The organism is Glutamicibacter sp. AOP12-B1-11, from assembly GCF_052379245.1.
In the GTDB taxonomy this organism is placed as follows: domain Bacteria; phylum Actinomycetota; class Actinomycetes; order Actinomycetales; family Micrococcaceae; genus Glutamicibacter.
Genome location: NZ_JBQSYL010000034.1, coordinates 1 through 41,789 on the forward strand (window position 1 = coordinate 1; position 41,789 = coordinate 41,789).

Below are 41,789 nucleotides of genomic sequence, written 5' to 3' on the forward strand. Positions count from 1 at the left end.
GTGCGGCTGCACATTGGCATACTCCGCACCGAACAGTGCCTTCAAACGCTCAATAGCCAACGTCTCGATAACGTCAACCTCTTCGCAACCACCGTAGTAACGGCGGCCCGGGTAACCTTCGGCGTACTTGTTGGTCAACACCGAACCCTGCGCCTGCATCACAGCCTGCGCGGTATGGTTCTCCGAAGCGATCATCTCCAGACCACGCTGCTGACGAGCGAGCTCGGCATCGATCCGCTGCGCAACCTCAGGATCGAGCTGCGCCAGGGACTGAGTCAATGATGCAGGGGCTAGGGATTCAAAAGTCTTGTTGCTCATTACTCGACGTTTCCACCGTTCGCGCTGGCGTAGTCTGCTGCCGAAAGCAGCGGACCTTCGGACTCAACTTCAACGGTGAACAGCCAGCCGTTGCCGTATGGATCTTCGTTCAGGATTGCAGGGTTATCTGCAGCTTCCTGGTTGATCTCGACGATGGTGCCGGTCACTGGCGAGTACAGGTCGGAAACCGACTTCGTGGACTCGACTTCGCCACAGGTCTCGCCCGCGGTGACGGTGTCGCCAACTTCTGGCAGGTCAACGTAGACCACGTCGCCCAGTGCGTCGGCGGCGATCTGTGTGATACCGATCTTGGCTGGCGATGCTGCATCGATCCACTCGTGCTCGGCCGAGTAGCGCAACGATGAAAGAACTTTACTCACGATAATTCCTCTCCCAAGGGAAATGGTGGGCGTCTTACGAACGCCCGCTTAGGTTAAACGTTACTTTGCTCGGGTGTAGAACGGCAGTTCTACGACCACAAATGGCAATGTCTTGCCACGAAGGTCGACATCTAGCTCGGTTCCCACTTCACTAAATGCAACATCCACGTAGCCTAGTGCTACCGGGTAGCCCAAGGTCGGCGATGGCTGGCCGGAGGTGATCTCGCCTATGGTCGCTCCATCCTTGACGATGGCGTATCCGCCACGGCCGGCGCGCTTGCCCAGACCTTTCAGGCCCACCAGCTTGCGTGGCGGTGTCTGTCCGCGCAGTGCCTCCAGCGCTTCGCGACCGACAAAGTTCTCGGTCTTCTTGAAGGACACCACCGGAGCGAAGCCGGCATCGAAGGGGGTGCGCTCGACGGAAAGCTCGTTGCCGTAGAGCGGCATGCCGGCTTCCAGACGCAGCGAGTCACGCGAAGCCAGCCCGCAGGGGACCAGTTCGTGGCCGGTGCCGGCTGCGACGGTCTTGTCCCAGATGGCGGTGGCGTCTTCGTTGGCGATGATCAGCTCGAAGCCGTCTTCGCCGGTGTAGCCGGTGCGGGCCAGCAGCACGTCGATTCCGCCGAGAACCACTTCGATGGCCGCGTAGTACTTCAGTTCCTGCACCGCGGCTGCGGTCTGCTCATCGGCCGCCAGCGATGCCACGATCGCCTCGGCGTTCGGGCCCTGTACGGCGATCAGCGAGGTGCGTGCCGAGGCGTCATCCACCACGACGTCGAAACCTGCTGCGCGCTCGGCCAGTGCGGCCGCCACAACCGGCGCGTTGCCGGCGTTTGGCACGACCAGGAAGCGCTCTTCGCCGAGGCGGTAGACGATCAAGTCGTCAAGGATCTTGCCCGCTTCGTTGAGGATCAGCGAGTACTTCGCCTTGCCGACCTTCATGATGGACAGGTTGCCGGCCAGCGCGGTGTTCAACGCCTCGCCGGCCTGGGGACCGGTGAGCCATACCTCGCCCATGTGGGACAGGTCGAACAGGCCCGCGGTGGAACGCACGGCCTTGTGCTCGGCAAGTTCCGAACCATACTTCAGCGGCATATCCCAGCCGCCGAAGTCGGTGAACGAAGCGCCAAGCTCGGCATGCTTGCCGTGCAGCGCGGTGTGCTTGATATCGGTGCTTGTCTCAGTCATCGCGATGTCCTAGTCTTCGAAGGCTTCAGGAGCTGGGCAGGAGCAGATCAGGTTTCGGTCACCGGCTGCGCCGTCGATGCGCCCGGTGGCCGGGAAGTACTTGTCGCGCTTGAGGCTGGCTACCGGGAAGGCGGCCTGCTCGACGCTGTACTTGCGGTCCCAATTGCTGGAGATCAGTGCGGTGGCGCTGTGCGGTGCGTTGCGCAGCGGCGACTCTTCGATGGTGTAGACCCCGGACAGCACTTCCTGCATTTCCTGGTGGATGGTGATCATCGCTTCGATGAAGCGTTCGATTTCCGCCAGGTCCTCGGACTCGGTTGGTTCCACCATCAGGGTGCCGGAGACCGGGAAGGACAGCGTTGGTGCGTGGAATCCGAAGTCGATCAGGCGCTTGGCCACGTCTTCTGCGGTCACACCGGTTTTCGCGGTCAGTTCGCGGAGGTCCAGGATGCACTCGTGGGCCACCAGGGACTTGTTGCCGGTGAACAGGATCGGGAAGTACTCGTTCAGGCGCTTGGCGATGTAGTTTGCGTTCAGGATCGCGGTCTTGGTTGCTTCGGTCAGCCCGTCGCCACCCATCATCGCGATGTAGGCCCAGGAGATCGGCAGCACGCCGGCGGAGCCGAAAGCGGTGGACACTACCGGCACACCGTCGCGTTCGGTGTAGCTGCCCGAAGCGTCGCCGGGCAGGAATGGCACCAGGTGCTCGGCGACAGCGACCGGACCGACACCCGGTCCGCCACCGCCGTGCGGGATGCAGAAGGTCTTGTGCAGGTTCAGGTGGCTGACGTCGCCGCCGAACTGGCCCGGCTGCGCGAGGCCCACCAGGGCGTTCATGTTCGCGCCGTCGATGTAGACCTGGCCGCCCGCGGCGTGGATCTTGTCACAGACCTCGCGCACGTCGGCGTCGTAGACCCCGTGGGTGGATGGGTAGGTGATCATGATGGCCGACAAGACGTCCTTGTTGGCCTCGATCTTGGCATCCAGGTCGTTTGCGTCGATGGTGCCGTCCGCTGCGGTCTTCACCACGACGACCTTCATCCCTGCCAGCACGGCCGAAGCCGCGTTGGTGCCGTGGGCCGAAGCCGGGATCAGGCAGACGTTGCGCTGGGATTCGCCGCGCGAGGCGTGGTAGCCGGAGATGGCAAGCAACCCGGAGTATTCGCCCTGCGAGCCGGCGTTGGGCTGGATCGAGATGCCGGCGTAACCGGTGATGGCGGTCAACCGGCCTTCAAGGTCGGTGATCAGTTCGCGCCAGCCGATGGACTGCTCGGCGGGAACGTAGGGGTGGATCGTGGCGAACTCCGGCCAGGTGATGGATTCCATCTCGGCGGCCGAGTTCAGCTTCATGGTGCATGAGCCCAGTGGGATCATGGTGCGGTCCAAGGCCAGGTCGCGGTCCGAGAGGCGACGCAGGTAGCGCATCATCTGGGTCTCGGAGGAGATGGTGTTGAAGATCGGGTGGGTCATGTAGGCGCTGCTGCGCACCTGCGCCTCGGGGATCTCGAAGCCCTCCGGTACGGACAGCTCAACGCCGAAGACCTCGACCAGGGTGCGCACGATATCCGCGGTGGTTGCCTCATCGGTGGAGATGCCCACCTGGGTTTCGGAAACCTTGCGCAGGTTGATGCCGGCTTCGGCCGCCTTGGCGATGACCGCTTCCGCGTTCTCGACGTTGACCACAACGGTGTCGAAGAAGGAGTCGGACGCCAGGGTGAAGCCGCCGGAAACCAGCGAGCTGGCGATGACGCGAGCGTGGTTGTGCGCCCGGGTCGCGATCTGCTTCAGGCCCGCCGGGCCGTGGTAGACGCCATACATCGAGGCGCAAATGGCCAGCAGCGCCTGTGCGGTGCAGATGTTGGAGGTGGCCTTCTCGCGGCGGATGTGCTGCTCGCGAGTCTGCAGTGCCAGGCGGTAGGCGGGGGTGCCGGCGTCATCGGTGGAGACACCGACCAGGCGCCCGGGCATCGAGCGCTGCAGGCCCGCGCCGACGGCGAGGTAGGCAGCGTGCGGTCCGCCGAAGAACAGCGGCACCCCGAAGCGCTGGGTGTTGCCCACTGCGATATCCGCGCCCTGTTCACCGGGAGGGGTGATCATGGTCAGCGAGAGCAGGTCGGCTATGACAGTGACCATCGCGCCGGCGTCCTTGGCGGCGGCGATGATCTGCTTGTGGTCGGCAATCGAGCCGTCGTTGCCCGGCTGCTGGAGCACGATACCCGAGATGTCGCCTTCCGGCAGACCCTGGGAGAGGTCAACAACTTCGATTTCGAAGCCGAGCGCGTCGGCGCGGCCTTCGATGACCTTGATGGTCTGCGGGAAGATGTTCGAGTCCAGCACGGTCTTGCCGCTGGCCTTCTTCTTATTCGAACGGCGCATCATCAGCACGGCTTCGGCCGCCGATGAGGACTCATCGAGCATCGAGGCGTTGGCGATGGGCAGGCCGGTCAGGTCCATGACCATGGTCTGGAAGTTCAGCAGCGCTTCGAGGCGGCCCTGGGAGATTTCTGGCTGGTACGGGGTGTAGGCGGTGTACCAGGCCGGGTTTTCCACGATGTTGCGGCGAATCACCGCTGGCGTGAAGGTGTCGTAGAAGCCCTGGCCGATCATCTGGGTCTTCATCACGTTCTTGGATGCCAAGTTGCGCAGGTGAGCCAACGCTTCGGTTTCGCTCAGGGCAGCAGGAAGATCCAATGCCGCACCCTGGCGGATGTCGGCCGGAACTGCGGTGTCGATCAGCTCGTCGAGGCTGGAGTAACCCAGCGTCTGGAGCATGTGGTTTGCATCGGCCGGACGTGGGCCAATGTGGCGGGACACGAATTCGCTACTCGTTGATGCCGAGGTCTGCGTAATAGTCATGGTGCAGTTATCTCCAGGGGGATCTGTCTTGGCGCATGCCAAAGGAAGGTCTCTGTCCCTCCCCATCCCTGTTGCATAACCTGAGAGTTTTACGCATCCGACCTACAAAGCCGGGCGCTTGCACCTTCGGTGAACCGGAACGGGCCGGTTTCTTTCCAGAGTTGCCTCGTGATGGCGGTACGGGGGCCTGAGAGTTTCCTGGGGAGGAATTGCTCCTACGGCGCCCATCCATGGTGTGAACGGGTCTCTCCCGCCATCCGTCGAAGGCTGTGCCGTGGATCTGATGATCCAAAACACATCACCATCTTACCTGCACCGCATGCTTCTATCCAAGACCGGCGGCTCGGTTCGATTCACAAATTAACTTGCACTGGAGCCTTGAGCGAGTTTTACATAGGCGGGATATCTCGCTGGCAAGGAGTCTCCCGAGGACGTGCCCGTCAGCCGGCGCTTGATCCAGGGTCCCAAATGCTCCTTCACCCAGCCCATATCCTCGCGTAATCTCTCGCCACGGGAGTTGACCGGCAGCTGCGGCAACCCCGGAAGATTGATCTGCCCGGCCCATTCGGGCTCAACGATGCCGTGCCTGCCGAGCAGTTCGAGCACCTTGCGCGCCATCAATGCGTGGCCGAATTCGTTCATATGCAGCCGGTCCCCCGCCCAATAGCGCAGGTCCGAGAATTCCCGCCAGCGCCAGTAGTCGGCCACCAGCGCACCATGGGTGTCAGCGATTTCGCGGATCTTCTCGTTGTAGATGGCGGTCCGCGGACGGGTCTTGTTGAATAGCGGGGAATCCACGGTGTCGAACCCGGTGAACAGCACCACGGTGCTGCCGGACTCGGCAAATCGGCGGACCATCCCGTCATAACCGCGCATGAGCGCGTCCAGATCGGCGCTGGGGCGCAGAATGTCGTTGCCCCCGGCATAGATGGTCACCAGATCGGGTTCCAACGCCAGCCCGGCGTCGAGCTGCTGGTTGATGACCTGGGAGATCTTCTTGCCGCGAATGGCAAGGTTCGCGTATTCCCAGTCGCCCTGGGTGCCCAGCACCTCGGCCACCCGGTCGGCCCAACCGCGCACCCGGTTAGGGCGCACCATGCTGATATCTCCGACACCTTCGGTGAAGGAATCCCCTAATGCAAGGAATTTCATTTCGCTCCCTTGGCCAAGATGAGCTGGCGGGCCAGCTGGCTCAGGCGCACGCCGGTCGAGATATCCTTTTCTCCTTCATTGCGCGAAGGGATGTAGCCGAAGCCCAGCTGGTAGGCCGGGTCGGCGAAGGCCAGCGACGAATTCGCCCCGTCATGCCCATAGGCGAAGATCGAGCCGTAGTCCTTGCGCGCGGTGGGCTTCATGAAACCGACGGCGAAGGCCTGCAACTGACCGTTGGTGCGGTCCGGTCCGTAGACGAGTTCGGTGGAAACCTCGGCCCAGGTATCTGCGCTGAGCAGCCCCTCGGTGGCGCCGAGCTCCGGCACCGCGCCGAAGGACGCGGCGTAGATCCCGGCGAGCGCCTGGGCGTTGGCCACCGCGCCCATGGAGGCCGGACCCAGCTGCCGGACCTGTGGCGAGTTCGCCAGTTCGTGCCAGTTGTACACCGGTCCGGATTCCAGGGCGAAGCCCGAGGTGGAGTTGACCGAGAGCCCGGACGGCGAGAACGGGTCCATGAAGGCAGGTGCTTCATCCAGCGCGGGCAGCACGTCGCGGTAGCGCGGTTCGAGTTCTGCGCCGTGGCCGATGAAGGCGTCGACTCCCAGCGGCTTGCGGATGCGCTGTTCGTAGACTTCTTTGAGTTCCTGGCCGGTGACCCGGCGTACCAGTTCTTCCATGAGTACACCCATGGTGATGGCGTGGTAGCCGACGATATTCTGTCCCTGCGGCCAGATGCTCGGCATGGAGGCCAGCACCTTGGCGTATTCGGCCGAGTTGAGCAGAACCTCGCTTGGAACTCCCCCGGGGACGCCGAGCACGCCGGCTTGGTGGCTGAGTACTTCGCCCAGGGTCAGGCGCTGTTTGCCGCCGCTGGCGAATTCGGGCCAGTAGGTTCCGATCGGCTTGGCCGGATCGAGCAAGCCGTCCTGAATCAGCATCGCGATGACCAGCGCACCCAGGCCCTTGGTGCAGGAGAAGACGCAGGTCACCGCGTCGCCGGCGAGATGCTCGCCGACCGCGTGGCTGAGCACCAGCTGCCCGCGGTGATAAATCGCGAGCTGGGCCGAATAGCCCTCTTCTTCCGCCGCTCGGGCGTCAAGCGCTTCGGCGAGGGGCGCGAAATCTTCTGTAATGACCGAATCCATGAAAATCCTTAAAGTGCTTGCTGCTTGTCAACTAACACTAGTGCGAAAGGGGAAAAAGCTAAGCGCGGCTCTCGATTGTTTCCTGGCGGAAACGCAATTTCCAGCCCCGATCCGTCTGCTGCCACCATGAGGAGCAGACCAAAACCTGCGAGCCTTCCGGACTCATCCGATAGGCGATCAGCACCAGCTTGGAATCCAGCGGACGCGCGGTGAGCAGCTGCACCGGACCGGTGGCCGGAAGCGCGCCGCCGGCGTCGAGGATCGAGCGCACGGTGGAGACATCCAGCAGCGAACCGTCACGGCAGACTTCCTGGTAGCTCGGGTGCAGAAAATCGCTGACCTCGGTGAAGTTCGCGCGCACCTGCGCGTCGAGCAGACCCTGCTCCAATTCGAAGACGGTGCTTGCCACGTCCACGGCTGGTTCGGCGGCGGCCTCAACCACCGGAGGCGGGGCTTGGCCCGGTTCGTTGCCAGCAATCGTGCCCGAGGAGCCGGTATAGCCGGGCCCGGCGTCCGGGTCCTTCCCGCTTTGATGTGCGGTGGCGGCGGCTCGGGCCCGGTCATCGGCTTCCTCGTTGAGTTCGTGGCCGGCATGGCCCTTGACCCATTCAAAGGTGTATTTGCGTCCATCGATCACCGCGTCTAGTTCTCGCAGAATGTCCTGGTTGAGCACCGGCTTGCCGTCGGACTTCTTCCAGCCCTTTTTCTTCCATCCCGGCATCCACTTGGTGATGCAGTTGATGGCGTACTGGGAATCGCACAGGATTTTCAGTTCGGTTTCGGGTTCTTTGGCCGTGGCGCGAAAGAGCTCGAGCACGGCTTGAAGCTCGCCCATGTTGTTGGTTCCGTGGTCCCAGCCCCCGGCTCCCCAGTTTTCGTGGTCGATATACCAGGCCCAACCGGCAGGTCCAGGGTTACCGAGTGCAGAACCGTCAGCTGCCGCAATGATCGTCATATGAATAATCCTGCCATGTCCACCCCACAAGTGCAGATGACCAGGTGTGCCATGTTCGTTTTTTAACGGGCAATGTCCCGGTGAAAACTCCGTGAGTTCTCGCCGGGACATTGCCAGGACGCAGGTGTTGCCCCGGTTCAGCAAGCTTGGCTTCGAATGATTCAGGCCGGATACATCGGGTTATGCCCCGCGGCCACACGCTCTTCGGCGCGCACCTCGCCCGGTGCGGTACCGTCGAGGAACGGTCCGGAATCCGCCAGCTCTTCGCGCCCGTGGGCTTCGAGCCAGTTGCTCAGCTCCGGCCCCTTCGGCACGATCCCGGTGGGGTTGATATCTTCGTGAACCACGTAGTAGTGCGCCTTGATCTGCTCAAAGTCGGTGGTATCGCCAAACCCTGGGGTCTGGAACAGGTCGCGGGCGTAGCCCCACAAGTTAGGCATGTCGATCAACTTGTTGCGGTTGGTCTTGAAGTGACCGTGGTAGACCGGGTCGAAGCGAGCCAGCGTCGTGAACAGGCGCACATCGGCCTCGGTGATGTGGTCGCCCATGAGGAAGCGGCGGGTTGCTAGACGCTCTTCGAGATAGTCCAGCGTGTCAAAGAGCCGGTCATAGGCATCGTTGTAGGCCTGCTGGTCGCCGGCGAATCCGGCGCGGTAGACGCCGTTATTCACCTCGGTGAAGATGCGTTTGATCAGGGGCAGCATCTGTTCAAGCTGATCTTCGGGCAGCAGATTCGGCGCACCTTCGCGGTGGAATTCCTTCCATTGCGTCGACATGTCCCAGGTGATTTGCGGGTAGTCGTTGGTCACCACTGCACCGGTGGGAATATCCACGATTGCCGGGACGGTGATGCCGCGCGGGTAGTCCGCGAATCGCTTGAAGTAGTTTTCCTGCACACGCTCGGTACCCAGCACCGGATCCTTGCCGCCAGCGTCCAGGTCGAAGGTCCAGCTGCGCGAGTCATGGGTTGGGCCGGGCAGGCCGACCGATATCGCGTCTTCCAGGCCGAGGAGGCGGCGCACAATCAGCGTGCGGTTGGCCCAGGGGCAGGCACGTGCGGCCACGAGGCGGTAGCGCCCGGCTTCCACCGGCCACAGCTGCGCCCCGTCGCCGAGTCCGGCCTGCGGGTGGCCGATCGAGCTATTGGGCACACCAGCGGCAAAAGCTTCGGGGCGCGGATCTGCCACGATGCGGTCCTGGATGTAATTGGTATCCCGGCTGAATTCGCCTCCGGTGACGTAGGCACCCTTGGTCGAAAATTCTTTGGTCATTTCTCCCCTTGAAGCTTTTGGCGTAGTTCCTGTGCGGCTCTTAGCTCTCAGGCTAACTCGCTGGGTTGGCTAAAAGTAGTCATTTGCGCAGAACCACGAAAAGTTTGACTGCCAGCTTCTCGCGGTTCTCTTGATGAAAACTTAGGCGTTGGCCATGGCACCGGCGCGTACGGTGTTCATGGCGGTCGTCCAAGAAATCAGCTGGTCGAACATCGGCTGGACCGAGGCGGCGGACTGTTCGGTCGGGTTGAAGACGGAGAAGTTTTCGAAGTCGGTGAACAGCGAGAACATGCCGGTCTTCTGCACGTGGGCCAGCTGCAGTTCGGAAAGAATGCCGCGCAGGTGTTCCACCGCACGCGCTCCCATGGCCGAGCCGTAGCCGACAATTCCGGCTGCCTTGTTGGAGAATTCCGCGTTCAGGTAGGACAGTGCGTTAGCCAGAGCCGGTGCGATCGAGTGGTTGTATTCCGGAGTGATGAAGATGTAGCCGTCGAATTCGGCGATCTTTGCCGACCAGTTCTTCGTGGCTTCGTTCTGGTAGTTCTGGTACGCGGCCGGGAAGGCCTCGTCCAGCAGCGGCAGGTTGAAGTCGGCGATATCCACCAGCTCGTAGCTTGCGTCGTTGCGCTGCTGCGCCTGCTCGAGGACCCACTGCGCCACTCCAGCGTTATTGCGTCCTGGGCGGGTGGAACCGGTAATGATAGCGATCTTCAGCATGTTTTTGCTCCCCTAAGTGGTGGTACGCCCAACCTTTATGGTTGACACGTCATCAAATCTTGCTAAAAACTACATTACACGAGATAATTGATGTGTCAACAACTTTGCTGGCGTGCCCCGCAGCATTTACCGCTTCAGGAGAATAGAAAACATGGGAACCGAAAATACCCGCTGGCTCAACGACCGCGAGCAAGACCTCTGGCGGACCATTCGCGAGTTCCTCTGGCAGTTCCCCAGCGCCATGGATCGTCAACTCACCCAGGACTCCGCCATGCAGTCCGGAGAATACTCGGTCCTCGCGGTACTTTCCGAGGCCGAAGAGTCCTCGCTTCGCCCCGCCGAGATGGCCGAGGAGCTGCGCTGGGACCGCTCCCGGCTCTCGCACCTCTTGCGCCGCATGGAGGCCAAGTCCCTGATTACCCGCTGCTCAGATGCCTCGGATCGCCGCGGCCACCAGATCGGCTTATCCGAACTCGGCTGGCAGGCGATTCGCGAAGCGGCTCCGAAGCACGTTGAATTCATTCGCCAAACGCTGTTCGATTCGCTCACGCCAGCGGAACATGCCGCCCTGGAGACTGCGTTGCCTAAAATTTTAGCCGCAATCGCACCGCACGCACCAACCACGCCGCAATGCGACTAGCCCGACTGCTGGGCGAACTCGCTATTGCTCACTAGGCGGGCAAATTTACCGTCGAGCTCCACCAGCTGCGCAAAGCTCCCGGCCTCAATAATCTGCCCCTCATCGAGCACCACGATCTGATCTGCGCGCATCACCGTGCTCAGCCGGTGCGCAATCAGCAGCGTGGTGCGCCCAACGGCCAATTGATCCAGGGCCTGCTGCACCAGCGCCTCGGTCACCGTATCGAGGGCACTGGTTGCCTCGTCCAGGACGAGGACCTTGGGCCTGCGCAGCATGGTGCGTGCGATCGCCAGCCGCTGCTGTTCACCGCCGGAGAAGCGGTGGCCGCGTTGCCCGACGCGGGTATCCAGCCCCTCGGGCAGCCCGCGAATCAGCTCCGCAATCTGCGCCGCCTCCAAGGCTTCCCACAATTCTCCCTCGCTGGCGTGCGGTGCGGCCCAGAGCAGGTTCTCGCGCACACTGGTATGCAGCAGATAGCTTTCCTGCGCCACCATGGAGACCACCGCGGCGATCTCTTGCGGCTTCACCTCGCGAAGATCCACGCCGTCCAAGGTGACATTGCCAGAGCTCGGATCCAAGAGCCGCGGCAGCAATGAGCCCAGCGTTGATTTGCCCGAACCGGTGGCGCCCACGACTGCAGTCATCGTACCGGCCGCTAGCTTGAGGTTGAGGTCCCGCAAGGTAACGGTGCGCGCCCCGGGATAGCGGAAGCTCACATCCTTGAGTTCCAGTTCTCCGCGCACCTCGCTGGCCACGAGCTGGCGCGGGTTTTTCGGGACCGGGAGCGCCTGATCGGCATCGAGGTATTCAAAGACTCGGCTGAATAGCGCCATCGCCGAGACCCACTGGATGGAGATGCTCATCAGCCCCAGCACCGGGCGGAAGATCCCGGCCTGCAGTCCGGTAAAGGCCACCAAGGTGCCGATGCTCATGCCCTCCCCGGTGACAGGAAGCCCGGCCACGATGTAGAGCACCGCCGGCACCGCGGCGAAGATGATCGACATCGCGGCCATGCGCCAGCGACCGGCCAAAGCGCTACGCATCTCCAGATCGATGAGCTTCGAACTGGAATCGGTGAACTGCTCCGCGTCAAGCGTGCCGGTACCCATCACCTTGGCCAGGCGAACTCCGGAGATGCTCAAGCGTTCTTCGATAATCGAGGTGAGCGTGGACATTTCCCGCTGCCGCGCTCCGGTGATCTTGCGCCGCAGCTTGGCGGTTTGCCTGGCCAGGATGATGGCCGGCGGCAGGACCACCAGCGAGATCAGGCTCAACTTCCAGGAAATGGCTACCATCGCGCAAGCGGTGGCCACCACGGTGGTCAGATTTGAAGCGATCGAAGTCGCCGAGCTGGTGATCACCGACTGCATCTGGCCGACGTCATTGGTCAGCCGAGACTGCACCTCCCCCGAGCGAGCATTGGTGAAAAAGGCCAGGGACTGCTTCTGCAGGTGGGTGAACAGTCCGGTGCGCAATCCATGCATCACCTCCTGGCCCATCAGGGTCGCTCGCCACGTTTGAATCACGCCGAGCACCGCGTTGATCAGGGCAATGAGGACCAGCCCGCCAGCCAGCGCCAGTAATAGCTTGACGTCCTGCTCGGGAATAGCCACGTCAATGAGTTCACGGACGATAAATGGTTGCGCCAGCCCAATCAGCGATGAGGCAACGATCAGCAATATCACCACGATGACGGTTCTCAGGTGCGGGCGAAAAAGCCCGGCCACCCGGTGCAGCGAGACCGGATGCTCCGCCAGCCATTCCTTATCCTGTTTTGCATCACCCGGGCGCCCGCCGCCGCCGGGGCCACCCATTGCCATGGGAATCATGCGCACCTCCATTTATCTCTGTGTTCACAAACCAGAATAACAGAGGTTACCTCACTATGTGGTTCCATCTTGAGTTTGTCGGGAAGAACACCCTATTCTTTAATCATGCCTACCCAAGAGTCCGGCCCTGACTTGGTCGACCTGTTCAACCGCAGTTCGCGTTTGCTTCGCGGCAAGTGGCGCCATACCCTCACGCCCTACGGCATCACCCCGCATCAAGTACGAACGTTGATGTTGCTGGGACGCGAAGGAACCGAGGGAATGCGCAACTCGCAATTAGCCGAAAGGCTGCACATTGCCCCGCGCTCCACCACCGAGGTCATCGACCAGCTGGTCGCCAAGGAGCTAGCCACACGCACCGCGGATCCCGCCGATCGCCGCGCCAGCTTGATCACGCTGACCGCGTCGGGCAGCGAGCTGCTGAAGATTCTGCATGCCGAACGCAAGCAAAGCCACGAGGAATTCTTCGCGAGCCTCGGTGCGGAGGACCGCAGCGAGCTCACCCGGATATTGGGGCTGCTCGTTGCAGATGCAGCAGGCAGTCCGCGGTGCTAATCCAAGGTCATTGAGCACAAAAGAGGGCGGTTTCCCGCAGGATAAAAGTCCCGGGAAACCGCCCTCATCTCTAACTGCTTCGCCTAGTTTTCGGTCTTTCCGCGACGCCAGTACCCCATGAAGGCCACCTGCTTTCGGTCAATGCCTGCCTCGCGCACCAGATAGCGGCGCAGGTCCTTGACCATGCCCGCCTCGCCGGCAATCCAGGCATAGAACGGTGCGGATTCTGCGGCGCCGGTTTCCCACAGGATCTGCGCGTCCACGTCAATGTCTTCGGGATCCGCGTCGGTATGCACCGCGCCGGCCGCCGGAATAGCCACCACGTCGCGTACCGCCGCCGCAAGCAGCACCCCATGCTCGCTGGTGCCACGCGTCAGCCATTGCACCGATACTCCGGAGCGGGTGGAGGCGCCCAGAATGTCGGTGGTCTCCGGAACCTCAATCAGGGCGTGGCCGGTCACATTGGATGGCAGCGCCTCGAGAATCGCACAAATTGCCGGGGCCGCGGTCTCGTCGCCGGCCAGCACCACGCGGCCTGCGCCTCCCGGACGGAATTCGATTCCACCGTAGGTTTCATCGCTCAACGCCCGGTTCGGCCCCAGCAGCAGCAGTTCGTCGCCGATCTGCGCCCGATCGGCGAATTCGGTCGCCGGGCCGCCGCGCAGGCGGCCATCGACAACCTCGCCATGCATCACAAAGTCGATATCCAGCTCGGCGGTATCCCCGAGGTTATCGCGGTGCCCCATCTCCCGGAAGGCGCGCACCGTGTAGGTGCGCATATATCCGCGTGTCGCCGGGTCGATCGACAGCCAGCGGCGGTACCAGCCCTCCTGCTCCGCCGGGCTGGATAGGGCCCGTGGACGCAGGGCCGCGATCTGCGGGGTCAATGCCGAACCGCCGGCAGGCGGCAGCAGCAGCTTGATCCGCATATCCAACGGGTGGCTGTTCGTTCCGAAGTGCGCCAGGTCGGAGCCGCCGATGGTGATCCGCCGGAAGGAGGGCGCCAGATCCTGGGTGCGCAAGACGCTGCACTGGTAGGCCAGGGTTGCCAGATGCTCGGAGCCCGGACGCATCCGCGTCTCCTGTTCCGCCTCGGCTTGCGCAGGCTTCGGCGGTTGCGCCGCCGGCTTAGGGGCCTGGGCGCTCTCGGCGGAGCGCACGATCCCCTGTGCGGCCAGTACGTTCTCGGTGCGCAGCACGCGGTGGCGGCCGATCGGGAGCACCAGCGGGGTGCCGGCTACCGGGTCCGGGATCACCCGGCTGGGCATGCCGAACACGTCCTTGACGGTGCGTTCGGTCACCACGTCGTTGGGGTGGCCGGCGGCGTAGATCTTTCCCCCGCGCAGGGCCACGAGGTGATCGGCATAGCGTGCGGCGAGGTTCAGGTCATGGAGCACAATGACCACGGTGATCCCACGGGTGCGGTTCAGCTCGCTGATCACGTCCAGCACTTCGAGCTGGTGGGCTACGTCCAGGAAGGTGGTGGGCTCATCGAGCAGCAGCAGCTCTGTCTCCTGGGCCAGGGCCATGGCGATCCACACGCGTTGGCGCTGTCCGCCGGAGAGCTCGTCAACCGCGCGGTCCGCCAGCTCCATGGTGCCGGTCAGGTCCAGGGCGCGGTTGACCGCCGCCTCGTCTTCGGGGCCGAAGCGCTTGAACAGCCCCTGATGCGGGTAGCGGCCACGGCTGATGAGCTCGCGAGCGGTAATTCCGTCCGGCGCGGTGGGCGACTGCGGAAGCAGCCCGAGAGTCCGGGCCACCTCCTTGGCCGGGCGCGTGTGGATATCCTGCCCGTCGAGCAGCACCTGGCCACCGGCCGGGCGCATCAGACGCGACAGCGCCCGCAGCAAGGTGGACTTGCCGCAGCCGTTGGCCCCGACAACGATGCTCACCTGCCCGGTGGGGATGTCCAGGGACAGCTCGTCCACGATGGTGACCTTGTCATAGGCCAGGGTCAGGTCGGTTGCCTGGAGTTGGGCCATGGGTTATCCCCCGCTTCCTGTTGAGTTGGAACGCACCAGCACCCAAATCAGGAATGGTGCGCCGAATGCACCGGTGATTACGCCCACCGGCAGCGACAAATCCGAAAACAGATTTGCGGCGAAAAAGTTTGCAACGACCACAATGACCGCTCCGGTCAGCCCGGCGAGCCAAATATTTATCGCCCCGCGAGTCAGCGCGGCGGTGATCGGGCCGGCGAGAAACGCAACAAATGACAGCGGTCCGGTGACCGCAATGGGGATGGCGCCAAATGCCACGGCCACGAACACCAGCAAGATGCGCGCCCGGGACACGTTCAGGCCCAGCGCTGCGGCCGCATCATCGCCGAGCTCCAGCAGCTTCAGCTGCCGCACCACAAGCGGAAGCAAGCAGAGCGCAAGGATTCCCAGGCTTACCAGCAGGATCGTGGCACGTTCCCAGGTGCTCGGCGCGAGCGACCCGGTCAGCCAGCGCATCGCATCTCCGGCGGTGTTCAGCTGAGCCTGGGTGAGCAGATACTGGATGATTGCCTGCAGCATCGCACCGATGGCCAGACCGGCCAGGATGAGCCGGGAACCGGTTCGCTTGCCCGAAGCCGACAGCCAGTAGATCAGGGCCGCCACGGCCAAGCCGCCGGCCAGCGCGGCGGCATTCAGCTGCCATCCGGTGGTGCCGAAGTAGATCAGCGCCACGATGGCGCCGGTGGCCGCCCCGAAGCCCACGCCGATCACGTCCGGGCTCGCCAGCGGATTGGCAAGCCACCGCTGGAAGAGCGAACCAGAAATTCCCAGCCCGGCCCCGGCAAGGGCGCCCACCGCAATGCGCGGCAACCGGTCATCTAGCAGGATGAAGCTGGTTCCGGGCACCGTTTCACCGGAAAAGACCGCGAAGATCTCCTCGGCGGGCAGCCTGTCCCGGCCCCAGAAAATATAGGCCACGGAGGCTGCGACGAAAGCCAGCGTCAGCCAGAGCACGCTGGAGAGCACTCGCTGCCTGCGCCGGGCGGGCAGCGCGCTTTGTACTGGTGCCATTACAGGGTCACCGACTTCATGCCGCTGCGCATCATGATAATGAACAGTGGCGCTCCAAGAATTGCGCACATCACGCCGACCTGGATTTCACCCGGCGGATTGATCACCCGCCCCAAGGTGTCCGCGACCAGCAGCAGGATCGGCCCGGCGATGATGCTCGCCGGCATCAACCAACGGTAGTCCGAGCCGACGAGCAGCCGCACCGCATGCGGAATCATCAGCCCGACAAAGGCAATGGGCCCGGCCACCGCGGTGGCCGTTCCGACCAGCAAGACGATGCCCACCGATCCGAGGACTCGCGCCCGTCCCAGCCGGAAGCCCAGCGCGGTCGCCGAATCGTCGCCCATGGCCACCGCGTTGGAGACCCGCGCGGTGCCCAGCACGATCAACGCACCGACGGCAACGACCGGAATGACCAGCAGGTAGGTTTCCACGCCCCGGGCCGCCAGCGTGCCGATTTGCCAGAAGCGGAACTCGTCCAGGGCCAGGGTTGAAACCATCAGCACCGCGCTGGTCACCGCGGTGAATCCCACCGAGAGGGCCGCGCCGGACAGCGCAAGCTTGATCGGCGTGGCGCCTTCACGACCCACGCTGGCCACCACATACACCAAGGCCATCACCACCGCGGCGCCGAGGAAGGCAGCGATCATGGTGCCGGTCAGGGAAGTCATTCCCAAGAAGGCGATACCCGTAACGACCGCTAGGGCCGCGCCGGCATTCAAGCCAAGAATTCCGGAGTCTGCCAACGGGTTGCGGGTCAACCCCTGCATGGCGGCACCGGAGAGTCCAAGGGCGGCGCCGACAACAATTCCGCCCACCGTCCGGGCAATGCGCGAGTGCACGACCACATGGTCCGAGACGCCGTCGTCAAAGTTCGTAAAAGAATCCGCGAGGGTCCCCAGCGCAACCGGTCGCGCACCAAAAATCAGCGAGGCGATCACCGCAATCCCCAGCACGGCCAGCAGGCCCAGGCAGGCGGCAATCTTACGTCCCAGCTTCATCTTCGGCGCGCTGCTGCGCTTGGTACTTTCGGTGGCCGTCATTGCTTCCTACACTCGTTGTCATGGAACATCTTGCTTTTCCCACCGTTTTGTCCCCCGGTATTGCCGTGCTGCGCGCGGACAATCCCTCGGAAATGACCTTGGAGGGGACAAATACCTATCTGCTCTTCGACCCGCAGACCACGCAGTTGAGCCACGACACCGAAATTGTGGTGGTGGATCCGGGGCCCGACATGCCAGCGCATCTGCACGCGTTGGCGGCCTTTGATGTCCAAATGATTTTGTTGACGCACCGCCATGGGGATCATTCCGGAGGGATCCCGCTGCTGCATGAGCTGACCGGAGCACCGGTGCGGGCCCGGCTCGCGGAATTCTGCCGGAATGCCGAACCATTGGTCGATGGCGAGCGGCTCGAATTCTGCGCAACCACCCTGCGCGTGCTTTTCACCCCGGGCCACACCTCGGACTCGGTGTGCTTTGTCCGTGAAGGCCAGCAGGGTGCGTTGTTCACCGGAGATACCGTGCTCGGCCGCGGAACCACTATTCTTGAGCATCCCGATGGAACGCTGGCCGACTATCTGGACTCCTTGGCACGGCTTTCGGCCTTGGCAGACATGCCGCTGCACCCGGCCCATGGCGAGCAGCATGCTGGCTCGCATAAATTGCTGACCGCCTACCGGGAGCACCGCGAGTCTCGCCTGGAGCAGGTCCGCGTTGCCCTGGCCAAACTCGGCAAGGCCGGGGCAGACGCCGAGCCAGCGGAATTGCTGGATCTTGTCTACCCCGACCTGGATCCGCGCCTGGCCGGCGCGGCTAGCAGCTCCCTGGAAGCGCAATTGCACTACTTGGCGGTGAATTCTTGAGGCTTACTTAGCCGCGTTCTCTGCGGCCTTGGCGATGGTGGGCACCACGTTGTCGATTGCCCATTCGATGGACAGCGGGGATGCCGCCGAAACCGAGAGAACTGCCTGATCGTCACCGAGGATCGCTACCGAATCGGTTGCTGCCGCAGGAAGCTGGCCGTAGAGCTTATTGCTCTTGACCACGTCGTCGAGGTCGTCCCCGGCGAGCGCCGAGGCAAAGACGACGTCTGCATCCAACTCGTTAGCGCGCTCCGGGGACCATTCGAAGAAGAACGCGTCCTTGGGGGTGTTCTTGGTGACGATCTCCGCCTGCTTCATGCCCAGCGAGGTCAGGAAACGCGGGCGGTTGTCCCCCGTGGCGTAGACGTACATGGTCTTCGGGCTGGAGAGATCTACCGAAGCGAAGGTCGCGTCTTTCAGCGCCGGGAACTTTTCCGCCTGCGCCGACAGTTCACCTTCCAGATCCGAGACCAGCTTCTCGGCTTGCTCGCTCTTGCCCAGCAGTTCGCCGGCCGCTTCGGTGGTGTCCTGCCAGCTGGTGAGGTAGTTGGCCTTCAGCGGTCCCACGGTCGGGGCGATCTTGGAGAGCTTGTCGTACTGTTCCTGGGTCAGTCCCGAGTAGGCCGCGAAGATCACGTCTGGCTTGGATCGGGCAATCTCGTCGAAGTTCACGCCGTCGGCGATGTCGTACTGGGTCGGGGCCTTCTCCGAGCCGATGGAAGCGCCCAGCTCTTCGAGCTTCGCGTCCTTCCAGTCGGTCGAGTTGTTGGCGTTCTGCCCATAGGCGTCGATATCCATGCCCACAGGAACGGTGCCCAGCGCCAGCAGCGCGTCTGCGTTGACCCATGAAATGGTGGCTACCTTGCTTGGCTTCTTGGTGATCTCGGTTTCACCGTAGATGTGCTCGATGCTCACCGGTGCGTAACTCGTCTCTGCGGTCGCCGAGGCGGTTGGTTCCGTAGAAGAAGCTGAGCCACAGGCGCTGAGGCCGAGTGCCAAAATTGCGGAGGATGCTGCCAGCAGGCCAGCACGGCGCGAAATGTTCATGGGTCATAATCCAGACGTTGCGAGTTGTCATGAGATAACGGTTACTTAGGTTAGCCTATGCGAACCGCATGCAACATTACGCTGATTGTGATTCAATACGCAACACGAAGGACATGTAATCCACGCCTCACGGCGCAGAATCGCTTTAGCGGCACCTAACATTTTCCCGGTTCATTAGTCACGACGTGAACCAGCCAGCAACAATCGGCGGGGGTCTGCAATGTTAAGCGACACCCGGATCATCAGCAGCCCGGCCACCAGCACCACCAGCACCGTGCCCACCGTCAGCGGTTTCATCAGCAGCGCCAGCGAGGCGAATGGCAGCACCAGCACCACGGACGCCACCGCGAAGCCGATCGCCACGGTGAGCGCCGGGATCATCAGGCTTTTCACCCGGGCCGCGTTGATCACCGCCAGGTCCATTCCCAGCTTGCCCAGCCCGGAATACAGCTCTTCGCGGTCCAAGGTACCGGCGCACTGGCTGATCGCCGCGGAGATAGCCACGCAAATCAGTGCCAGGCCGAGGGTCACCAACACGCCGGTGAGCACATCTGTGCCGAGATAGTCTTCCCACGTTCCGGTCGCCTGGGCTTCGCCGAAGCCGAACATGGCCGCCCCGGTGCCGCCGATCACCGCCACGAAGGAGGCCATGGCCACTCCGGAGACCTGGCGCCAGGCGGCCACCGGAGATTCCAGGATCATCCGGGCCGCCAGCAGCTGCTCCGCACTGGTTGCCTTGTTCAGCTTCGATTTACCCACCTTGGCCACCAGCCACGGTCCGATGAGGTTCAGCGCCAGCAAGCCCAGCGCGAATCCACCGATGATGATCGCGATCAGCACGCCCAAATCCACCGGAAGCAAACCCACATTGGTGAACAGCGAATAGAGCACCACGATGCTGCCCACCGTAATCACCGCGCGCAGCCAGCTGGGCACCGGAGCCACACGCCGGGTCGCCACGGCGAGCGGGGTGATTACCAGCTTGCGCAGTCCGGCCAGCGCGCTGATCACCGAAAGCAGCACGACGGCCACGACCGCCAAGGCCGCGGCACCGGCCGGCAAGAAGATCCCCGTGCCGATGGCTTGGCCCTGGAAGGGGACCAGCGCCACGGCCGGAGCCAGCGCAAGATACAGCAGCACTCCGGCCAGGGCCCCGACCAGCGCGGTCACGGCCGCCTGGGTGACCGCCACGGCGCGCACCTGGAATCCGGTGGCCCCCAGCAGTCGCAGGGACGAGAGGGCCCGGTCCTGGGCCCGCGCCGAAAGCTTCGCGGCCGAGGAACCAAGCACGAGCAAGGGAACGATCAGCAGCACCAAGGCGAACGCCGCCAGCGGCACATAGAAGCTTTGCGCTTCGCCGTCCAGCTTGGTGAAGGACCAGGCCCCGCCGAGCACGATGAGCACCATGGCGCTGACCATCGTATAGGCGCCTACGGTGAGCAGCTGCGGGATGCGGCTGGCGCTGGTGGGCCGCCCCAGCAGCCACGCCATATGCAGGATATTCATGAGCGGTGCCCCTCAACCAGTGCATCATCTGCGGTGATCTTTCCATCGTGCAGCGTTAGCACGCGATCGCAACGCGCGGCGACCTGCCGGTCATGGGTGACCATGACCAGGGTCTTCCCTGCCCCGACGGTGCAGCGCAGCAAGGTGTCCAGCACCTCGGTGCCGGTGACCGAATCCAGGGCACCGGTCGGTTCATCGGCAAAGACCACGCTGGCCCCGGTGACCTGGGCCCGGGCGATCGCCACGCGCTGGGATTGGCCGCCGGAGAGCTGGCCGATCCGGCGTTGCTCCATTCCGGCGAGGCCCAATTGCTGCAAGGCGTCCACGGCGCGCGCGATTGCTGCGCCGCGTGGCACGCCATTGATCATCAGGGCCATGGCCACGTTTTCCTCGGCCGTGAGCTCGGGAATCAGCAGACCCGACTGAAAGACGAATCCGAACGCCTCGCGGCGCAGCTTGGTGCGCGCGGCGTCCTTGAGCTGCTCGACCTGTATTGGCCCCTGGCCGGGAAGGTTGAGTGTCACCGTGCCTGAGTCCGGCAGTTCGATGCCGGCCAGAGCATGGAGCAAGGTGGACTTTCCCGACCCCGAGGGGCCCATGATGGCCACCGCGGTCCCGAGTCCCAGAGCAACATCGATGCCGTCCAGCGCGTGCGTGGTGCCATAGCTGCGGGTGAGTCCTCTGGCCGAAATAAGTGGGTTGGAAACCTTCGAGTTCTGAAGCATATTTCAATGTTCCCAAGTTCTCTCGCTTGGTACCTCGGAGCACCGATGGAGTTCTTGGTGGGCGATCTCATCCCGCGGTAGGAGCCAGCTCACCGCATTCGGGGCCATTTCGCAGTAGGCTCGAAGGCGATGAAGCTTGAACTGTATACCCAGCCTTTCTGCGCCCCATGTGTGCGGACCCGGCAGGTAGTCCTGCGCGCCGCGAAGCTGCTTCCGCAGCTGGCCGTCGAAGAGATCGATGTCGTCGAACAGGTCAGCCGCGGCCAGGAAATGGGTGTGATTTCAACACCGGTGATCCGTTTGCTCGCCAACGACGAAGAGAAGTTCCGGGGCACCGACACCCCTACGCTGCAGCAATTATTAGCGGCCATCGCCCACGTCAGCGACTAGGCTCACGCACCGTCGCCAGCGATGCTGCACGCGTTCGGGCCCTTTATGGGGAACAATGGATCAGGTGACTAGCGTGCCTCGGATTGACCATGAATGCCTCCAACGAGTGTTGGCAGATTCCACCAACCGCATCGAATGGTTGCGGGCACGGGCACAGGGCATCACCGCCACCGACGTCGCCAAGCTATCCACGGAGAAATCCATCCGCAATGCGGCCTGGGACAAACTCTATGGCTCGGGGTTCTCCGGAAATACCTACACCGACCACGGACGGCGCCGCGAACCGGTGATCGCCGCCTGGGTGCAGGAGAACTTCAACATCTTCCCGTCCTCCCAGCTTTTCCATGCGCAGCATTCGAGGCTGCACCTGGCAACCCCCGACGGCTTGGGGTTCGACGAGGACGGTTCTCCGGTGCTCGCCGAAATCAAGACCACCAATAAGCCGTTTAAGAAGATCCCGAAGAACTACCTGCGCCAGGTGCTCTGGCAGCAGCATGTCATCGGCGCGCAGCGGACCTTATTCGTCTGGGAACAGCACCATAACTTCGTCCCGGTCCAGGCCGTCCCCGAGTTCATCTGGATCGAACGCGACGATACGATGATCCAGGACCTCATCGACAAGGCCGAACTGCTCATCCAGGCGTTGCGCGAGTCGACCTCCCGCGAGCAGCAGTACCTCGACTACGGCCCGGCGGCGCTGCGCCTCTGAGCCGGCGCCCGCACTACATATTGGGATTTTGCATGGTGCGCGGATCCGGCAGGCATTCCGGGTAGCCCTGCACCAGCTCGCTCAAGAGCTTCTCGCGCAGCATATTGCGCAGGTTCCACAGGTCCCCCGGGTCCCTGGAAGATAAATAAATGGTCACCGTTTGCAACCCGCCGTAGGTGTCGGTCACAAGCAGGCTGTTAGTTCGGCCGTCCCACCAATCCGAGGATTCAAGCAATTCGGTGGTGCGGGTACGGAGGTAATCGATCGGTGCATTGAGCTTCAGCTGCAGGGTGATATTTCCGTCGATTTCGGTGCTGCGCCGCGACCAGTTCTCAAATGGCGTGGTGGTGAAGTAGGTCGAGGGCAGGATCATGCGGCGACCGTCGATCAGGAGCACCACCACATAGGTCAGCGTGATTTCCTCTACCGTGCCGCGTTCGGCTTCCACCACCACGATGTCATCCACGCGAACCGAATCGGTAAAGGCAATCTGCAGCCCGGCGAACACGTTGGCCAGCGAGGACTGCACGGCCAGGCCAACAACTACCGAGGCCAGGCCGGCTGAGGCAAGAATACCTGCACCCAACGCCCTGACCTGCTCGATTGTCAGCAGCACGGCGGCTACCGCGATGATGCACAAGACCGCTATCAGCACGCGGCGCAGCAGTCCCACCTGGGTCTGCACCTTGGCCAGCCGGCGGCCCGGGCCGAAGCGGCTTCGTATTCTTGCCAGCACCACTTCTTCGACGATCTTCACCAGCACGATAATCAGCCAGGTGAGGAAGAAGACCAGGCAGATCAGCAGCGCAAACTGCCAGAACTTGTAGCCAGCGGCTTCCCGCTGGAAGGCAAGGATCGAGGTTTTGAGGATGATCGAGGCGAAGGTGCCGAATATCGGAATCCGCGCGCCCTTGACGTTGATCTCCCCGAGCCCGGTGCGTTGGAAAATGCGGTGGGTCAGCCCGCTGATCACGAAGGCGAGGATCGCGGCAATGGTTAATCCAACGGCGATAACCACCAGAAATTGCAACGATTCGGGTAGGAAGCGGGAAACTTCAATAACTTCGTCGACAGTGTCATCGATTGGTGCGGATGGGCTTGGCAACATCCTTAAAGCATGTCACAAGACCCTAGCCGACGGCTGTGCGACACCTTGGGTAAACCCCGAAGAGCCCAGACGTATTACAGAAGCGCACCAGATGAATTCCAGTTGGCTTCGGGCTATTGCACCGCGTTGGCGACGGGGTTTTAGTAGTCTCAAGGGCTCGAACCGGGCTCCAGGGCGCAATCGATAGAAAGCCGGTGGTTCACATGCGCCGCACCAAACTCGGATTACTCACAGCGCTCACTGCAGCAACGATGCTCTCGGTGGCTCCCGTGGCGGCAGCCGCCCCGGCCGCTAGCCCAGCGACCGCTTGCGAAACCGTATATTGGGGTTCTCTAGCCAAAACCTCAACCAGCTCAACTACGTCGTCAATGACGAATATCCGTACCGGACGCCACACCTGCTTTGACCGGATGGTCCTGGACCTGAACGGCAACCCGGCCGGCTACTCGGTGAAATACGTCAGCGAACTCACCGGTATTGGATCGGGGGAGGAAGTGAGCACCACAGGCGGGGCTCGACTAGAAATTCTGCTGAAGGCCGGCGCCAGCCCGAGCTACAACCCGGGCGCCACCGTCAAGACGCTGAACTATCAGACCTTCCGCCAGCAAGTTTGGCTGGGAAGTTTTGAAGGCCAAACCAAGGTCGGAATGTCCACGCGGGCAAGGCTGCCCATGCGGGTCTTCGTCCTCTCCGGCCCTGATCAGGGATCGCGATTGGTGATCGATGTAGCTCACTATTGGTACTAACCTGTGCTCGCGCTATGAGCCTGCCGTCATGACGGGTGCAACCGCGTAACACCGTGTCAACCTGCTGAATAATGTGCCACGATGCTTATATGTATCGCACATTTGCTTATCAGCAGGTTGACGTTTTTGCCCCCACTGCCTTCAATGGCAATGGGCTCGGCGTTGTCTTTGAGGCAGATCATTTGGACTCCGAGCAGATGCAGCGCTTTGCCCAGTGGCTGAACCTTTCCGAGACCGTCTTCTTCGTTACCCCCAGCAACGCCGAAGCCGACTATGCGATACGCATTTTCACCCCAACCACCGAACTGCCCTTTGCCGGGCACCCAACTCTTGGAGCCGCGCACGCCTGGATCGAGGCGGGCGGTGAGGCCAGCCCGAACGGGCATCTGATTCAGCAATGCGATGCAGGGCTGATCCAGGTTCGGATCGAACGCGAGGCCGGCGAGAACCACGCACGCCGCCTCGCCTTTCTCGCTCCCCCGCTGACTCGCAGCGGACCGCTGGAAGCCGACGTGCTGCAGTGGGCGATCTCCGGGCTAGGGATCAACGCAGAAGACGTCATCGCGCACCAGTGGCTGGTCAACGGCCCGCACCATGCAGGGCTGGTGCTGCGCGACGCCGACCTGGTGCTGGGGATCGAACCGGACTACGCGGCCCTGGACGGCTTGGAGCTCGGAGTCATTGGCCCGTACACCGCGTCAAGCGTGACTCAGGGTGTCTGGCAGCCTCACGCCACCGTGCTGCCGCGGATCTCCGGAACCCGCGAAGAATTACGTCCCCTGGACTACTCCGATCAGACGCGTTCGGAGGAGCGCTTCGGCTCGGTAGTGCTGCAGCCTCCGGCAGACTTCGAGGTCCGGGCCTTCGTTCCGGGCGAAGCCATACAAGAGGACCCTGCGACCGGTTCGCTCAATGCCGGATTTGGCGTGTGGCTGACTAAATCCGGCCTTGCCCCGCAGCGCTACACGGTACGCCAGGGAACGCGTGTGGGCCGTGAAGCCATCTTGCATATCGAGGCGACCGAATATGGAGTTTGGGTCAGTGGCGATGTGGCCACCCGTATCGACGGCACTGTGAGCTTCGACTGATTCCGGCGCCAAGCCCACCCAGCTATTTTAGTTTCACCATGCAAGCATTATTCTTGGTCAGTGCCAAAAATTGTGAGCCCCGAATCGGACTTTGATCGAAAAACCGCGTGGAATGCCCTCTGGGCTCTGGTCATCGGTTTTTTCATGATCCTGCTGGACACCACCATCGTGTCCACGGCCATGCCCGCGATCATGGAATCCCTGGATGCAGACATCTCGGGGATCTTGTGGATCAACAGTGCCTATCTGCTCACCTTCGCGGTGCCGCTGCTGATCACCGGCCGCCTGGGTGACCGATTTGGTCCGCGTAATATCTACCTGATCGGGTTGCTGATTTTCGCGCTCGCCTCCCTCTGGTGCGGACTGTCAACCTCATTGGCCTCGCTGACTTTTGCCCGAGCGGTTCAGGGCTTGGGTGCGGCACTGATCTCACCCCAGGCAATGACGCTGATTACCAGGCTCTTCCCCTACCAGCACCGCGGAGCTGCGATGGGCCTATGGGGCGCGGTGGCAGGTATCGCCACCTTGGTCGGCCCCATTGCCGGCGGGCTGCTGGTGGATTCCATCGGCTGGGAATGGATCTTCTTCATCAACCTGCCCATTGCGATCCTGAGCTTCATCATGCTGCTGAAATACGTGCCCCGCCTGGCACCGCAGGCGCACTCCTTCGATTTGGTCGGAGTGCTGCTTTCGGCGGTTGCCATGTTCGCGCTGGTCTTTGGCATTCAGGAGGGCGAGGCGACGAATTGGGAACCGTTTATCGGCCCGCTATCCTCGTGGCATCTGATTGGTCTGGGCATAGTCCTCTTTGGCGTCTTCATCTGGTGGCAATCGAAAACGGCCAAGGAACCCCTGGTTCCGTTGCGCCTCTTCGCCGTTCGTAATTTCTCGTTGGCGAACCTCGCGATTAGCTGCATGGGCTTGAGCATCGCGACCATGAGCCTGCCGATGGTGTTCTTCTTGCAAAATGTGCGTGGCTTGACCCCCACGCAGTCGGCTTTGATGATCTCGCCGATGGCCACTGTGGCGATCTTTGCCGCACCGGTGTTGGGCAAGACGGTTAATAGGTTCAATCCGCGCACCCTTGCGGTTCCCGGTTTTGCGCTGCTCGGTGGAGCGACGGTGGTGTACGCCTTCATGATGCATGTCGACACACCGCTGTGGACTTTGCTGATCCCTTCCACCGTGCAGGGCCTTGGCTCCGCGATGATCTGGCCCTCGCTTTCGCTGGCCGCGACGAAGGATCTGACTCCGCGCGATGCCGGCGCCGGTTCGGGTATTTACAATACGACCCGGCAGATTGGCTCGGTGCTCGGTTCGGCGTTGATCGCCGTCATGATGGAATCGCGCGTTTCCGCACAGATCCTCCAGGTCCGGGCCCAGGGCACCGAAGCGATAGGCGAGGCCACCGCGGTGGGCTTGGGCCAGGCCCTCATGCTGCCCGGCCTGGTGGCCATTGCCGCGGTCTTGGTCGTTGTGTTCTTGAATTCCGCAGAAAAGAAGCCGGTAACCTAGCCATTCAAGGCAATAAAAACAGGTGTGGCTCCGCGTTTTTTACGCGGAGCCACACCTGTTTCAGGTCCTGAGGAAACTTATGCGGACTGGTCCGGCTTATCCTCGCCCTTGGCCTTCTCGACCGTCTCGCCAATCTTTTCCTGCGCGTCGGCAGCGAAGTCCTTCACATTCTCCGTGGCGTCGGTAGCAAACTCTTTGACGTTTTCGGATGCATCACCAGCGAATTCCTTGACGTTCTCGGATGCATCACCAGCAAATTCCTTGACGTTTTCGACTGCTTCGCCCAGCTTCTTTTTTGCGTTATCCAAGAAACCCATGGGTTCTCCTCTTAGTTAGAAACTTGATAGTGACTACTGAAAACCTGCAGCCCTAAGTCAAACTTACGTCGAACCCAATGCTCTGCTCAATAGCTTGAGAGTACTACTTCTTTTTCTTGGCCTGCTTGACTGCACGGCGGCCAAAGATCAAGGCCACGGCGATGCCGGCAAGCCAGACATCCTTCGCCAGGGCCGTACCGTCGCTCGTTGGGCGAATGCCATCGGATTCGGTCATTCCCGGAGTACGCAGGTAGGAAGACAGCAGGACACCCGAGAAGGCCCCGAGACCCATGCCGGCCAGGCGCGAGGGAATGATGGGCAACAGCAAGGCGCTGCCCAGCGCGATTTCGGATACCGAGACCGCCTTGCCGAATGCTGCGGGCTCCAACTCGCCCAGCTGAGGAATGCCGTTGGAGGCCAGCTGCTGCAGTCCGGCGGCGCTGGCCTCATCGATGCGCAGTTTGTTGATTCCGCTGTTGAGAATGAATGCGCCACTGACCAAACGTAGAGCGGCGTTTGCGATAGAGATTCCCATGGGCCCTCACTTCTCTTCCAAGTTGTTTTGCGGCCACACTCCTGAAATGAGTGGCCTTGAACCTCAGCGTAGTCACCCCGGGGAATGATCACAATCATTTAGTCCCGTGAGCCGGAGCTGAAAAGTGGAAACATGCTAAATTCAAGAATCATGATCTCTTCATCCGCCGTACCTTCAGCAGCCCTGGACCTCCTCATCACCCAAGGGTTCGACACAACAAGTGTCGACGAGCTCGCGGCGACCGCCGGAATGTCGCGCTCCACGTTCTTCCGCCGTTTCGGCTCCAAGGAAAACATGGTGTTCGCGGATCAGGAAATGATCATCACCCACGTCAAAACGACCCTTGCGGCTTCTTCGGTCAGCGCAACCCAGACCCTGATCGATGCGGCGCATGTGGTCTTCGACCAGTACACCATGAATCCCGAGGCGGCGCAGCTGCGTCACCGCCTGCTGTCTTCGGTGCCCTCGCTGCGGGAACGCGAACTAGTTTCCACCCATCGCTACGAGCGGGCCTTCTACGACTTCCTGTCCGCCCGGGAGCTTGCCGCCAGTGCGCCGCATCGTGCTCTCTGCCTAGGCATCAGCGCAGGGTTAGTCGCCATCCACAATGACCACCTGCGGTTGTGGCTGCGCGACCCTTCGGCCACCGACAGGGAGCGCTTGGCCAGGGATGTGCGTTTATTCCTGGACCGATTCGTCGACTTGCTGGATCCGAGCAATGCTCCGAAATCCTCGGCCAGGTCGCCACGGGTGGTGGTCTCGGTGCTCGACGAAGGCAGCGATGAGCAGACCGTGCTCGATGCGGTGGCAAAAGCCCTGCGTGAACACAAAAAATGACACCTAGTTTCTTGACATGACACTGCGTTCCATTAGGCTGGTTGAAGAATAGTTTTTGACCTTCCGCAAAGGAGCGCCCCCAAATGACCCAGCAGCACACCGAATTCGAGTTTCCCGCCGGTGTTGTGGAGCCCGAGTACGACCTCTGGGCAGACGGGGTAGATATCGACCCCACCGGCGTGCTGGCCGAGGTCGATCCGGCCGACGCCGACTGGCGCGCCAGGGCCCGCAAGTTCATCCTCGAAGAGGTCAAGGACGATATTCACGAATACTGGGACAAGGCAGACTACCCGGTGCATCTGATCAAGAAGCTCGGCGACTACGGCCTTCTGCGTGATGGCCTGGACGTGGACGGGCTGCCTGCCATGAGCCCCATGGCCGCCGGACTGATCAATATGGAAATGGCCCGTGGGGATGGCTCGGTGGCCACCATCGTGGGCGTCCAGGGCGGGCTGGCGCTGCGCTCGATCATGTACTGCGGCAGCCCGGAGCAGAAAGCCAAGTACGGCCTGCCGATGCTCGCCGGGGAGCTTGCCGGCTCCTTCGCGCTGACCGAGCCAACCCACGGCTCGGACTCGGTTGGTCTGGAAACCCGCGCGCATCGGGTTGCGGGCGGCTATGTGCTCAACGGTGAAAAGAAGTGGATCGGCAACGGCTCCATTGGCGGCATCACCGTTCTCTGGGCTCGCGACGACGAGGGCAACGTCCGCGGCTTCCTGGTCGATCAGGATTCCGCCGGGTACAGCGCGACGACCATCAAGCACAAGCTCTCGCTGCGCGCCATCTGGCAGGCGCATATCCGCTTGGAAAACGTCTTCGTGGCCGACGCGGAGGTGCTTGAGGATTCGCACAGCTTCAAGGACACCGCACGGGTGCTGTTCGCCACCCGGCTGGGGGTCGCCTGGTCGGCCGTGGGCCATGCCACCGCATGCTACGAATCCGCGGTGCTCTACGCCAAGCAGCGCATCCAGTTCGGCCGCCCCCTGGCAGCTAGCCAGATCGTGCAGGAACGCCTGGCTCGGATGCAGTCCGAACTGGCGACCATCCAATTGCTCGCCGTGCAGTCCGCGAAACGCGAAGCCCGCGGCGAACTGACCGGTCCGCAGGCCTCGCTGGCCAAGTACACCGCCACGCGTACCGCGCGCCAGATCGCGTCGAATGCACGCGACCTGCTCGGCGGCAACGGCATCCTGACCAGCAACCGCGTGGCCCGCCACTTTGCCGACATCGAGGCCATCCACACCTACGAAGGCACCGAAACCGTGCAGGCGCTGCTGATGGGCCGCAACATCACCGGCATCTCGGCCTTCGCCTAACCGCGATCCTGGAAAACGAGAACCTCGTTGGCCGGCACCGCTTTGGCGGTGCCGGCCAACGAGGTTTAACCTGCTATTTTGAGCTTTCGCGGCGCTTCAATTTTTAGCGTGGTGAGCCCGAAGCGTAAGTAAGGCTCGCAGTCCGCTCTGCGAAGATGGATATTGTCAATGCATGCTATGCGCAAGGAACCAAGAGCCCTGTTCAAGGATTCCGCTCGAATCGATGCTGTGTCGATGGTGTGTCTTCCGAGATCCTGGATGCGGAAACTAGCAGTGTTCAGGCAGTACAACGTCAATTAGCAATGAGCCTGACCCGACGTAAACCTGCCCCAGGTATCCGCGATTATGCTTGTCCAATAACCGCATAACGCTGATTAGTACCCCCAATGACGGGCAACTTTTAGCGCTTCCGCCTTCGAGTTGACATCCAGTTTGCGGTATAGGGAGCTGATCTGGGATTTGACCGTGTTAGGCGAGACAAAAAGCTGTTCTGCGATTCGACTGCGTGAATGGTCCGCGCGCAGCCCTGCCAGTACACTGAGTTCGCGTTCAGTCAGAGTAGGCCTGATTTCGATACTGGAGGGTGGCATGAAAATCTTCAGTCTGCCCAGCTGCTCAGCAGTAAGTTGCAGCAACTCTTCCAACTCCAACGTGTTCCCGTTCATCCAGACCGGGACCAAATCACTCAGCTCACCGTCCACTGCATGCCGTTTTGCGATGTCCGCCAGGATCCCTTCCGGCAGCACGCCCATGTAGCGTGCTGCGAGCCGCGTATTTCGGATCAGATTGTCGTACCGGGCTCCAGTCACTACGATCGGCGCTCTCGACAGAACAGCAAGAGCTCCGTTGCGGTCCCCGCAATACAGTCGATGCAGCGCACGGGTGACAACAAATTCTGGCGGATAAGCGGGTGCTGCGGACCCAGCTTGACGGTTCAATGCTATGAAGCCGCCTTCAACGCCCAGAATTGCTGCGGCGTGGTGCAAAGCTCTGCTGGCCATCGGCGAACTGGCTGCGTGGGGACGGCCCAGCACAAGTTCCTCCAACATCCGGTGCGCGGCCTCTGCCTGACCGGTCACTGCCGCATGCATGGCAAGCAGCAGCGCGTGCACCGCCCAGAACTCATCGTTGTCAGGCTCGGCAGGCAGTTGCCCCAGTATTGAACCCAAAGTTTCGATATCCAACTCGGCGAAGGCCACGAATGCTTCAGCAAGCCCTGCTGCCCGACCAACCATTGCCGAACCCCAACGAACCTTGGAATGGTGATCATGGAAGCTCATGAGCCAGCGCCGAGCAGCGCGGGTATTGCCTTCCTGAGCATAAACCAGCGACAATTTGGATGCTACGTCCGCGGCAATGAAATGGTTGCCCGCAACCTCAGCCAGAGACCAGGCTGATTCATAAGCGGCTGTCGCCGACGGTCGTTCGTTGGCGATATCCAACGATATTCCGGCATGCAGTTCGGCCATGGCTGCCAACGCTGGTCGAACGTTGCCAGCAGCTGTCGCCTGCTGGACCGCACGACGCAGTCTGCACGCAGCATCTGTCCCCTCCGGTCCATAGTGGCCGTGGAAGCGCAGTATTCCCAATTCAATCAGACCCGCGAAGATAGCCTCTGGTTTCGGTTGCCTATAGAGCTCGATGGTGTGCTCGCGTAGCAACTGGGCAGTGTAGTCCGTCATGTAGTCAGGTTCCGTGGTGGGAAAGGGGACGACCATCCGGTCTTTAGCGGCCGCGGCAGCGATTTTCATCGCAGGACCATAGATTTGTGACCGGCTAGTAGCCCATCGAGGCAATCGGGCGCCTGCCTCGAACAGGAGGCGCGGCTCAGTGGTAAAAATGTCCACCCAGCCTTCGACGAGGACTGTGGGCAGAGCCCGCCACGAACGCTTACCTAGTGCTGAACGGACGGCCTCGCGGGTACGCCCGGCGGCATGCATGGCCTCAACGGCATGCTCGTGGAGCCACTGCGCACGCTGGGGCTCCCGCCACTCACAGTCCTCAACAAGCACCTGCCGAAGCAATTCAGGCATGATCCAGCCCCCGGACGGGGAGCATTGTGCCATGGCCGCGCGTCTGAGGGCCGAGATCCCTGGGGGGTTTGGATAGCGATCGCCGTAGAAAGCCACCATGAGTTCTTCAGTAAGTTCAGGAAGGAACGCGCACTCCCTCAAGATGCCTTCAGGATCAAGAGCTTCAATCCACGGCAAAGCTGCACGACGCAGCGCATTGACCGCGGCATCTTGATTGGAAGAGTCCGCCAGAAGACTACGCACACAACCGGGCCATCCACCGGTCAGTTGCCGTAGCCTCTCCGCGTCAGTGAAACCCGCTCCGGCCAACTTGGATATATCTGAAGCGCTCAGGAACAGATCTCTGAAGTCAACAACGTGGCCACCGATATGGCGCGTTATATCGGCGGCGATCGAGCCAGCGGGAAGAATGACTGCTATCCGTGCGTCGGGTGCACGCATCTGTCGCTCGGCAATCTTGTCGAAGAGCTCCTCGGGTGGAGTACTCTCATCGATCAGCTCTCCTTGACCATCAAGCCATCGTAGAGCCACCCGGTGCCGATTCGAACCCTGGGGTGCATTGAGCAGCAACAGGTGTATCTTCGGATCGAGACTCGGGGCGATCCGGTCCCATAGAATCGCAGCAACAGGGTCCTCAGCGGAAGGCCTTGACTGCGTGAAAAGATCCATATCCTAATTCTCTCTCCTGACTTGTGATCTTTCGGGACAGGCTGGGACCTGATTTCCGGCGTGGGACCACGGCATCGTACTTTAGCGTACACTTCCGCGGCGGGCCGGAACGAGATCTTCCGGTACAATTCCTCTTGCGCTCATTTCCTACCTGACTTGCGAAAAGGCGAAAGATCGTATGAATCGCGCTTCCTCCCCGGGCCCGATGGCGGGGTGAAGATCGTTCGCTGATCTGGCTGGAGAAATGTTGGGTCACGTCCAGAAACCGACGCGTGGCGAAGATTCGTTGATCTTCCGTGGAAGGAATGAAAAACCCTAGCTGAAGACGTCGGACACCTCTAGGGAAAGACGCTTCCCTCAGCTGGCGAAGGAAACCAGAGTGTCCTTAAATCACACTCGAGAATTGTCGATGCCGACTCCTTCACACGCTAAGGAAAGCGAGTCCCCAGCGGCGTTTTGGCCATGACTGTCTTGAACGAAGCCTTGTACTGCGAAACCGGATAGATCCTGGCCGTACTGCATATTGAAGCCGAGGCGTTGCGCCAGGATCTCGGCGACTGCTTACCCCTCGTGTCTTGCGTCCCACCGGAAGCAACACTCATCACCTATTGGTGAGGGGCACCGGCTCGACGTGACCACGGCACAGCAAACCTACGCCATCATGCTGTCGTCAACCATTTCTCCTAGCTTCCTATGATGGTCACTCGTTCTGGCCATTTCCATAGCCGGTGCTGTGCTTGTGGCACGGACCCGGAGCCGGCTGCGGCTGAATCGATCCTTGTAGAAATTCTCTCCCTTTGCAGAACTGTGTGGGCGTCCATGTGACATGAAACTTTGTCATAGGACAAAAACCGATTAGCTTCGCCAGGAGATGCGATGCTCGGAATACCAGCATCCGTACTCATAGCAAAAAGGGTAGCGCCCGACCCCCAAGGTATACCCGGGCACTACCCTTTTTGTTACCTCAACCGCTAATTAGCTGTGGCGTCCGCGAGTACGGCGGGCCAAAACTACACCGGCTGCTGCCAGGAGCAGACCAAGAACTAGCAACGACATGGTCTTGATACCAGTGTCGGCCAGATTGTCATCGTTCCTTGGCTCCTGTGTCTGCTGTGGTTCTTCAGAACCGTCAACAGATTCAGAAGCTGAAGGCTGCTCAGACATCTCGGTCGGCGTTGGATCCTGTGAAGGATCTTCGCTCTTCTCTGGCGAATCGGTTGGATCTTCCGAAGGTTCCTCAGCTGGATCCGTTGGAGTCGATTCGCTCGGAGATGGCTCGGTCGGTTCCGTCGGAGACGGCTCGGTCGGTTCCGTCGGAGACGGCTCGGTCGGTTCCGTCGGAGACGGCTCAAGTTCATCTTCTAGATAGAAACCGAAGTCGAGGGTTCCGTCGTGATCCCCATCTTCGTTCAGTCCTTCAGACTTGGCTTCCCAAGTAGAAGAGTCCTTCTCCCGGTCGGTACCGTTTTCCTTAGTCGGCAGGTAGCCGTCCAAGACATCAGCGGATTCTTCCCGATCAATAACAACCGTGTACGACTCACCATCCTTCAGAACCGGCAGGTCCTTGAAGATGTAGTAACCGTTCTCATCTGTGCTTACCGGGCCGACAGGGTTGCCGTTGATATCAACAACTTCCTTGCCATCCGGGCCAATCAGCTTCAGAACCACACCCTCAAGTGGGTCTTCGTCCTTATCCTGAATTCCGTCGCGGTTCTTATCCACCCAAACGTAGTCACCCAAGGAAACCGAGGGTTCCTCAGTCGGAGTCGTAGGTTCCGTCGGCTCAGTCGGAGTCGTAGGTTCCGTCGGCTCAGTCGGTTCCGTCGGTTCCGTCGGTTCCGTCGGAGTCGTAGGTTCCGTCGGCTCAGTCGGAGTCGTAGGTTCCGTCGGCTCAGTCGGAGTCGTAGGTTCCGTCGGAGTCGTAGGTTCCGTCGGCTCAGTCGGAGTCGTAGGTTCCGTCGGAGTCGTAGGTTCCGTCGGCTCAGTCGGAGTCGTAGGTTCCGTCGGAGTCGTAGGTTCCGTCGGAGTCGTAGGTTCCGTCGGAGTCGTAGGTTCCGTCGGCTCAGTCGGCTCAGTCGGCTCAGTCGGCTCAGTCGGAGTCGTAGGTTCCGTCGGCTCAGGTTCTGGCTTCAAAACGACGCCTGCATCCCACGTCGGATCGATGCCTTCGGTAGCCTTGAACTCCTGGTCTGAGTATGCCTTGGTCAACGAGGCGTTCTCGTCATCCAAAGTGAACTTGATCGTCAAACCGGACTTTGGATCAGCATCCGAGTCGTTCGAATCATTCTTCCCAGCATTCTGCGAAGTAAATTCATACTTCTTGGTCTGCTCGCCAGTCAATTCGAACTTGACCTGATAGTCACCGGCTGGCAGCTCATCAAAGAGGTAGCGGCCATTCTCATCGGTAGTCGTCGAAGAAACTTTCTCGCCGTTACCGTCAAGCAGGATGACCTTCACACCTTCAAGAACTTCCGAATCACCTTGGAGACCGTCCTCGTTCGCATCAACCCAGACGTAGTCGCCCACGGCATAAGTCTTGACCGGCTCTGGCTTCATTACAAAACCAAAGTCCAGCGTTGGGTCATGCTGGCCGCCTTCGGTCAGACCCTGCGAGCTGGCTTCCCAAGTTGAAGAGTCGTTTTCACGGTTGTCCTCAGTCTCGATAGTCGGAATGTAAGGAGCCAAAGGTTCCTTAGACGCTTCCTGATCGATGCTCACCGTGTATGACTGCCCATCTTCGAGAACCGGCAGGTTGTCAAAGATGTAGTAGCCGTTTTCATCGGTGCTGGTTGGCTCAACAGGCTTGCCATTGACGTCAACTACTGGCTCACCATCTGGTCCAACGAGTTTCAGAACGACATCCTTAATGCCCTTCTCATCCTCGTCCTGCAGTCCGTCACGATTCTCATCAACCCAGACATAGTCGCCAACGGAAACCTTCGGAATAACAAATCCAAAGTCCAAAGTTGGATCATGCTCTCCGTCTTCGGTCAAACCCTGCGAGCTGGCTTCCCAAGTTGAAGAGTCGTTTTCACGGTTGTCCTCAGTCTCGATAGTCGGCATGTAAGGAGCCAATGGTTCCTTAGACGCTTCACGATCGATGCTCACCGTGTAGGACTGGCCCTCTTCAAGGACCGGAAGATCCTTGAATTCATAGAAACCACTCTCGTCGGTGGTGGTTGGCTCAACAGGCTTGCCGTTGACGTCAACAACTTCCTTGCCATCCGGGCCGACGAGTTTCAGAACGACATCTTTAATGCCCTTCTCATCCTCATCTTGCAGTCCGTCACGATTCTCATCAATCCAGACGTAGTCGCCAACGGAAACCTTCGGAGTAACAAATCCGAAGTCCAAAGTTGGATCATGCTCTCCGTCTTCGGTCAAACCCTGCGAGCTGGCTTCCCAAGTTGAAGAGTCATTCTCGCGGCTGTCGTCAGTCTCGATGGTCGGAATGTAAGGAGCCAAAAGTTCCTTAGACGCTTCACGATCGATGCTCACCGTGTAGGACTGGCCCTCTTCAAGGACCGGAAGATCCTTGAATTCGTAGAAACCGTTCTCGTCGGTCATGGTCGGCAGCACTGGGTTACCAAATACATCGATAACTTCCTTGCCATCCGGGCCAACGATGGTCAGAACGACATCCTTGATGCCCTTTTCATCCTCATCCTGCAGTCCGTCACGATTTTCATCGATCCAGACGTAGTCACCAACTGAGACCTTTTCCTTCTCTTCAGGCTTGAAGGTGATACCAGTCTTGATTGGCTCTTGGCTGCGGTAATCGGTCTTGCCATTTACCTGAGCCTGGGCTGCGTAACCAAAGGAGTTCCACGCGGGAGCGAAATCTGAAGTTCCCTCTGGCATTTCAGTTTCCGAAACTGTTGTGAAGGTCAGCGATACACCTTCGCCTGGCGCAAACCCGTCGGACGAATCCAAAACAAGTTTGATGCCCTTGATTTCCTTCGGGTTGGCCGGACGTTCGGTGGTCCAGTTTCCTTCACAACCTGCCCATGGATCCTGCATATTGGCGCCGCTTGGCTTGCATTGCGCGGGATCACCGGTCAGGTAAGACAGCACCATGTCGGTTCCTGCAGGAACTTCTGGCAGCTTGATGTCCAAGAGGGTCGGAACCCACTGGGAACCACGCGGGGCGTTGGCCTGGGAACCCGTTACTCCGGTGTCTCCGACGTACGGGAAGATATCCAGAATTTCCATGTGCTGCGCGTTAACGTTGCCGGTGTTGGTAACGCTGAGGTTCCACTCTGCGATACCACCCGGTTTGGTCTCCACGATGCATGGGTAACGATAGAATCCACCTTCAAACGCGTAGCAGGCTTCGTCGTTTTCAACCTTGGAATTGACGTTGTAAACGCCAGTCTTCTCGGTCTGCTCACCGCTCAAAACCTCGCGAACGAGCTTACGTGATGAGTAGGCTTGGCCTTCGATGACCGAAACGAGATGGTCATCGCTGCTCTCTTCGGAGTTGTCACCGCTGAAGGTAACCTTGTTCTCCAGTTTTTCTTTCGCGTTCAGCCCGCCACGCACGGTGGTTGGTAACTTCACGGTGATCGATTCACCTGGGTACAGTTTGGTTCCCTCGGGGAAACTGAACTTCAGCGAATTGTCTTCTTCAACCGCGGTAACCTTCGAGATGTCAACCGCGGTGCCTTCCGGCGCTTGGTTGAATTTCTTCTCAAAGGAATACGAAGTCAGCGACTGCCATTCAGGATCAAGAATCAGCTTCGGTCCCTGGGCATCGTTCGGCAATATATCGGTAATGACAGGGTTCAAGACCGCGTCGGTACCGTTATTGGTGACGGTGAACGTGTAGTTCAACTCGCGGCCCGGTGCGATTTGCCCGTTAGGGGCATCCGAATTCTTTGAAACCTCGGAGTTGGTCTCTCCGGGGTTGAATACCAAAGCATCAGTTGCATCGTCGGTGTCACGATCCTGGCCCAGACGGGAGACCTCTGCCGATGCAGTGTTCTCGGTTGTCAGCGCCTGGGTTTCACCAGGATTTCTCTGGCCCTCTTCGAGTGCAATCAGTTCACCACTGCGCAGGGTGTACCGTGGCAGAACATTGAACTTGATGGTTGTGTCATTGCTAAGTAGCTCTTCGAAGTTGCGGCCTTCCGCAGTGACTCGAACGCCTTGAACCTGATCATTGGCTGGTTTGGTGGTAGTCCACTCCCCGCCTTCAGCGACCAGCGTTCCATCTTTCAACACATACTCCGCACCGGTGAAGTACTCGATAGTGACATCGTAGACACGGCTGTTTGGGACGGGGTCCCATCCGGCGAAATCGAAGGTGTTCCAGAAGGTTGGATCCTGATCCACAATCTGAACATAGTCGGCCTTGTGGGTTCCGCTATTAACATTCAGGGTGACGTTTACCGGTGCGGGGTTGCCGTTGCTGGTAAAGAAATCGATCGGACCTTCGGGGTTGAACGTCTTGGTCAGGGTCGCATTGAGATCCACCGAGTTTTCGGTAATGATCTCCAGCGGTGCCTGTGGTTCTTTGACAGCCGATTCGTCGCCACGCTGAACGGTCGCTACAGCCGTGTTCGGCAGAACGTAGCCGCGCATGCCGTCAATACGGTCAAGCTCGGCCAATGCTGCGTCGATTGGCTGGGCCGGATCCGAGCCACGCAGCTCATCGCGCAGCTCGGTGCCAACGGAGACCCAGAACTCGGTGTCGCGTGGAACCAGCTTTTCGCCGTCCTTCGCGAGGTTGAATTCGAATGCGGTGACCTCTTCCCAGCTTCGTCCTTCGGGAAGCATTGGAGTCAGGGCGTCCTCACCGGTGAAGTTGATTTCGCCAGTAGCGGTCTTCAAAGTCAGGTGGGCTAGATCCTGGAGTGCTTCGTCGGATAGTTGTGCACTGATACCTGTAATGTCAACGTAGTCAAAAGGGTTAACTTCGTCAGCTTTCGAATCAACAATCGAAAGCTTGTCGACGCCATAGGTCGAAGTGTTCTTCGCCCACAGGTTCAAGGTGCTCGTCGGGTTCTTGTTCGTCGGCGCCTCGGAAACAGGTTTCTGAACGATGACGTTCCGGTCCCAGGACTTCGAGCTCTGCAGCTGAATTTCCTTATCGACCCAGACTGATCCTTCGGTGCCATCACCGTTGTTGATGCCCAGAACGTTGTCGGTTTTCAGCTCATCGGTGAGAGCATCGGTGACCTCGAAGTTGACTTGTGCCCGCACATCCTTGTCATGCGGGAACGTGCCTGAATCGCGGGTGTAGGTAACCCGAACCCCGGTAGCTCCTTCGGGCATTGGGGTGTTCTCGATTTTATTGCCGTCTTCGGAGACAGCCAATTCAATCCAGTTGTTGTCGGAGTCCTTGTACTCCACAACAACTTTGGTAGCGCCCTGAGTAGATGGCACCGAGACGCTAGTGGCCTTGAATGCTGGAACCATTGACGCGAAGTCGTCGGTCTGCACGATCTCGCGGACGTCCATGTTGGTATTGGTCTGATCAGCCTTGGTATTTAGCCAAACACTAGTCTTGTCGCCCGGAATACCTTCGATGCGGTGGGGATTGAATCCTTTGCCTCCGATCAAAGCGAATCTTGGCTCCTGAACCAGCAAGGTAGCACCGGCTTCGTCTTCAACGACGTCTTGGTTTCCAGATGGAGTGCCTTGGCCCAGAACCACGTTCTTGTAGCCCTCGGCAGAAACTGCAGTGGCCAGAACTTCGAATTCGAACTCGAATCCTGCGCTAGGGGCGAAAGTTCCATCGAAGGATATTTCAAAGCCCTTGACATCGCTACCTGCAGGAAGGTTCTCCGGCAGGGAGATCTTCCCGTCAACATTTTCAAGTGGGTATTCTGTACCGGCGACCGTCAGCAAACCCGTGGCGGCTCCGGCTGGCCAGGTGCCGCCGTTGAACTTGCTGAAGTTAAGGCCTTCGCCGAACGGTGAAGTACCCGTTGCGGGTTCCTTCAAGGTTAAGTTAGTGAGATTTCGGTTTGAGGTGTTGGTCAGTCCAAGCTTCACCGTGGAAGCATTGCGCCCATCACCAATTTCTGCGGCATCACCAGCAACCACCAGCTCCGGGGCGAAGGACTTGGTGGCATCCACCGTGTAGTTTGCCGACTCAATCACGAAGCTATCTTCAGCAGTGAAAGGGTCATTCTGTTCGCCGTTAGGGAGTACTGCGATGATGTTGGTTTCATTCGCGACCACAGCGGCTTCGGCACCATCGCGTAGGACGGTGTTCAGCGGAATCGAGCCGGTTGTACCGTTGGCGATGATTCCGCCTTCGGTGTCGGTTGATTTCGTTGAGGTGAAGACGAATTCAAACCCGGTAATGGTTTTTAGATCAAAGCCTTCCGGGAATACGGGCGGTGCATTGGGGTTAGCGGTTTCCAGAACCTGTGGTTCTGGCGCGTCGCCCACGAAGTAGGAAACGACGAGTTCATCGGCACCCTCTGGGTAGACGATGTCGCCGAATCCGGTGAATTCAACTGAAGCGAATGGATCGGTATCGCCCGAAGGCTCCTCGATGACCATCGAGGATGCGCCCACCTTGGAGGTGTTCTTGATTCCGCCGAGCGTCGCGCTGATGTTCTTATCAGACCCCTGCTCCAGCACATCCTCGGACCACTGCTTAGTAATTTCGGCGTTGGGAGCCAGATCAATGTTCGGAATAACAGCTTCGGCTGGATCCTTGATGGATCCAAGATCAGAAGTCAGCTCGGCTTCGTTGATCAGCTGCTGGCCATTGAACTTTGGGTCCGCGTTATCGGGGAACTTCGCCACGATGGTTATCGTGTAGTCGGTGCCATCGTTGATACCGACTTTCCCGGGACGGTCCTCGGAGGTCTCATTAAAAGTCAGCTTTACCGAAGTGCCATCTTCTGCGGGTTCTTCGGTAACATCCTTCGCGAACCCGTTGTAATTAATGCTATCCAGAACTAGTGGTTCAGGAAGCAAATCAATCAGGTACGCATCGCTACATGGTTCAGTGTTGGAGGAGCAGCCCAGCTTGATCTCGTAGTTGACAAAATCGCCCGGACGAATTGCTTCACTACTTGTCAGGTTCTTTTCCAAGAACATGCCGGCACCGGCGGCGGCACGAGTACCAACTTGCGGCGTTACTGTGCCCTGAACATTATTGGCTGCTGCGGATTCTTCGTCCGCTCCTGAATCGCTTGCTTGTTGACCTTCCGGTCCGCCTTCTTGCGAGTCGGTGCCTATGGCAGCTGTATCAGCTACAGACGAATCGGGGGAAGGAGCCGCCACTGCTGGCGCCACACCTGCCATTCCGACTCCGACGGTTACCGCAAGGAACGAGGCAAGCATAGATTTCCAGCGTTTTGAAACGCCAGGCTCTTGCTCAATTCGCATTTTATATTCCCATTTACCGTTGTTAAGCAGGGCGGAAAACACCTGTCTATTTCCCTAAACGCAGACGTCCGCCACTGTGGACTTCGCAAGCCTAACAAGATGATAAATAGGAGTATCTGAGAAGAATGAGCCGAAGCCAGAGGTCGTATTGCTACGCAAAAAATGTGCGGGGCATAGAGTAACCAGATTTCAACAAGTTCACAAGCATGAATTTTCACCGACAAGTTTCTCCGATTACCCTCACAGATATATCTGTCCTGTTCAAAAAATATTTTTCATAGACAAAGATTGCATCATTCGCCATTTTTGAGTGAGAAAATCTCGATTACATGGGATTATTTATAACTTTTTTCATCATCGAACAAAGGCTGAAGTCATCAATGCCCGAAAATCACGCTTTTCGCGACTCGCAAGAGCTCTAAAGGCGGAGGCTTCTTCGCCATATCATGCAAATATGTGACTAACCTCGCGTTGCGTGGCGTGAATTATTAGCCTTCTTCGCAGCCCCCAGGCAGTGCGTCGGGATCGACCAGTTGGACTCCGATCACCTCGCCTAAGCAATTGAATTCACCCTGAAATTCACCCTCCCTAACCGCGATTACCGTCTCCGCATATCTACCAATAGGTTGAACGGCCGAAGCTGACTCCAGAAACGGATCCGGTGATCGGGGTAATCTACGCGATCAAGGAGCATGTCGGAGAGCTGCTGAAACCACGGCTATTCATGAATTCCAGTCCCGGTGGGCGATGCCCTAGATGTCCTTGAACGCCACTAAAATGAGTGAGGCGAAATCGTTTTGTTCCGTTCGTTGACCGCGTAGCGGCGGGAAATGCTGATCTTCGTGAGGACCGGACTAACCATTGCTAGGGATGAAGCATCGAATTCGACGGCTAAGAACCTCAAACACATCGGCCGAAGTTATCAGAATCATGCTCATTGTCGGATCAGGATCTTGTTATAAATGCCATGCTTTCGGCCGTGCTGAACAGGCTGCACCACGCTTGCTTCTTTTAA

The 41,789-nt window shown here is 60.1% G+C and carries 30 protein-coding genes, 2 pseudogenes and 1 riboswitch; of the genes and pseudogenes, 11 read left to right on the forward strand and 21 right to left on the reverse strand.

The window, feature by feature from the left end; all coding sequences use genetic code 11:
- From ACT3UQ_RS16950 to ACT3UQ_RS16990, 9 genes and pseudogenes are all read right to left on the reverse strand, one after another.
- Positions 1–318: pseudogene (locus ACT3UQ_RS16950) on the reverse strand (serine hydroxymethyltransferase); the annotation flags it as partial.
- On the reverse strand, positions 318–698 hold the full coding sequence (gene gcvH / locus ACT3UQ_RS16955; RefSeq protein WP_096283236.1) for a glycine cleavage system protein GcvH: 381 nt from the start codon (positions 696–698) through the stop codon (positions 318–320). The pseudogene ACT3UQ_RS16950 and the gene gcvH, both read right to left, overlap by 1 nt.
- 60 nt (positions 699–758) lie before the next feature.
- Positions 759–1,886, reverse strand: coding sequence for a glycine cleavage system aminomethyltransferase GcvT (gcvT, locus tag ACT3UQ_RS16960; protein WP_444637572.1), 1,128 nt, complete (start codon positions 1,884–1,886; stop codon positions 759–761).
- Positions 1,887–1,895: 9 nt separating this feature from the next.
- On the reverse strand, positions 1,896–4,742 hold the full coding sequence (gene gcvP, locus ACT3UQ_RS16965) for an aminomethyl-transferring glycine dehydrogenase (RefSeq protein WP_444637573.1): 2,847 nt from the start codon (positions 4,740–4,742) through the stop codon (positions 1,896–1,898).
- A gap of 165 nt (positions 4,743–4,907) precedes the next feature.
- Positions 4,908–5,005, reverse strand: a riboswitch (glycine riboswitch).
- Positions 5,006–5,102: 97 nt separating this feature from the next.
- Complete coding sequence (locus ACT3UQ_RS16970) at positions 5,103–5,894, reverse strand: SGNH/GDSL hydrolase family protein (RefSeq protein WP_096283233.1); 792 nt, start codon at positions 5,892–5,894, stop codon at positions 5,103–5,105.
- Positions 5,891–7,039: a serine hydrolase domain-containing protein gene (locus tag ACT3UQ_RS16975; protein WP_105554550.1), complete on the reverse strand. Its 1,149-nt coding sequence runs from the start codon at positions 7,037–7,039 to the stop codon at positions 5,891–5,893. Before ACT3UQ_RS16975 ends, ACT3UQ_RS16970 begins: the two co-directional genes overlap by 4 nt.
- Positions 7,040–7,097: 58 nt before the next feature.
- On the reverse strand, positions 7,098–7,994 hold the full coding sequence (locus tag ACT3UQ_RS16980; RefSeq protein WP_444637574.1) for an RNase H family protein: 897 nt from the start codon (positions 7,992–7,994) through the stop codon (positions 7,098–7,100).
- Positions 7,995–8,155: 161 nt separating this feature from the next.
- Positions 8,156–9,265 (reverse strand): glutathione S-transferase family protein, encoded by a 1,110-nt coding sequence (locus ACT3UQ_RS16985; protein WP_444637575.1) that lies wholly within the window; start codon positions 9,263–9,265, stop codon positions 8,156–8,158.
- 141 nt (positions 9,266–9,406) lie between these two features.
- The gene (locus ACT3UQ_RS16990; protein WP_444637576.1) at positions 9,407–9,982 is read right to left on the reverse strand and encodes an NADPH-dependent FMN reductase; all 576 of its coding nucleotides are present in this window, start codon (positions 9,980–9,982) and stop codon (positions 9,407–9,409) included.
- A gap of 151 nt (positions 9,983–10,133) precedes the next feature.
- Between ACT3UQ_RS16990 and ACT3UQ_RS16995 the strand changes: the two genes are divergently transcribed.
- The gene (locus ACT3UQ_RS16995; protein ID WP_105554546.1) at positions 10,134–10,622 is read left to right on the forward strand and encodes a MarR family winged helix-turn-helix transcriptional regulator; all 489 of its coding nucleotides are present in this window, start codon (positions 10,134–10,136) and stop codon (positions 10,620–10,622) included.
- Here the strand turns inward: ACT3UQ_RS16995 and ACT3UQ_RS17000 are convergent.
- Positions 10,619–12,451, reverse strand: coding sequence for an ABC transporter ATP-binding protein (locus tag ACT3UQ_RS17000; RefSeq protein ID WP_444637577.1), 1,833 nt, complete (start codon positions 12,449–12,451; stop codon positions 10,619–10,621). The genes ACT3UQ_RS16995 and ACT3UQ_RS17000 overlap by 4 nt on opposite strands.
- Before the next feature lie 105 nt (positions 12,452–12,556).
- Between ACT3UQ_RS17000 and ACT3UQ_RS17005 the strand changes: the two genes are divergently transcribed.
- A complete protein-coding gene (locus tag ACT3UQ_RS17005) occupies positions 12,557–13,006 on the forward strand; it encodes a MarR family winged helix-turn-helix transcriptional regulator (protein WP_181150459.1) in 450 nt (149 codons plus the stop codon).
- A gap of 83 nt (positions 13,007–13,089) precedes the next feature.
- Here ACT3UQ_RS17005 and ACT3UQ_RS17010 read toward each other — a convergent pair whose 3' ends face one another.
- The 3 genes from ACT3UQ_RS17010 to ACT3UQ_RS17020 are packed head-to-tail and all read right to left on the reverse strand — an operon-like array spanning position 13,090 to position 17,060.
- Entirely contained in the window at positions 13,090–14,988 is a 1,899-nt protein-coding gene (locus ACT3UQ_RS17010) for an SIP domain-containing protein (protein WP_444637578.1), read from the reverse strand.
- 3 nt (positions 14,989–14,991) lie between these two features.
- A complete protein-coding gene (locus ACT3UQ_RS17015; protein ID WP_444637579.1) occupies positions 14,992–16,017 on the reverse strand; it encodes a FecCD family ABC transporter permease in 1,026 nt (341 codons plus the stop codon).
- Positions 16,017–17,060: a FecCD family ABC transporter permease gene (locus tag ACT3UQ_RS17020; RefSeq protein ID WP_444637580.1), complete on the reverse strand. Its 1,044-nt coding sequence runs from the start codon at positions 17,058–17,060 to the stop codon at positions 16,017–16,019. The genes ACT3UQ_RS17015 and ACT3UQ_RS17020 overlap by 1 nt, the downstream gene beginning before the upstream one ends.
- A 20-nt stretch (positions 17,061–17,080) precedes the next feature.
- Here ACT3UQ_RS17020 and ACT3UQ_RS17025 point away from each other — a divergent pair, with 20 nt between their 5' ends.
- Positions 17,081–17,881 (forward strand): MBL fold metallo-hydrolase, encoded by an 801-nt coding sequence (locus tag ACT3UQ_RS17025; protein ID WP_444637581.1) that lies wholly within the window; start codon positions 17,081–17,083, stop codon positions 17,879–17,881.
- A 3-nt stretch (positions 17,882–17,884) separates the two neighbouring features.
- On the opposite strand, the gene ACT3UQ_RS17030 is transcribed toward ACT3UQ_RS17025, so the two are convergent.
- The 3 genes from ACT3UQ_RS17030 to ACT3UQ_RS17040 form a co-directional block, all read right to left on the reverse strand.
- Positions 17,885–18,928 carry an ABC transporter substrate-binding protein gene (locus tag ACT3UQ_RS17030; RefSeq protein WP_105554539.1) on the reverse strand — a complete coding sequence of 348 codons (1,044 nt, stop codon included), beginning with the start codon at positions 18,926–18,928 and terminating at the stop codon, positions 17,885–17,887.
- A gap of 174 nt (positions 18,929–19,102) precedes the next feature.
- Complete coding sequence (locus ACT3UQ_RS17035) at positions 19,103–20,434, reverse strand: FtsX-like permease family protein (RefSeq protein ID WP_444637582.1); 1,332 nt, start codon at positions 20,432–20,434, stop codon at positions 19,103–19,105.
- Positions 20,431–21,159, reverse strand: a complete 729-nt coding sequence (locus ACT3UQ_RS17040) for an ABC transporter ATP-binding protein (RefSeq protein ID WP_105570294.1) — start codon at positions 21,157–21,159, stop codon at positions 20,431–20,433. Before ACT3UQ_RS17040 ends, ACT3UQ_RS17035 begins: the two co-directional genes overlap by 4 nt.
- Before the next feature lie 129 nt (positions 21,160–21,288).
- On the opposite strand from ACT3UQ_RS17040, the gene ACT3UQ_RS17045 reads away from it, so the two are divergent.
- Positions 21,289–21,549 (forward strand): glutaredoxin family protein, encoded by a 261-nt coding sequence (locus ACT3UQ_RS17045; RefSeq protein ID WP_444637583.1) that lies wholly within the window; start codon positions 21,289–21,291, stop codon positions 21,547–21,549.
- Between the two features lie 64 nt (positions 21,550–21,613).
- Entirely contained in the window at positions 21,614–22,258 is a 645-nt protein-coding gene (locus tag ACT3UQ_RS17050; protein ID WP_258133763.1) for a YqaJ viral recombinase family protein, read from the forward strand.
- Positions 22,259–22,271: 13 nt separating this feature from the next.
- Here ACT3UQ_RS17050 and ACT3UQ_RS17055 read toward each other — a convergent pair whose 3' ends face one another.
- Positions 22,272–23,366, reverse strand: a complete 1,095-nt coding sequence (locus tag ACT3UQ_RS17055; RefSeq protein WP_444637584.1) for a mechanosensitive ion channel family protein — start codon at positions 23,364–23,366, stop codon at positions 22,272–22,274.
- A 368-nt stretch (positions 23,367–23,734) separates the two neighbouring features.
- Here ACT3UQ_RS17055 and ACT3UQ_RS17060 point away from each other — a divergent pair, with 368 nt between their 5' ends.
- From ACT3UQ_RS17060 to ACT3UQ_RS17070, 3 genes are all read left to right on the forward strand, one after another.
- On the forward strand, positions 23,735–24,112 hold the full coding sequence (locus ACT3UQ_RS17060; protein ID WP_258138841.1) for an AMIN-like domain-containing (lipo)protein: 378 nt from the start codon (positions 23,735–23,737) through the stop codon (positions 24,110–24,112).
- Between the two features lie 89 nt (positions 24,113–24,201).
- Positions 24,202–25,200: a PhzF family phenazine biosynthesis protein gene (locus ACT3UQ_RS17065; protein WP_105650775.1), complete on the forward strand. Its 999-nt coding sequence runs from the start codon at positions 24,202–24,204 to the stop codon at positions 25,198–25,200.
- A gap of 60 nt (positions 25,201–25,260) precedes the next feature.
- The gene (locus ACT3UQ_RS17070) at positions 25,261–26,715 is read left to right on the forward strand and encodes a DHA2 family efflux MFS transporter permease subunit (RefSeq protein ID WP_444637585.1); all 1,455 of its coding nucleotides are present in this window, start codon (positions 25,261–25,263) and stop codon (positions 26,713–26,715) included.
- A gap of 77 nt (positions 26,716–26,792) precedes the next feature.
- Here the strand turns inward: ACT3UQ_RS17070 and ACT3UQ_RS17075 are convergent, their stop codons facing one another.
- Both ACT3UQ_RS17075 and ACT3UQ_RS17080 read right to left on the reverse strand, forming a co-directional pair.
- Positions 26,793–27,032 (reverse strand): YtxH domain-containing protein, encoded by a 240-nt coding sequence (locus ACT3UQ_RS17075; RefSeq protein WP_105650773.1) that lies wholly within the window; start codon positions 27,030–27,032, stop codon positions 26,793–26,795.
- 103 nt (positions 27,033–27,135) lie between these two features.
- Positions 27,136–27,567: a hypothetical protein gene (locus ACT3UQ_RS17080; protein WP_096289286.1), complete on the reverse strand. Its 432-nt coding sequence runs from the start codon at positions 27,565–27,567 to the stop codon at positions 27,136–27,138.
- Positions 27,568–27,717: 150 nt separating this feature from the next.
- Here ACT3UQ_RS17080 and ACT3UQ_RS17085 point away from each other — a divergent pair, with 150 nt between their 5' ends.
- Positions 27,718–28,404, forward strand: a complete 687-nt coding sequence (locus ACT3UQ_RS17085; RefSeq protein ID WP_181150574.1) for a TetR/AcrR family transcriptional regulator — start codon at positions 27,718–27,720, stop codon at positions 28,402–28,404.
- An 83-nt stretch (positions 28,405–28,487) separates the two neighbouring features.
- Positions 28,488–29,720, forward strand: coding sequence for an acyl-CoA dehydrogenase family protein (locus tag ACT3UQ_RS17090; protein WP_105554529.1), 1,233 nt, complete (start codon positions 28,488–28,490; stop codon positions 29,718–29,720).
- 374 nt (positions 29,721–30,094) lie between these two features.
- On the opposite strand, the gene ACT3UQ_RS17095 is transcribed toward ACT3UQ_RS17090, so the two are convergent.
- On the reverse strand, positions 30,095–32,422 hold the full coding sequence (locus ACT3UQ_RS17095) for a LuxR C-terminal-related transcriptional regulator (RefSeq protein ID WP_444637586.1): 2,328 nt from the start codon (positions 32,420–32,422) through the stop codon (positions 30,095–30,097).
- Between the two features lie 975 nt (positions 32,423–33,397).
- Complete coding sequence (locus ACT3UQ_RS17100) at positions 33,398–40,774, reverse strand: SdrD B-like domain-containing protein (RefSeq protein ID WP_444637587.1); 7,377 nt, start codon at positions 40,772–40,774, stop codon at positions 33,398–33,400.
- Between the two features lie 625 nt (positions 40,775–41,399).
- Between ACT3UQ_RS17100 and ACT3UQ_RS17105 the strand changes: the two are divergent.
- Positions 41,400–41,736, forward strand: a pseudogene (locus ACT3UQ_RS17105) (transposase); the annotation flags it as partial.
- Positions 41,737–41,789: the final 53 nt, after the last annotated feature.

Coding starts and splice junctions, on each gene's coding strand:
- ACT3UQ_RS16970 (WP_096283233.1), bottom strand. CDS start 5,894: ATGAAATTCCTTGCATTAGGGGATTCCTTCACCGAAGGTGTCGGAGAT.
- ACT3UQ_RS16985 (WP_444637575.1), bottom strand. CDS start 9,265: ATGACCAAAGAATTTTCGACCAAGGGTGCCTACGTCACCGGAGGCGAA.
- ACT3UQ_RS17095 (WP_444637586.1), bottom strand. CDS start 32,422: ATGGATCTTTTCACGCAGTCAAGGCCTTCCGCTGAGGACCCTGTTGCT.
- ACT3UQ_RS17040 (WP_105570294.1), bottom strand. CDS start 21,159: ATGCTTCAGAACTCGAAGGTTTCCAACCCACTTATTTCGGCCAGAGGA.
- ACT3UQ_RS17005 (WP_181150459.1), top strand. CDS start 12,557: ATGCCTACCCAAGAGTCCGGCCCTGACTTGGTCGACCTGTTCAACCGC.
- ACT3UQ_RS17055 (WP_444637584.1), bottom strand. CDS start 23,366: ATGTTGCCAAGCCCATCCGCACCAATCGATGACACTGTCGACGAAGTT.
- ACT3UQ_RS17000 (WP_444637577.1), bottom strand. CDS start 12,451: ATGATTCCCATGGCAATGGGTGGCCCCGGCGGCGGCGGGCGCCCGGGT.
- ACT3UQ_RS16980 (WP_444637574.1), bottom strand. CDS start 7,994: ATGACGATCATTGCGGCAGCTGACGGTTCTGCACTCGGTAACCCTGGA.
- ACT3UQ_RS17065 (WP_105650775.1), top strand. CDS start 24,202: ATGTATCGCACATTTGCTTATCAGCAGGTTGACGTTTTTGCCCCCACT.
- ACT3UQ_RS17025 (WP_444637581.1), top strand. CDS start 17,081: ATGGAACATCTTGCTTTTCCCACCGTTTTGTCCCCCGGTATTGCCGTG.
- ACT3UQ_RS17045 (WP_444637583.1), top strand. CDS start 21,289: ATGAAGCTTGAACTGTATACCCAGCCTTTCTGCGCCCCATGTGTGCGG.
- ACT3UQ_RS17080 (WP_096289286.1), bottom strand. CDS start 27,567: ATGGGAATCTCTATCGCAAACGCCGCTCTACGTTTGGTCAGTGGCGCA.
- gcvT (WP_444637572.1), bottom strand. CDS start 1,886: ATGACTGAGACAAGCACCGATATCAAGCACACCGCGCTGCACGGCAAG.
- gcvP (WP_444637573.1), bottom strand. CDS start 4,742: ATGACTATTACGCAGACCTCGGCATCAACGAGTAGCGAATTCGTGTCC.
- ACT3UQ_RS16990 (WP_444637576.1), bottom strand. CDS start 9,982: ATGCTGAAGATCGCTATCATTACCGGTTCCACCCGCCCAGGACGCAAT.
- ACT3UQ_RS16975 (WP_105554550.1), bottom strand. CDS start 7,039: ATGGATTCGGTCATTACAGAAGATTTCGCGCCCCTCGCCGAAGCGCTT.
- ACT3UQ_RS16995 (WP_105554546.1), top strand. CDS start 10,134: ATGGGAACCGAAAATACCCGCTGGCTCAACGACCGCGAGCAAGACCTC.
- ACT3UQ_RS17035 (WP_444637582.1), bottom strand. CDS start 20,434: ATGAATATCCTGCATATGGCGTGGCTGCTGGGGCGGCCCACCAGCGCC.
- ACT3UQ_RS17020 (WP_444637580.1), bottom strand. CDS start 17,060: ATGACGGCCACCGAAAGTACCAAGCGCAGCAGCGCGCCGAAGATGAAG.
- ACT3UQ_RS17100 (WP_444637587.1), bottom strand. CDS start 40,774: ATGCGAATTGAGCAAGAGCCTGGCGTTTCAAAACGCTGGAAATCTATG.
- ACT3UQ_RS17060 (WP_258138841.1), top strand. CDS start 23,735: ATGACGAATATCCGTACCGGACGCCACACCTGCTTTGACCGGATGGTC.
- ACT3UQ_RS17015 (WP_444637579.1), bottom strand. CDS start 16,017: ATGGCACCAGTACAAAGCGCGCTGCCCGCCCGGCGCAGGCAGCGAGTG.
- ACT3UQ_RS17075 (WP_105650773.1), bottom strand. CDS start 27,032: ATGGGTTTCTTGGATAACGCAAAAAAGAAGCTGGGCGAAGCAGTCGAA.
- ACT3UQ_RS17030 (WP_105554539.1), bottom strand. CDS start 18,928: ATGAACATTTCGCGCCGTGCTGGCCTGCTGGCAGCATCCTCCGCAATT.
- ACT3UQ_RS17090 (WP_105554529.1), top strand. CDS start 28,488: ATGACCCAGCAGCACACCGAATTCGAGTTTCCCGCCGGTGTTGTGGAG.
- ACT3UQ_RS17010 (WP_444637578.1), bottom strand. CDS start 14,988: ATGGCCCAACTCCAGGCAACCGACCTGACCCTGGCCTATGACAAGGTC.
- ACT3UQ_RS17085 (WP_181150574.1), top strand. CDS start 27,718: ATGATCTCTTCATCCGCCGTACCTTCAGCAGCCCTGGACCTCCTCATC.